Raw genomic sequence first — 57671 nt, forward strand, 5'->3', positions numbered from 1 at the left:
CGCGCTGCCTGTTCAGTAACCTGGGTCGGCCATTGTCGCGGGAGTACCTGTACGAACGCTTCTGGCCCCACGAAGAAGTGGCGTCGTCACGGCCGCTGGATACCCATATCTATCGCCTGCGCAACAAACTGGGGCTGACGGCGGATCGGGGTTGGCAGTTGCTGACGATTTATGGGTATGGGTATCGGTTGGAGAGTGTATCTGCGACACCTGCTGACAGCATGATGCAGTCGTAAGGTGAATCGACCAGTCAAACTGGTCGATATTTGGCATCCCGCGAGCGTCAGTTGACCAAAGGTGCACGCCAGTCATCTGAACCCGTCGTGCCGCAGATTTCATGCGTCCAGATGATTTTACGATACGTGAAATGTACGTCTTCCAACTGTGTGAAGTGCGCCATATTCATATCTTGGCAATTCGGCATTCTGGAATTCACTTCCACAATAACGGCGTCTACCAATTCAATACTGAAAAAATGTTCTTGTGTACCTGAAGCGGAAGTTCGATACCAGGCAATATGACAATTGTCCAAGACTTCGCCACTGGTCAAGGCGCTGAATATCAACGGGGATGCCTTGTCGAAAACCTTGGTAACCATGAGCGGCTTATGCACCCGCTGACCGGTGGGCTGGCCGGATTGAGGGTCACGTGGAATGATTATTTGATGGCTGAAAGCTTGTACCAAAATCTGATCTTCGTGCCCTTCCTGGTAGGTATTACCCACTGAATCTGCTGTAAAAGCTCCAGCACTGATTAAACCTTGTCGATTACCATTGATCGTCAAATACGCAGGTGTTGGCATAACTAAGTTCCCTGTTTGATTCTAGACACTGACAGTGCTTCACCTGTGCCGTAGGGCAGTTAGCGAAGCGGCTGTAAGATAAATAGAACCGATCCAGATATATGTAGGAAGAGTCTCTCCTATACGAAGGGATAGTCTTAAAATTTGCAGGATTTAATCCGACAAGAAAGAACCAAAAAAAAGCCAGCGCATAGCGCTGGCTTTTTTATTCGTGCGTTAGCGATGGGACGATGGATCAGAAATCCAGGTTCGAAACCGCCAGCGCATTGCTCTCGATGAAGTCACGGCGAGGTTCGACCGCATCACCCATCAGGGTGTTGAAGATCTGGTCTGCGCCAATGGCGTCTTCGATGGTGACTTTCAGCATGCGGCGCACGCTTGGGTCCATGGTGGTTTCCCACAGCTGATCCGGGTTCATTTCACCCAGACCTTTGTAGCGCTGGATGGTGTGGCGCTTGGTGCTTTCGGCCATCAGCCAGTCGAGGGCTTCCTTGAACTCGGTGACCGCTTTCTTGCGCTCGCCACGCTGGATGTACGCGCCTTCGTCGAGCAGGGTGCTCAGTTGAGCGCCGAGGGTGACGACGGTCTTGTAGTCGTTGCTGCCGAAGAAGTCGCGGTTGAAGGTGACGTAGTTCGACAGGCCGTGGGAGATCAGCTCGACCTCTGGCAACCAAACGCCACGTTCACGATCTTCACGCAGGCTGGCCTTGTAGACTAGGCCCGACTTCTCGACGGTGCGCAGACGCACTTCGTACTGAGCCAGCCAGTCCTGCATCTTGGCGTGGTCGCCGAGCATTTCCAGGCTCACGGCCGGCAGGTAGATGAAGTGTTCGGTCAGTTCCTGCGGGTACAGGCGCGACAGACGCTTGAGGGTCTTCATCACCATGCGGAAGTCGTTCACCAGACGCTCGAGCGCTTCACCGGAAATGCCCGGAGCCTCTTCGTTCAGGTGCAGGCTCGCATCTTCCAGAGCCGACTGCGTCATGTACTCTTCCATGGCGTCGTCGTCTTTGATGTATTGCTCTTGCTTGCCCTTCTTGACCTTGTACAGCGGCGGCTGGGCGATGTAGATGTAACCACGCTCGATCAACTCCGGCAACTGACGGAAGAAGAAGGTCAGCAGCAGGGTACGGATGTGCGAACCGTCGACGTCAGCATCGGTCATGATGATGATGTTGTGATAGCGCAGCTTGTCGATGTTGTACTCTTCGCGACCGATACCGCAGCCGAGTGCAGTGATCAGCGTGCCCACTTCCTGGGACGAGATCATCTTGTCGAAGCGTGCTTTCTCGACGTTGAGGATCTTGCCCTTCAGCGGCAGGATCGCCTGGGTCTTGCGGTTACGTCCCTGCTTGGCAGAGCCGCCCGCGGAGTCACCCTCCACGAGGTACAGTTCGGACAGCGCAGGATCTTTTTCCTGGCAATCAGCGAGCTTGCCCGGCAGGCCGGCGATGTCCAGCGCGCCTTTGCGGCGGGTCATCTCACGGGCCTTGCGCGCCGCTTCACGGGCACGCGCCGCGTCGATCATCTTGCCGACGACCAGCTTGGCTTCGTTCGGGTTTTCCAGCAGGAAGTCGGAGAAGTACTTGCCCATCTCCTGCTCGACCGCGGTCTTCACTTCGGAAGACACCAGCTTGTCTTTGGTCTGCGAGCTGAACTTCGGATCCGGCACTTTTACCGAGATGATCGCGGTCAGGCCTTCACGGGCATCGTCACCGGTGGTCGCGACTTTGTGCTTCTTCGCCAGACCTTCCTGCTCGATATAGTTGTTCAGGTTACGCGTCAGTGCGGAACGGAAACCCACCAGGTGAGTACCGCCGTCGCGCTGCGGAATGTTGTTGGTGAAGCACAACAGGTTCTCGTTGAAGCTGTCGTTCCATTGCAGGGCGATTTCCACGCCGATGCCGTCTTCACGCTGGATGTTGAAGTGGAACACCTGGTTGACCGCAGTCTTGTTGGTGTTCAGATATTCAACGAACGCACGCAGGCCGCCTTCGTACTTGAACAGCTCTTCCTTGCCGCTGCGCTCATCCTTGAGGACGATGCCGACACCGGAGTTGAGGAAGGACAGTTCACGAATGCGTTTGGCCAGGATGTCCCAGCTGAAGTGAATGTTCTTGAAGGTTTCGCTGGAAGCCTTGAAATGGATCTGGGTGCCAGTGGTTTCGCTGTCGCCAACGATCGCCATCGGTGCCTGAGGTACACCGTGGACGTAGGTCTGTTCCCAGATCTTGCCGCTGCGGCGTACGGTCAGTACCAGCTCTTCGGACAGGGCGTTCACGACCGACACACCTACACCGTGCAGACCGCCGGATACCTTGTAGGAGTTGTCGTCGAACTTACCGCCAGCGTGGAGGACGGTCATGATGACCTCGGCGGCGGAAACGCCTTCCTCTTTGTGTACGTCTACCGGGATGCCACGGCCGTTGTCTTTGACGGTGATGGACTCATCCGGGTGGATGATGATGCTGATGTCGTCGCAGTGGCCGGCGAGGGCTTCGTCGATCGAGTTGTCGACCACCTCGAACACCATGTGGTGCAGACCGCTGCCATCGTCGGTGTCACCAATGTACATACCGGGACGTTTGCGTACGGCATCCAGGCCTTTCAGCACTTTAATGCTCGTTGAGTCGTACGTATTTTCTTCGCTCAATGCCTTCACTCCCGATGGTCGTGGGTCTGGGTGATACGGCCCTGTTCCACGTGGAACAGAGCGACTGGCGTTTCCGTCTGCCAGCCTTCCCTCAATAATTCGTGATCTACACAGGTGATGAAAACCTGGCAGCGTAAGTCTTCCAGCAAGCGGCACAGCGCGCGACGGTGGCTCTCGTCCAGCTCGGACGGCAAGTCATCCACCAGATAAATACACTGGCCGCGTCGGGCCTGGCTCACCAGATGCCCCTGGGCAATTCGCAAGGCACAAACCACCAGCTTCTGCTGACCCCGGGACAAGATGTCCGCGGCGTTGTGTGCGCCCAATCTAAGGCGCAAGTCAGCGCGTTGCGGTCCGGCCTGGGTATGACCCATTTGCTGGTCCCGTTGAACGGAGCCAGCCAGTACGGCACTCAATTCCCGGTCCTTGTCCCAGCCTCGGTAATAGCTGAGCGTCAAACCTTCAAGCTCAACCAGTTCGCTCAAGGTTTGTTCAAAGACTGGTTTCAAGGCTTTGATGTAAGCGCGGCGGTATTCATCGATTTCAGCGCTGGCCTGGCACAGCTCCCTGTCCCAAACCGCTTGCGAAACGGCGTCAAGTGTACCATGCCGCAGCCAGGAGTTTCTCTGGCGCAAGGCCTTCTGCAAACGCTGCCAGGTCGCCATGAAACGCGGTTCGACGTGGAACACGCCCCAATCGAGAAACTGCCGGCGAATCTTCGGCGCACCTTCGAGCAGGCGGAAGCTGTCGGGGTTGATCAGTTGCAGCGGCAGGATCTCTGCCAGTTGCGCGGCACTGCGAGCGTTCTGCCCGTCGATGCGGATCTGGAACTCGCCCTGACGGTCGCGAGATATCCCCAACGCACTGTGACCACCCTCGGCCAGTTCGACCTGACCGAACACCGTGCAGGCGAGTTGCTCGTACTGGATGACCGGCAACAGCCGCGTGCTACGAAACGAACGGGCAAGCCCCAGCAGATGAATGGCTTCCAGAACACTGGTTTTGCCGCTGCCGTTGGCGCCGTAAAGAATGTTGATGCGGGGGGAGGGGAAGAAGGTCACCGGGTGCAGATTGCGCACCGCGGTGACCGAAACACGACTTAAGGACATCCAGGATCAGCTGATTACAGACGCATCGGCATGACAACATAAGCCGAGTCGTCATTGTCGGACTCTTGCACCAGCGCACTGCTGTTGGAGTCGGACAGGATCAGGCGAACCTGTTCGGTGGTCATCACGCCCAGCACGTCGAGCAGGTAGCTCACGTTGAAGCCGATTTCCAGCGAACCGCCGTTGTATTCAACGCCCACTTCTTCTTCCGCTTCTTCCTGCTCCGGGTTGTTGGCCTGGATCTTCAACTGACCATTGGCCAGTTGCAGACGGATGCCGCGGTACTTCTCGTTGGACAGAATCGCGGTACGGCTGAACGCTTCACGCAGGGCCTGACGATCACCCAGTACCAGCTTGTCGCCACCCTTCGGCAGAACGCGCTCATAGTCCGGGAACTTGCCGTCGACCAACTTCGAGGTGAAGGTGAATTCGCCGGTGGTGGCGCGGATGTGGTGCTGACCCAGAACGATGCTGACGTTGCCGTCCGGCTCGGTCAGCAGACGCGCCAGTTCGAGGATACCTTTACGCGGCACGATCACCTGGTGGCGATCCGGCTGACCGATATCGGCCTGCATCGAGCACATCGCCAGACGGTGACCGTCGGTGGCCACGGCGCGGATCACACCGGCCGAGACTTCCAGCAGCATGCCGTTGAGGTAGTAGCGCACGTCTTGCTGGGCCATGGCGAAGCTGGTGCGTTCGATCAGTCGACGCAGTTTGCTCTGCTCCAGACTGCAGGTCAGCGAACCCGGGCCTTCTTCAACCGTCGGGAAATCGTTGGCCGGCAGGGTCGACAGGGTGAAACGGCTACGACCGGCCTTCACGACCAGCTTCTGCTCGTCGACCTTGATGTCGATCAGCGCGTCGTTGGGCAGGCTCTTGCAGATGTCCATCAGCTTGCGCGCAGGCACGGTGATGGAGCCGGTTTCAGCCGGCTCTTCGAGTTGCACGCGACCGACCAGCTCGACTTCCAGATCGGTACCGGTCAGCGACAGTTGCTGGCCATCGACGACCAACAGCACGTTGGACAGTACCGGCAAGGTCTGTCGGCGCTCGACGACGCCTGCGACCAGTTGCAGGGGTTTCAACAGGGCTTCGCGTTGAATGGTGAAATGCATGGTCTAGTCCCTTGCCTTAATAAGCTGCGCTGGAGTTCATCAAGTGGTCAGTGTACGCAGCAGGTTCTTGTAGTCCTCGCGGATGTCCGCGTCGGATTCCTTAAGTTCGTTGATCTTGCGGCAGGCGTGCAACACCGTCGTGTGGTCGCGACCACCAAACACATCGCCGATTTCCGGCAGGCTGTGGTTGGTCAGCTCCTTGGACAGCGCCATGGCCACCTGACGCGGACGTGCCACCGAGCGCGAACGGCGCTTGGACAGCAGGTCGGAAATCTTGATCTTGTAGTACTCGGCGACAGTGCGCTGAATGTTATCCACAGAGACCAGTTTGTCCTGCAGTGCCAACAAGTCTTTCAGGGATTCGCGGATCAACTCGATGGTGATGTCGCGGCCCATGAAGTGCGAGTGGGCGATCACGCGTTTCAGCGCGCCTTCCAGCTCACGGACGTTGGAACGAATTCGTTGGGCGATGAAGAAAGCCGCATCGTGAGGCAACTCGACTTTGGCCTGGTCGGCCTTCTTCATCAAGATCGCCACGCGGGTTTCCAGCTCCGGCGGTTCGACGGCAACCGTCAGGCCCCAGCCGAAGCGGGATTTGAGGCGCTCTTCAAGGCCTTCGATTTCTTTCGGGTAGCGGTCACTGGTAAGAATGACCTGCTGGCCACCTTCAAGCAGGGCATTGAAGGTGTGGAAAAACTCTTCCTGGGAACGCTCTTTACGGGCGAAGAACTGAATATCGTCGATCAGCAGAGCGTCCACCGAACGGTAGAAACGCTTGAACTCGTTGATCGCGTTCAGTTGCAGCGCCTTGACCATGTCGGCCACGAAGCGCTCGGAATGCAGGTACACAACCTTGGCATTCGGGTTCTTCTTTAATAAATGGTTACCCACTGCGTGCATCAAGTGGGTTTTACCCAGGCCGACGCCGCCATAAAGGAACAGCGGGTTGTAACCGTGCTTGGGATTGTCCGCCACCTGCCAGGCTGCCGCGCGGGCGAGCTGGTTGGACTTGCCTTCGACGAAGTTCTCGAAGGTAAAGGTGCGGTTCAGGTAGCTGGTGTGTTTGAGCGCGCCTTCGACCTGAACGGTGCGCTGTTCGGCGCGAACCGGGGCCTGTTGCGAGGCCGCACCGGCCATCGGGTCAAAGCTGTCGCGGGACGGCTCTTCACTGACTTCCTCGGTTTTCTGCGTCGAGCGCTTGGCCGGAGCTGCACTTGGAGCGGGTGCTGGCGCACTGGCCGGCACGGTATTGGCCTGAGCCTGGGACACCTGCGCAGCGGCCAACGGTGCGTTCGGCGCGGCACGCGGTGCCGAGCTGCGTTTGCTGCCTATTAATAAGGAAAGCGCTGGCGCCATGCCGTTGCCGTGCTCATCCAGCAGTTCAAGGACGCGACCGAGGTACTTTTCGTTGACCCAGTCCAGCACAAAACGGTTCGGTGCGTAGACGCGCAACTCGTCGCCTTCGGCTTCGACCTGTAGTGGACGGATCCAGGTGTTGAATTGTTGGGCAGGCAGCTCCTCGCGCAAAAGCTCCACGCACTGCTGCCAAAGTTCCACTGACACGGATATCCCCTAAGTTGAAAGCCGGTGAGGCAAAAACAAGCGGCCATTGTAGCGGCGAGCCGTCCACTTATCCACATGCAGGTTGTGTGGTGACCATGATTAATCAATGCGTTAAGCGGTAAAAAGGCGACCAACGGTGTGTGCATAAGCTCTGTGGATAACCGCCTCTGAGGGCACTGGACAACTGGGGGTGGAACTCGGTGGATAACCAGCCTGTGGATAACAGGCCATTCCACACACAGGTTATCCGACAGCGCAGCACAGGCTGAACACGGTTTTCCACTGTAGTTGTCATTCTCTGTACATCATGCTGTACAAGGGCTGAAGATGGTTATCCACAGAAGAGGGCGGTCCTAGCTTTTACAAGCTTTACAGAAAAGCTTTAAATAATTCCCTTCTTTATTTTTATGTCTGGCAAACAGGTTTTCGGTTCCGGAAGCTCCAGAGATCTATTTATAAGGAAACGCTGGTTGGAAATTGACCTGAAGGCTTGCTTTCTCTAGAATCCCCGGTCTCTTAAAACGGGGGCCATTCCGGCCCGTTGTGGACGAACCAGGTAACACGACATGAAACGTACTTTCCAACCAAGCACTATCAAACGCGCTCGTACCCACGGTTTCCGTGCTCGCATGGCTACCAAGAACGGTCGCGCTGTCCTGTCGCGTCGTCGCGCCAAAGGTCGTGCGCGTCTGGCAGTTTGATAATCCGGTACTGGAGGTGAGTCAGGACTTCAGTCGGGAAAAGCGTCTGCTTACCCCCCGGCATTTCAAGGCAGTCTTTGACTCCCCTACCGGCAAGGTTCCGGGGAAAAATCTCCTGCTCCTTGCGCGCAACAACGATCTTGATCACCCCCGTCTCGGGCTGGTTATCGGGAAAAAGAGCGTAAAGCTCTCCGTTGAGCGCAATCGCCTCAAACGTCTGATGCGCGAATCGTTCCGTCTGCACCAGGATTCTCTGGTCGGCTGGGATATCGTTATCGTCGCGCGCAAAGGTTTGGGCGACGTAGAAAACCCCGAATTGATTCAGCATTTCGGCAAACTCTGGAAGCGTCTGGCCCGTAACAAGCCAGTTCCAGCGGTCAAAACCGAAACTGTAGGGGTAGACAGTCCAGATGCGTAAACTGGCACTCGTTCCGATCCAGTTTTATCGCTACGCCATTAGTCCTTTGATGGCCAGTCACTGTCGTTTCTACCCCAGTTGTTCTTGCTACGCGTATGAAGCCATCGAAAATCATGGCCTTCTGCGCGGTGGCTGGCTGGCCTTTCGTCGTTTAGGTCGCTGTCATCCGTGGAATCCCGGTGGTTATGACCCGGTTCCACCTATCCCTACCTCCCGTTCTTCTTCGATGGCCGAGTAATCATGGATATCAAACGCACGATCCTGATCGTCGCCCTGGCAATCGTGTCCTACGTTATGGTTCTTAAATGGAACCAGGACTATGGCCAGGCTGCCCTGCCGACTCAGAATGTTGCTTCCAGTACGACTGCATCCGGTTTGCCGGACACCGTTCCTGGCAATAACGCTTCCGCCAGTGACGATATTCCGCGTGCCGCAAGCGACACCAGCGCACCTGTGGAAACCCCGGTCGCTGCCAGCAAGGATCTGATCCAGGTCAAAACCGACGTGCTCGATCTGGCGATCGATCCCCAGGGCGGTGACGTTGCTCAACTGACTTTGCCACTGTATCCACGTCGTCAGGATCGTCCTGATGTGCCGTTCCAGCTGTTCGACAACGGCGGCGAACGTACTTATCTGGCACAAAGCGGCCTGATCGGCACCAACGGTCCGGACGCAAGCCCGGCCGGTCGTCCGGTTTACGCCTCGGAGAAGAAAAGTTATCAACTGGCTGACGGTCAGGACCAACTGGTCGTCGACCTGAAGTTCAGCAAGGACGGCGTCAACTACATTAAGCGTTTCACCCTGAAACGCGGCCTGTATGACGTGACCGTGACCTACCTTGTGGATAACCAGAGCGCTCAGCCTTGGTCGGGTTCGATGTTCGCCCAACTGAAGCGCGACGCCAGTGCCGACCCTTCGTCGACCACTGCCACCGGCACCGCGACTTACCTGGGCGCAGCCCTGTGGACAAGTTCCGAGCCGTACAAGAAAGTGTCCATGAAAGACATGGACAAAGGTCAGCTCAAGGAAACCGTCACCGGTGGCTGGGTAGCCTGGCTGCAACACTACTTCGTGACTGCGTGGGTTGCGCCGAAAGGCGAAAACAACATCGTTCAGACGCGTAAAGACAGTAAAGGCAACTACATCATCGGTTACACCGGTCCTTCGCTGACCGCTGCACCGGGTGCGAAAGTTGAAACCAGCGCCATTCTGTACGCCGGGCCGAAAAGCCAGGCCGTACTGAAACAGTTGTCCCCAGGTCTGGAACTGACAGTCGACTACGGCATTCTGTGGTTCATCGCTCAGCCGATCTTCTGGCTGCTGCAACACATTCACGCGATTGTGGGTAACTGGGGCTGGTCGATTATCTTCCTGACCATGCTGATCAAAGGGATCTTCTTCCCATTGTCGGCCGCCAGCTACAAATCGATGGCGCGCATGCGTGCCGTTGCGCCGAAACTGGCTGCATTGAAAGAGCAACATGGCGATGACCGGCAGAAAATGTCGCAAGCCATGATGGAGCTGTACAAGAAAGAGAAGATCAATCCGCTGGGCGGCTGCTTGCCGATCCTCGTGCAGATGCCGGTTTTCCTTTCGCTGTACTGGGTTCTGCTGGAAAGCGTGGAAATGCGCCAGGCGCCATTCATGCTGTGGATCACTGACCTGTCGATCAAGGATCCGTTCTTCATCCTGCCGATCATCATGGGCGCGACCATGTTCATTCAGCAGCGTCTGAACCCGACTCCACCGGATCCGATGCAGGCGAAGGTCATGAAAATGATGCCAATCATCTTCACCTTCTTCTTCCTGTGGTTCCCTGCTGGTCTGGTGCTGTACTGGGTTGTGAACAACTGCCTGTCGATTGCCCAACAGTGGTACATCACGCGTAAGATCGAAGCGGCGACGAAAAAAGCCGAGGCGTAACTTACTCTGTGGATAACACCACTCAAAACGCCCCCTAGTGGGGCGTTTTGCTATCTGCCACTTTTGTCTGGATTCCGGTTTATGAGCGTACCTCGTGAAACCATCGCTGCTGTCGCCACCGCTCAAGGTCGCGGCGGTGTCGGCATCGTCCGTATTTCCGGGCCGTTGGCCAGCGTTGCAGCCAAAGCCATCAGCGGCCGTGAACTGAAACCGCGTTACGCGCATTACGGTCCGTTTTTCAGTGCTGATCAGCAGGTGTTGGACGAAGGACTGGCCCTGTATTTCCCGGGACCAAACTCGTTCACTGGCGAAGATGTGCTGGAGTTGCAGGGGCACGGTGGCCCGATCGTCCTCGATATGCTGCTCAAGCGTTGCCTGGAACTGGGTTGCCGTCTGGCTCGCCCGGGTGAATTCAGCGAGCGCGCGTTCCTCAATGACAAACTCGACCTGGCTCAGGCCGAGGCGATCGCCGACCTGATCGAAGCCAGTTCGGCACAGGCTGCACGCAATGCCTTGCGCTCACTGCAAGGGGCGTTTTCCCAGCGTGTGCATAACCTCACCGAACAACTGATCGGGTTGCGTATCTACGTCGAAGCCGCCATCGACTTCCCGGAAGAAGAAATCGACTTCCTTGCCGATGGCCATGTGTTGAGCATGCTCGACAAAGTGCGCGATGAACTGTCCATAGTGCTTCGCGAGGCCGGGCAGGGGGCTTTGTTGCGTGACGGCATGACCGTGGTGATCGCCGGTCGGCCGAATGCCGGCAAGTCCAGTCTGTTGAATGCCCTGGCCGGCCGCGAAGCCGCGATCGTGACCGAAATTGCCGGCACCACCCGGGATATCCTGCGCGAACATATCCACATCGACGGCATGCCGCTGCATGTTGTCGATACGGCAGGTCTGCGTGATACCGATGATCAGGTGGAAAAGATCGGCGTCGAGCGTGCGTTGAAAGCGATCACTGAAGCGGATCGGGTGCTGCTGGTAGTCGATGCCACCGCGCCGGAAGCTGCAGACCCGTTTGCACTTTGGCCGGAATTCCTCGAAACCCGTCCGGATCCGGCGAAAGTCACCTTGATTCGCAACAAGGCTGACCTGACGGGTGAAGCGATCTCTCTGGAAGTCAGCGACGATGGCCACGTGACCATCAGCCTCAGCGCCAAATCCGCTGGCGAAGGGCTGGAATTGCTGCGCGAACACCTCAAGGCCTGCATGGGCTATGAGCAAACCTCGGAAAGCAGCTTCAGTGCCCGTCGCCGTCATCTGGAGGCTCTGCGCCATGCCAGTGCAGCGCTGGAACATGGTCGCGCACAGCTGACGTTGGCCGGTGCCGGTGAGCTGCTGGCCGAGGATTTACGTCAGGCCCAGCACTCTCTGGGAGAAATCACCGGGGCATTCAGCTCCGATGACCTGCTTGGCCGGATCTTTTCCAGCTTCTGCATCGGTAAATGACCAAAGAGGCTGTGGACATATCCACAGCCTCTTTTCGTTTCACCAGTTGTAAGACACCGTACCGAGTAAGGTGCGATCTTCGCCCCAGTAGCAACGGCCAGCATCGTTGCATCCCGAGACATATTCCTTGTTGAACAGGTTCTTCGCATTCAGGTCGACGCTCCAGTGCGTGTCGATCTGATAACCGATGGCCGCATCCACCAATGTGACATCGCCGGCATCCAGCTTGCCGTATAGCGAAGGCGAGGTGTAGGCGAAGGCACTGTCGAAGTAACGCACGCCGCCACCCACGTACAAACCTTTCAAATCGCCATCAAGGAAACGGTACTTGGTCCAGACCGACGCCTGATTTCGTGGCACGCCGGTCATCTGGTGGCCTTTGACCAACGAGGTCGCCGCGTCCTTGGTAATCCGCGCGTCGGTGTAGGTGTATGCCGCTGTCACATTGAGGTTCTGGGTCAGATTGCTGTTGAGTTCCAGCTCCACGCCTTTGGAACGGCTTTCGCCTACTTGGCGGTAGGTCGATGTGGTCGAGTCGAAGTAGGTGTCGTCCTTTTTGCGCAAGTCATATACCGACGCGGTGAACTCGGTATCCCAGCCGATCGGTTCGTACTTGAGGCCCACTTCGTATTGGCTGCTGGTGATCGGATCGAGCGGTGTGCCGGCATTGGAAATCTGCTGTACCGGTACGAACGAGGTGGAATAGCTGACATACGGCGTCATGCCGTTATCGAACTGGTACATCACGCCGCCCTGGTAGGTGAACTTCTTGTCCTCGGAACTGATGTTACTGCCCTTGGCCACTTTGTCGCGGAAATCACTGTCGACCCAGTCCTGGCGCCCGCCGAGCAAGAACAACCAGTGGTCATATTTGCTCTGGATCTGGGCATAAACACCTTTCATCTGTTGTTCGAGCAGGGTGTTCTGCACCGCAATCGGTGTAGTCGGATCGCGCAAGTAAACCGGGTCGTAGATATCGATTGGCCCGACGATGCCGGCATTCCAGTCCTGATTGAACGAAGTGCGGTCGTAGCTGGCGCCGAACAGCACGGTGTTTTCCAGCTCGCCGACCTGGAATTTGCCTTCCAGTTGGTTATCCAGCGAATACACCATGGATTTGTTGAAGCGATCGTACGCGGTCATGTTCAGGCGCGTGCCGAACCCGGCGTTGTTCAGGTTGCCGGGCCAGGTCTCGTGGCGGGTGATTCGCGACTGCATGTAGCGCGAATTCTGGCGGAACTGCCAGTCATCGTTGAAGGAATGGCTAAACTCATAACCGGTGCTCCAGGTTTCCCGTTCGAAGGTGTTCCAGTCCGGATCGCCAAGCATGGTGCCTTTGGATAGCTTGCCGTTGGGATTGCTCAGCAATGTGCCGGCCGCCGGCAGACCCAGTTCCATATTGGTGTGATCTTTCTGGTAGTTGGCCAGCAGGGTCAGGGTGTTGAAGTCGTCGAAATTCAGGGTCAGCGACGGGGCGATGTAAATGCGGTCATCCGGTACGTGATCGGTCTGGGTGTCTGACTTGCGTCCGAGCATCACCACTCGTCCCAACACATTGCCGCTGTCGTTGAGTGGCCCGGACACATCGATGCCAATCTGCCGGCGATTATTCGAGCCATAACCCAGTTGCACTTCGCCGAGTGGAGCTGCGGTCGGCCGCTTGCTCACCAGATTCACCAGGCCGCCCGGTGCGTTTTCCCCATAGAGCAAGGACGATGGTCCACGGAAAATTTCCACGCGCTCCAAACCGTAAGGTTCGGTGCTGGTGTCATAACGGTTGCCTTGCACGCGAAGTCCATCGCGCAACAGGCCGTAGCCGTAATCGGTGGCGTTGAAACCACGAATGAAAAACAGATCGCCGGCCAGGCTGTCGCCCGCTGCAAACGGTGGGGCGAAGATGCCGGGAACGTAGCCGAGTACCTCGGTGAGCGTCTGAGATTTCTGATCTTTCATGCGCTGTGCGGTGACGACTGACACAGAACGTGGTGTTTCCGACAACGGCGTGCTGGTTTTCGTACCGATCCGGCTGTTCTGCGCCCTATAGCCGACGTCGGCGGCGTAATCCAGATCCATCGGATTGGCCAATTGCCCGTTGATGTTGGTCGGGGCCAGCTCCAGCAAATCACCATTGGGCAGCGCCTGCAGAATGTAGCTACCCGGCGCTTGAGGTACGGCTTGCAAACCTGAGCCTTGCAGCAGTTGGGCGAATCCCTGTTCGACGGTGAAGTTGCCGTTCAGTCCGGTACTGCGTAAACGGTTGGTCTGCTGCGGCGAGAACGACAGAATCACGTTTGCAGTGGAGGCGAATTGGCTCAAAGCATTGTCCAGCGGGCCGGCAGCAATGGTGTAGCGCTGCGCGACCGTTGCCGCGAAGGCGTTATTGGTCATTGCCAGGCAGGACGCGGCACTGGTCATCAGTAGGCTGTAGGCAATGCAGTGGTGGGAAAAACGCTGACGGAACGTAGGAAGACGCATGTGTGGATAAGCCCTGAAGGTGGCGAAGAGCCGCGTTTATCGCGATTACCTGTAGGGCCGGGTCAGGACAAAAAAAGATAACCCTGCTTTCGATTTTTTTCCCCAGGAGATTTTCAATCAGACGCTATGGCTGATCGAGACCCAGTAACGGGTGAAGTAGCGGACGTTGATCGGTAACGAGGCCTGAAGATTGGCCAGCACGGCATCGGTGGAATCGAGCCGAAAGGTGCCGGATACGCGTAGATCCCGGGCACGACTATCGCAGTGCATAACACCGCTGCGATAACGCCCCAGCTCTTCGATTACCGCGCCCAGCCGCGCATCGAGCACAATCAGCTGGCCGTTGGTCCAGGCCACTGCCGAGGATTTAAAGGGGTAAAGGACCCCGATATGCCGACTATCGAAATCCGCACCTTCGCCTGCTTTCAGGATCATCGCGCTCGTTGATCGATCAGCGGGTTGCACGCTGACCCGATCTTCCAGTACGCCGACCCGCGTTGAGCCCGACAACTTATGCACAGAAAAACGGGTACCCAACGCTTGAATTCGGCCATCCGCGGTTTCGACCAAAAACGGCCGCTGATCGCCGAGCTTGCCGGTCTGAATGAGGATTTCACCCGAGCGCAAACGAATCAGCCGTTGCGTTGCGTCGAAAGATACATCGATGGCCGTATCGGTATTGAGCTGAATCTGGCTGCCATCGGCCAATGAGATGTTGCGACGCTGGCCAACGCCGGTTTTGTAATCAGCCCAGGCATTTCCAAGGGAGGTATGTTGTTGGGCGTTCCAGCCAAGGATCCCCGTCCCTGTCGCGAGCAGTAATAATTTCAGGATCTGGCGCCTTTGTTGGCCGGTATTCAGTGCGCGACGTTTCAAATCCAGCGGCAAAGTGCCGAGCTGACGCTGCAGTTGTTCCATCTGGTTCCAGGCCGCCAGATGTGCTGGATCGCTATCTATCCACAGTTGCCAGGCTTTTTGATCGGCGAGAGTCGGCGGATCGGCCTGAAACTGCACGTACCAACTGGCAGCCGCTTCGAAAACCTTGCGGTTCGGTGCAGTGGGCATCAACGCTGCGCCATGATCAGGGCACATTCCGTCAGGGCGCGGATCATGTGCTTCTTTACTGTGGTCAGGGAAACCTGCAACTGCGCAGCGATCTGTTGATAAGTCAAACCGTCGATCTGCGAAAGCATGAAGATCTTCTGGGTTCGCGCGCCCAGACCGGCCAAGGCTTTATCCACAGCGATCAGGGTTTCGATGATCAGCGCCTTGTCTTCTTCGCTGATGGCGGTGGCTTCTGGTCGAGCAGCCAAGGTCTGCAAGTAGGCAACTTCGATGGCCTGTCTTCGATAGCGATCAATGACGAGGCCGCGTGCAATGGTCGCCAGATAATCCCGCGGTTCGCGAATCTGCGACGCATTACGTGCCGCGAGGATCCGCACAAAAGTGTCATGCGCGACATCGGCAGCATCGCAGGCGTCGTGCAGTTTGCCCTTGAGCCATCCATACAGCCACGAATGGTGTTGCTCGTAGATTTGCTCGATCGCAGCATGATGGGCGGGTAGGGACATGGGAGAAACTGACGAGTTAATGATAATGGCTATTATTAGCCTCTGTTACGTTCTCTCACAATAGCCCTGTCACATCCCACTATCGACTTCATGCTCGTCTCCGATCTCTCGGTGGCGTTTTACTGCGTCCTGAAAAAACCGTCTGGTTGAATTTCTGTGGATTAAGCCCTGTGAATAACTGCCAATGAGGTCAGTTGATAACAGGGCGTGAAAACTGGATATAACTGCCTCTGTGGATAACCACCCCATTCATCCACAGGCTTAAACCGGTTATCCAAGGGCCTCCTGAGGACCTGATAACAGGGTTTTGAAACTCTGTACACATTGAATAATAAGGCCTGTAGCAATCTATCCACAGAAAGGTCGGTCAGTAAGAATAAGCATTAAAACAAAGGTTTTATAAATTTCTCTCTTTTTTATTCTTTTAACCTCGAGTTCTCCACAGCTGGTTAAATTTTGTGCAAAGGGTTCTTTAGGGAGGGCGAAGTCCCTATACTTGTCGACCAGGTCCAGAAACCTGATCTCAAACTATTCCTGAATACCTACTTAAGCAGGCACGAGGTGCGTGGTGGATTTCCCTTCCCGTTTTGAAGTGATCGTCATCGGCGGCGGTCATGCCGGTACCGAGGCAGCACTGGCCTCAGCACGTATGGGGGCAAAAACCCTGTTGCTGACGCATAACGTGGAAACCCTCGGTGCCATGAGCTGCAACCCGGCCATCGGTGGCATTGGCAAAAGCCATTTGGTCAAGGAAATTGACGCCCTCGGCGGCGCGATGGCCATGGCTACCGATCTGGGCGGCATCCAGTTTCGCGTATTGAACAGCCGCAAAGGTCCGGCCGTACGAGCGACCCGTGCGCAAGCCGACCGTATTCTGTACAAGGCCGCTGTCCGCGAAATTCTGGAAAACCAACCGAACCTGTGGATATTTCAACAGGCCGCTGACGACCTGATCGTCGAGCAGGACCAGGTACGCGGTGTTGTCACGCAAATGGGTCTGCGGTTCTTCGCCGATTCCGTGGTGTTGACCACTGGTACGTTCCTCGGTGGACTTATCCACATCGGTTTGCAGAATTTCTCCGGCGGTCGTGCCGGTGACCCGCCGTCGATTGCCCTGGCACATCGTCTGCGTGAACTGCCGCTGCGTGTCGGTCGCCTGAAAACCGGTACGCCACCGCGCATCGATGGCAAATCTGTGGATTTCTCGGTCATGACCGAGCAACCGGGCGATACGCCGATCCCGGTCATGTCGTTCATGGGCAACAAGGAACAACATCCGCGCCAGGTCAGTTGCTGGATTACCCATACCAACGCCCGCACCCACGAAATCATCGCGGCGAACCTCGATCGTTCGCCGATGTATTCCGCTGCCGGCGAAATCGAAGGCATCGGTCCGCGCTACTGCCCGTCGATCGAAGACAAGATTCATCGCTTTGCTGACAAGGAAAGCCATCAGGTGTTCATCGAGCCGGAAGGCCTGACCACCCATGAGCTGTACCCGAACGGGATATCCACAAGCTTGCCGTTCGACGTGCAATTGCAGATCGTGCAATCGATCCGCGGCATGGAAAACGCGCACATCGTGCGTCCGGGTTATGCGATCGAGTACGACTACTTCGACCCGCGTGACCTGAAATACAGCCTGGAAACCAAAGTCATCGGCGGTCTGTTCTTCGCTGGTCAGATCAACGGCACCACCGGTTACGAAGAAGCTGGTGCGCAAGGTTTGCTCGCCGGGGCCAACGCCGCGCTGCGTGCCAAGGGCAAAGAAGCCTGGTGCCCGCGTCGCGATGAAGCGTACATCGGCGTGCTGGTCGACGACCTGATCACCCTCGGTACCCAAGAGCCGTACCGCATGTTCACTTCCCGTGCCGAGTACCGCCTGATTCTGCGCGAGGACAACGCCGACCTGCGTTTGACCGAAAAAGGTCGTGAACTGGGTCTGGTCGATGACGCGCGTTGGGCGGCCTTCTGCAAGAAACGCGAAAGCATCGAACTCGAAGAGCAGCGCCTGAAGAGCACCTGGGTTCGCCCGGGCACCCAGCAGGGCGATGCGATTGCGGAAAAATTCGGCACGCCGCTGACTCACGAATACAACTTGCTCAACCTCTTGAGCCGTCCGGAAATCGACTACGCTGGTCTGGTCGAAGTGACCGGGCAGGGCGCCGAAGATCCACAGGTCGCCGAACAGGTTGAAATCAAGACCAAATACGCCGGTTACATCGACCGTCAACAGGACGAAATCGCCCGTCTGCGCGCCAGTGAAGACACGAAATTGCCTGTGGATATCGATTACACCAACATTTCCGGTCTCTCCAAGGAGATTCAGAGCAAGCTCGGTGCGACGCGTCCGGAGACGCTCGGCCAGGCTTCGCGGATCCCGGGCGTGACCCCGGCAGCGATTTCGCTGTTGATGATTCATTTGAAAAAACGCGGCGCGGGCCGTCAGTTGGAGCAAAGCGCTTGAGTTCTAAGGTCACTTCGCAACACGCCGAAGAGTTATCCACAGGAGCCCGCGAGCTCGGTGTCAATCTCAGCGCGGCCCAGCACGAATTGCTGCTGGGCTACCTGGCCCTGTTGATCAAATGGAACCAGGCCTACAACCTGACTGCAGTTCGCGATCCTGACGAAATGGTTTCGCGGCATTTGCTCGATAGCTTGAGCGTGATGTCGTTCATCGAAAACGGCCGCTGGCTCGATGTCGGCAGTGGCGGCGGCATGCCCGGCATTCCGCTGGCGATCCTGTATCCGGACTCGCAAGTGACCTGTCTGGACAGCAACGGCAAGAAAACCCGCTTCCTGACTCAGGTCAAACTCGAACTCAAACTGGATAACCTGCAAGTTACCCACAGTCGCGTCGAAGCCTTCCAGCCTGCCCAGCCATTCAACGGGATCATTTCCCGGGCTTTCAGCAGTATGGAGAACTTCACCAACTGGACTCGCCACCTCGGCGATGCCGACACGCGCTGGCTGGCAATGAAGGGCGTTCATCCGGCCGATGAGCTGGTAGCATTGCCGGCAGACTTCAAACTCGATAGCGAACACGCCCTGGCCGTACCCGGTTGCCAAGGCCAACGCCATCTGCTGATACTGCGCCGCACGGCATGATTGGGAACACAAGCAAGAATGGCTAAGGTATTCGCGATAGCGAACCAGAAGGGTGGTGTGGGCAAGACCACCACCTGCATCAACCTCGCAGCATCCCTGGTCGCGACCAAGCGCCGGGTGCTGTTGATCGATCTCGATCCACAGGGCAACGCCACCATGGGTAGCGGTGTGGATAAACATGGCCTGGAAAACTCGGTCTACGACCTGCTGATCGGCGAATGCGATCTGGCCCAGGCCATGCACTACTCCGAGCACGGCGGTTATCAACTGCTGCCGGCCAACCGCGACCTGACCGCGGCTGAAGTGGTGCTGCTGGAAATGCAGATGAAGGAAAGCCGTCTGCGCAGCGCGCTGGCGCCGATCCGTGAAAACTACGATTACATTTTGATCGACTGCCCGCCGTCGCTGTCGATGCTTACGCTGAACGCATTGGTTGCCGCCGATGGGGTGATTATCCCCATGCAGTGCGAATACTTTGCGCTCGAAGGCTTGAGCGACCTTGTGGATAACATCAAACGCATTGCCGAACTGCTGAACCCCAACCTCAAGGTCGAAGGTCTGCTGCGCACCATGTACGACCCGCGGCTGAGCCTGATGAACGATGTTTCGGCGCAGCTGAAGGAACACTTTGGCGAGCAGCTGTACGACACGGTGATCCCGCGCAACATCCGCCTGGCCGAAGCACCGAGCTACGGTATGCCGGCACTGGCCTACGACAAGCAATCGCGCGGCGCGCTGGCCTATTTGGCACTGGCGGGCGAGATGGTTCGCCGTCAGCGCAAAAATTCACGCATCGCCGCTGCCCAGCCAACTTAAGGAATCCCCATGGCCGTCAAGAAACGAGGTCTCGGACGTGGACTGGATGCACTGCTGAGTGGTCCGACCGTCAGCGCGCTGGAAGAACAGGCGGCGCAGGCCGATACCCGTGAACTGCAACATCTGCCGCTGGACCTGCTGCAGCGTGGCAAATACCAGCCACGCCGCGACATGGACCCGCAGGCGCTGGAAGAGCTGGCGCAGTCGATCAAGGCGCAAGGCGTGATGCAGCCGATCGTGGTGCGCCCGATTGGCGGTGGCCGCTTCGAAATCATCGCCGGTGAACGCCGCTGGCGCGCCAGCCAGCAGGCCGGCCAGGAAACCATCCCGGCGATGGTCCGTGATGTGCCGGATGAAACCGCGATCGCCATTGCGCTGATCGAGAACATCCAGCGTGAAGACCTGAACCCGATCGAGGAAGCCGTCGCCTTGCAGCGACTGCAGCAGGAATTCCAGCTCACTCAACAGCAGGTGGCCGAGGCTGTGGGTAAGTCCCGCGTGACTGTGGCTAACCTGTTGCGACTTATTGCACTGCCTGAAGTCATCAAGACCATGCTGTCCCACGGTGACCTGGAAATGGGTCATGCCCGTGCTTTGCTCGGTCTGCCGGACAATCAGCAGGTGGAAGGGGCGCGACATGTTGTCGCACGCGGCCTGACTGTGCGCCAAACCGAGGCACTGGTTCGTCAGTGGTTGAGTGGCAAACCGGAGCCTGTGGAAGCGGCCAAACCCGACCCGGATATCGCCCGGCTCGAACAGCGTCTGGCCGAGCGCCTAGGCTCTGCGGTGCAGATTCGCCACGGCAAGAAGGGAAAAGGTCAGCTGGTGATCGGTTACAACTCACTCGATGAGCTTCAAGGTGTGCTCGCACACATCCGCTGAAACATTTCCTCATGTAGCGCGCAGTCGGAAATCACTACCTGACAGTTGAATAGGGGCAGAACCGCCCCTATACTCTGCGCGCATTTTGTCGGCACAAATTATGCCAAGTTATTGAATTCTGGCAGCCGACCATTGGAGAGCAAACGTGATGGAAACCCGCAAGCCAAACCGCCTGCCGTTCCATCGCCTGGCGGTTTTTCCGGTGTTGATGGCTCAATTTGTCATTTTGCTCATTGCCGCTTTGGCGCTCTGGCAATGGCACGGAGTCGTTGCCGGATACTCGGGACTTTGCGGAGGCCTGATAGCCTTGCTGCCCAATGTTTATTTCGCTCACAAGGCATTTCGGTTTTCCGGCGCCCGAGCAGCCCAGTCCATCGTCCGGTCATTTTATGCCGGCGAGGCAGGCAAACTGATTTTGACGGCAGTGCTGTTTGCACTGGTGTTTGCAGGTGTGAAGCCATTGGCGCCGATCGCAGTATTCGGCGCTTTCGTGCTGACTCAGTCGGTCAGCTGGTTCGCTCCCCTGCTGATGAGAACAAGACTTTCGAGACCTTAGGGCGTTTGAGGCAACCATGGCAGAAACAACCGCTTCGGGCTATATCCAGCACCACTTGCAGAACCTGACCTTCGGTCAGCTACCTAACGGCGGCTGGGGCTTTGCCCATACCGCAGCAGAAGCCAAGGAAATGGGCTTCTGGGCTTTCCACGTCGATACCCTCGGCTGGTCGGTCGCGCTGGGTCTGATCTTCGTTTTCCTTTTCCGCATGGCGGCAAAGAAAGCAACATCGGGTCAGCCAGGTGCTTTGCAGAACTTCGTTGAAGTATTGGTCGAATTCGTCGATGGCAGCGTGAAAGACAGCTTCCATGGCCGTAGCCCGGTGATCGCACCGCTGGCACTGACCATCTTCGTCTGGGTGTTCCTGATGAACGCCGTCGACCTGGTACCGGTCGACTGGATTCCTCAGCTGGCCATCCTGATCACCGGCGACCACCACATCCCGTTCCGTGCCGTGTCGACCACCGACCCGAACGCGACCCTGGGCATGGCGTTCTCGGTTTTCGCACTGATCATTTTCTATAGCATCAAGGTCAAGGGCATCGGCGGCTTCATCGGCGAACTGACCCTGCACCCGTTCGGCAGCAAGAACATCTTCGTTCAGGCCCTGCTGATCCCGGTGAACTTCCTGCTGGAATTCGTGACCCTGATCGCCAAGCCGATCTCTCTGGCCCTGCGTCTGTTCGGCAACATGTATGCCGGCGAGCTGGTGTTCATTCTGATCGCTGTGATGTTCGGCAGCGGCCTGCTCTGGCTGAGTGGCCTGGGCGTTGTTCTGCAGTGGGCGTGGGCTGTGTTCCACATCCTGATCATCACCCTGCAGGCGTTCATCTTCATGATGCTGACCATCGTCTACCTGTCGATGGCGCACGAAGAAAACCATTAAGAGCAGCCTCGGCTGATCTGATGTCCCTCCCGGTCAAACGGGAGGGGGCTCTTAACCGGGCCTCTGAAACGATTTGTTTTACCGCTTTAATCTAAAAAACCTAAACCATACGACGTAAAAGTCGGGAGGAAAGATGGAAACTGTAGTTGGTCTAACCGCTATCGCTGTTGCACTGTTGATCGGCCTGGGCGCACTGGGTACCGCAATTGGTTTCGGCCTGCTGGGCGGCAAGTTCCTGGAAGGCGCAGCGCGTCAGCCAGAAATGGTTCCAATGCTGCAAGTTAAAATGTTCATCGTTGCCGGTCTGCTCGACGCCGTAACCATGATCGGTGTTGGTATCGCTCTGTTCTTCACCTTTGCGAACCCGTTCGTTGGTCAGATCGCTGGCTAATTACCCGGATTCTTCCGAGTAATTTGGTGTGATGGACAACGTAACTGCGAGGTGTTGGCGTGAACATTAATGCGACCCTGATTGGCCAGTCCGTTGCGTTCCTGATTTTTGTACTGTTCTGCATGAAGTTCGTATGGCCTCCGGTCATCGCTGCTCTGCACGAACGTCAAAAGAAGATCGCTGATGGTCTGGACGCTGCCAGCCGTGCAGCTCGCGACCTGGAGTTGGCCCAAGAGAAAGCGGGTCAGCAACTGCGCGAAGCGAAAGCTCAGGCAGCTGAAATCATCGAGCAAGCCAAGAAACGCGGTAACCAGATCGTTGAAGAGGCTGTTGAAAAAGCCCGTATCGACGCTGACCGTGTGAAGGTTCAGGCTCAAGCCGAGATCGAACAGGAACTGAACAGTGTCAAAGACAAGCTGCGCGCCCAAGTGGGCTTGCTGGCTGTCGGCGGCGCCGAGAAGATCCTGGGTGCCACAATCGATCAAAACGCGCACGCAGAGCTGGTTAACCAACTGGCTGCTGAAATCTAAGCGAGGGCGATCATGGCAGAACTGACCACGTTGGCCCGACCTTACGCTAAGGCGGCCTTCGAGCACGCTCAGGCCCACCAGCAACTGGCCAATTGGTCAGCCATGCTCGGCCTGGCTGCAGCGGTGTCGCAAGACGACACCATGCAGCGCGTGCTCAAGGCCCCGCGACTGACGAGCGCAGAAAAGGCCGCCACGTTCATTGACGTGTGCGGCGACAAGTTTGATGCCAAGGCACAGAACTTCATCAATGTCGTTGCCGAAAACGACCGTCTCCCGCTTCTGCCGGAGATCGCCGCTCTGTTCGACCTGTACAAGGCCGAACAAGAGAAGTCGGTAGACGTTGAAGTGACCAGTGCTTTCGCATTGAACCAAGAACAGCAAGACAAACTCGCCAAGGTTCTCAGTGCACGACTCAACCGGGAAGTGCGCCTGCAAGTTGCGGAGGATGCTGCCCTTATAGGGGGTGTCGTTATCCGCGCCGGCGACCTGGTTATCGATGGCTCGATTCGCGGCAAAATCGCGAAACTTGCCGAAGCATTGAAATCTTGAGTTTGAAGGGGCAGCAGAGCAATGCAGCAACTCAATCCTTCCGAAATAAGTGAAATTATCAAGGGCCGCATCGACAAGCTCGATGTGACCTCCCAAGCCCGTAACGAAGGCACTGTCGTCAGCGTATCTGACGGCATCGTGCGGATTCACGGTCTGGCCGACGTCATGTACGGCGAGATGATCGAGTTTCCGGGCGGCGTCTACGGTATGGCCCTCAACCTGGAGCAAGACTCCGTAGGTGCCGTTGTACTGGGCGCATACACCAGTCTGGCTGAAGGCATGAGCGCCAAGTGCACCGGCCGCATCCTCGAAGTTCCGGTTGGTAAGGAACTGCTGGGTCGCGTAGTCGATGCACTGGGTAACCCTGTTGACGGCAAAGGTCCACTGGGCAACACCTTGACCGACGCGGTCGAGAAAGTTGCACCGGGCGTGATCTGGCGTAAGTCGGTAGACCAGCCTGTACAGACTGGCTACAAGGCTGTCGATGCCATGATCCCTGTCGGCCGTGGCCAGCGTGAGCTGATCATCGGTGACCGTCAGATCGGTAAAACCGCTCTGGCGATCGACGCGATCATCAACCAGAAAGACAGCGGCATTTTCTGCGTCTACGTAGCCATCGGTCAGAAGCAATCGACCATCGCCAACGTGGTTCGCAAGCTGGAAGAAAACGGCGCCCTGGCCAACACGATCATCGTGGCTGCCAGTGCTTCGGAATCTCCTGCGCTGCAATTCCTGGCACCGTACTCCGGTTGCACCATGGGTGAATTCTTCCGCGACCGCGGTGAAGACGCGCTGATCGTTTATGACGATCTGTCCAAGCAAGCAGTGGCTTACCGCCAGATTTCCCTGCTGCTGCGCCGTCCACCAGGCCGTGAAGCTTACCCAGGCGACGTGTTCTATCTCCACTCCCGTCTGCTGGAGCGCGCATCCCGCGTTTCGGAAGAATACGTAGAGAAGTTCACCAACGGCGCAGTGACCGGCAAAACCGGTTCCCTGACCGCACTGCCGATCATCGAAACCCAGGCTGGCGACGTTTCCGCGTTCGTTCCGACCAACGTGATTTCCATCACCGACGGTCAGATCTTCCTGGAATCGGCCATGTTCAACTCGGGCATCCGCCCTGCAGTGAACGCCGGTGTTTCGGTATCCCGTGTGGGTGGTGCCGCTCAGACCAAGATCATCAAGAAGCTGTCCGGTGGTATCCGTACCGCTCTGGCTCAGTACCGTGAACTGGCGGCATTCGCCCAGTTCGCTTCTGACCTGGACGAAGCGACCCGTAAGCAACTTGAGCATGGTCAGCGCGTTACCGAGCTGATGAAGCAGAAGCAATACGCACCAATGTCGATCGCTGACATGGCGCTGTCGCTGTATGCCGCTGAGCGTGGGTTCCTGACTGACATTGAAATCGCCAAGATCGGCAGCTTCGAACAAGCGCTGATTGCTTTCTTCAACCGCGATCACGCCGATTTGATGGCCAAGATCAACGTTAAAGGTGACTTCAATGACGAAATCGACGCTGGCATGAAAGCCGGTATCGAGAAGTTCAAGGCCACCCAAACCTGGTAAGCCGCAGCGGGAGCCGCAAGGCTCCCGCTTGCTAACCTGATAGGTGTTACATGGCAGGCGCAAAAGAGATTCGCAGTAAGATTGCGAGCATCAAAAGCACGCAAAAAATTACCAGCGCCATGGAAAAAGTGGCGGTGAGCAAAATGCGCAAGGCACAAATGCGCATGGCAGCCAGCCGTCCTTATGCGGAGCGTATCCGCCAGGTAATTGGGCATCTGGCCAACGCCAACCCGGAATACCGCCACCCGTTCATGATCGACCGTGAAGTAAAGCGCGTCGGTTATGTCGTGGTGAGCAGTGACCGTGGTTTGTGCGGCGGCTTGAACACCAACCTGTTCAAGGCCCTGGTCAAGGACATGGCGGTAAACCGCGAAAACGGCGTCGAGATTGATCTGTGTGTAGTCGGTAGCAAGGGTGCGGCCTTTTTCCGCAACTTCGGCGGTAACGTCGTTGCAGCTATCAGCCACCTGGGTGAAGAGCCGTCGATCAATGACTTGATCGGCAGCGTCAAGGTGATGCTGGATGCCTACCTGGAGGGCCGTATCGATCGCCTGTCCGTGGTATCCAACAAGTTCATCAACACCATGACACAACAGCCTACCGTGGAGCAGTTGATTCCACTGGTGGCAACCCCGGATCAAGAACTCAAGCACCACTGGGACTACCTCTACGAACCAGACGCCAAAGAGCTGCTTGACGGCTTGATGGTGCGCTACGTGGAGTCGCAGGTGTACCAGGCGGTGGTCGAGAACAACGCGGCTGAACAAGCTGCGCGGATGATCGCGATGAAGAACGCTACCGACAACGCCGGTGATTTGATCAGCGATTTGCAGCTGATCTACAACAAGGCGCGTCAGGCTGCGATCACCCAAGAGATCTCGGAAATCGTCGGCGGCGCTGCCGCGGTTTAACGGTTCAAATATTCAGAGGATCCAGCTATGAGTAGCGGACGTATCGTTCAAATCATCGGCGCCGTTATCGACGTGGAATTTCCACGCGACAGCGTACCGAGCATCTACAACGCGCTGAAAGTAGTCAGCGCGGCCGAAACCACTCTGGAAGTTCAGCAACAGCTGGGCGACGGCGTGGTTCGTACCATTGCGATGGGTTCCACCGAGGGCTTGAAGCGCGGTCTGGAAGTTACCGATTCCGGCGCAGCCATCTCCGTACCGGTCGGTAAAGCGACTCTGGGCCGGATCATGGACGTTCTGGGTAACCCGATCGACGAAGCTGGTCCAATCGACACCGAAGAGCGCTGGGGCATTCACCGCGCAGCACCTTCGTTCGCTGAGCAAGCAGGCGGCAACGACTTGCTGGAAACCGGCATCAAGGTTATCGACCTGGTTTGCCCGTTCGCCAAAGGCGGTAAAGTCGGTCTGTTCGGTGGTGCCGGTGTAGGCAAAACCGTAAACATGATGGAACTGATCCGTAACATCGCCATCGAGCACAGCGGTTATTCCGTGTTCGCCGGTGTGGGTGAGCGTACTCGTGAGGGTAACGACTTCTACCACGAGATGAAGGACTCCAACGTTCTGGACAAAGTGGCACTGGTTTACGGTCAGATGAACGAGCCGCCGGGAAACCGTCTGCGCGTAGCCCTGACCGGCCTGACCATGGCCGAGAAGTTCCGTGACGAAGGTAACGACGTTCTGCTGTTCGTCGACAACATCTACCGTTACACCCTGGCCGGTACTGAAGTATCCGCACTGCTGGGCCGTATGCCTTCGGCAGTAGGTTACCAGCCGACCCTGGCTGAAGAGATGGGCGTTCTGCAAGAACGTATCACTTCGACCAAAGAAGGTTCGATCACCTCGATCCAGGCGGTATACGTACCTGCGGACGACTTGACCGACCCGTCGCCAGCGACCACCTTCGCCCACTTGGACGCCACCGTCGTTCTGTCCCGTGACATCGCTTCCCTGGGTATCTACCCAGCGGTAGATCCACTGGATTCGACTTCGCGCCAGCTGGATCCGAACGTAATCGGTCAGGACCACTACGACACCGCTCGCGGCGTTCAGTACGTTCTGCAACGTTACAAAGAGCTGAAAGACATCATCGCGATCCTGGGTATGGACGAGCTGTCGGAAGCCGACAAACAGTTGGTTAACCGTGCTCGTAAGATCCAGCGCTTCTTGTCGCAGCCGTTCTTCGTGGCTGAAGTCTTCACCGGTGCTTCGGGTAAATACGTTTCCCTGAAAGACACCATTGCTGGCTTCAAAGGCATCCTCAACGGTGACTACGACCACCTGCCAGAACAAGCGTTCTACATGGTTGGCGGCATCGAAGAAGCGATCGAGAAAGCCAAGAAACTGTAATCCCGGCGCCCGGCAACGGGCGCTAATTTAGGTTGAGGCAATCAGATGGCTATGACAGTCCATTGCGATATCGTCAGCGCGGAAGGGGAAATCTTTTCCGGCCTGGTCGAGATGGTGATTGCGCACGGTGCACTGGGTGATCTTGGTATCGCTCTGGGTCACGCGCCGCTGATCACTAATCTGAAGCCAGGTCCGATCCGCCTGATCAAGCAAGGCGGGGAAGCCGAGGTGTTCTACATCTCCGGTGGTTTCCTCGAGGTTCAGCCGAACATGGTCAAGGTGCTTGCCGATACCGTGCAACGTGCCGCCGACCTGGATGAAGCTCAAGCCCAGGCAGCTCTCAAGGCTGCCGAAGCTGCTCTGCACGAGAAGAGCGCAGATTTCGACTACGGAGCTGCGTCCGCACGTCTGGCCGAGGCTGCAGCTCAGCTGCGCACCGTCCAGCAGATCCGCAAGAAGTTTGGCGGTTAATCCGTCAGCCACTTGTTGTGCGATTGATAAAAAAGGGTAGCCTCGGCTACCCTTTTTTCTTTTCCGATTTTTACAACCCGGTCGCAGTTGCTGACCACCCAGGATTGGTAGCCAGTCATGTCTCTCGAAATCGTTATCCTCGCGGCCGGTCAAGGCACCCGTATGCGTTCGGCGTTGCCGAAAGTGCTGCACCCGGTAGCCGGCAATTCCATGCTTGGGCATGTTATCCACAGCGCACGGCAGCTCGACCCACAGCGCATTCATGTGGTGATCGGCCACGGTGCCGATGTGGTGCGTGAGCGTCTGGCGGCTGACGATTTGAATTTCGTGCTGCAGGACAAGCAATTGGGCACTGGTCATGCAACGGCTCAGGCTGTGCCGTTCATCAGCGCCGACACCGTGTTGATCCTCTACGGTGACGTGCCATTGATCGAGGTCGAAACCCTGCAGCGCCTGCTTAAACATGTCGTACCGGGGCAGATGGGCCTGTTGACCGTCGAGCTGGAAGATCCGACCGGTTACGGCCGCATCGTGCGTGATGCTGACGGCAAGGTCGCAGCCATCGTTGAGCACAAAGATGCCAGCGAAGCCCAGCGCGCAATCACCGAAGGCAATACCGGTATTCTCGCCGTCCCGGCCAATCGCCTGGCCGACTGGATGAGCCGCCTGTCGAACAACAATGCCCAGGGCGAGTACTACTTGACCGACGTGATCGAAATGGCGGTCAGCGATGGTCTGGTGGTGGCCACTGAACAACCGCACGACCCGATGGAAGTGCAGGGCGCCAATGATCGTAAGCAACTGGCGGAACTGGAGCGGCATTACCAGCTGCGCGCCGGCCGCCGGCTGATGGCGCAAGGCGTGACCCTGCGTGACCCGGCGCGTTTCGATGTGCGTGGCGAAGTCACCGTCGGTCGCGATGTGCTGATCGACATCAACGTGATTATCGAAGGTAATGTTGTCATTGAGGACGACGTGGTGATCGGCCCGAACTGCGTGATCAAGGACAGCACCCTGCGCAAAGGCGTGGTGATCAAAGCCAACAGCCACATCGAAGGTGCGGTGCTGGGTGAAGGCAGCGATGCCGGTCCGTTCGCCCGTCTGCGTCCGGGCACGGTGCTCGAAGCACGCGCGCATGTGGGTAACTTTGTCGAACTGAAAAACGCGCGCATGGGTGAGGGCGCCAAGGCCGGGCATCTGACCTATCTGGGCGACGCGGAAATCGGCGCCCGCACCAACATTGGCGCGGGCACCATTACCTGCAACTACGATGGCGCCAACAAGTGGAAAACCGTGTTGGGCGAGGACGTGTTCATCGGCTCCAACAACTCGTTGGTCGCACCTGTGGATATCTCGTCCGGGGCAACTACCGCGGCTGGTTCGACCATCACCCAGAATGTGGATAACGCGCAGTTGGCAGTTGGTCGGGCGCGGCAGAGAAATATCGATGGCTGGAAGCGGCCAGAGAAGATCAAAAAGAGCTGAGTTATCCACAGTAGCTTTACGATCAAAAGATCGCAGCCTTCGGCAGCTCCTACAGGGGGTGCCGGGTCTGCGATTTTTTTATGGCCTGAGCTTGACGATCGACGGGCAATGGGTTTTGATTGCTTCCGTTATCTTTCGAATCGAAACTTATACCATCATGTCGAAACGCAATACACCCCAGCGCCGGCACAACATCCTCGCCTTGCTCAATGAGCAGGGCGAAGTCAGTGTGGATGAACTGGCCAAGCGCTTCGAAACTTCTGAAGTTACGATTCGCAAGGATCTGGCCGCACTGGAAAGCCATGGTCTGTTGCTGCGCCGTTACGGCGGGGCGATCACCATGCCGCAGGAATTGGTCGCTGAACCGGGCCAAAGCGTTTCAAAGTACAAACAGGCGATTGCCCGCGCCGCCGTCAAACGCATCCGCGAGCACGCCCGCATCATCATCGACAGTGGCAGCACCACTGCGGCGATGATTCCCGAGCTTGGCCAGCAGCCGGGTCTGGTGGTGATGACCAACTCCCTGCACGTGGCCAACGCCTTGAGCGAACTCGAACACGAACCGGTGCTGCTGATGACCGGCGGCACCTGGGATCCGCATTCGGAGTCCTTCCAGGGCCAGGTGGCCGAGCAGGTACTACGCTCTTACGACTTCGACCAGTTGTTTATCGGCGCCGATGGCATCGATCTGGTGCGCGGTACCACCACGTTCAACGAGTTGCTTGGCCTGAGCCGGGTGATGGCGGACGTGGCGCGTGAAGTCATCGTGATGGTCGAGGCCGACAAGATCGGTCGCAAGATTCCCAACCTGGAGCTGCCGTGGAGCAGCGTCCATACCCTCATTACCGATGATCGCCTGCCTGAAGATGCGCGCGATCAGATTCAGGCCCGCGGTATCAGCGTGATTTGCGCGGCTGTCAGTCAGGAGAAATAAGCATGTGTGGAATTGTCGGCGCAGTTGCTGAACGTAATATCACCGCCATCCTGCTTGAAGGCCTCAAGCGCCTTGAATACCGCGGCTATGACAGCGCCGGTGTGGCAGTTTTCACCAACGATGAAAAGCTCGAGCGCATGCGCCGTCCGGGCAAGGTCAGCGAGCTGGAAGCGGCGCTGGCCGCGCAGCCGCTGGTCGGTCGTCTCGGTATCGCCCACACCCGTTGGGCGACCCACGGTGCACCGTGCGAGCGTAACGCGCACCCGCATTTCTCCGGTGATATCGCGGTGGTGCACAACGGCATCATCGAGAACCACGAAGCCCTGCGTGAGCAACTGAAAGCGCTGGGTTACGTGTTTACTTCGGACACCGACACCGAAGTCATCGCGCACCTGCTGAGCCACAAACTCAAGGATCAGCCTGACCTGACCGTCGCGCTCAAAGCCACCGTCAAGGAGCTGCACGGCGCCTACGGTCTGGCCGTGATCAACGCACAACAGCCGGATCGTCTGGTTACCGCACGCAGTGGCAGCCCGTTGGTGATCGGTCTGGGCCTGGGCGAGAACTTCCTCGCGTCCGACCAATTGGCCCTGCGCCAGGTCACTGACCGCTTCATGTACCTGGAAGAAGGCGATATCGCCGAAATTCGCCGCGATGACGTGCAGATCTGGGACGTCAACGGCAACGCCGTCGAGCGCCAGACCGTGCAGTACAGCGATGGTGCCGAAGCCGCTGACAAGGGCGAGTTCCGCCACTACATGCTCAAGGAAATCCACGAACAGCCGGTCGTGGTGCAACGTACCCTAGAAGGTCGCCTGAGCAACAATCAGGTACTGGTGCAGGCCTTCGGTCCACAGGCTGCCGAACTGTTCGCCAAAGTGCGCAACGTGCAGATCGTCGCCTGCGGTACCAGCTACCACGCCGGTATGGTCGCGCGTTACTGGCTCGAAGAACTCGCCGGTATTCCGTGTCAGGTCGAAGTCGCCAGCGAATTCCGTTACCGCAAGGTGGTGGTGCAGCCGGACACCCTGTTCGTCACCATCTCGCAGTCCGGCGAAACCGCCGACACCCTGGCCGCGCTGCGCAACGCCAAAGAGCTGGGCTTCCTCGCCAGCCTGGCGATCTGCAACGTCGGCATCAGCTCGCTGGTGCGTGAGTCCGACCTGACGCTGTTGACCCAGGCCGGTCGCGAAATCGGCGTAGCCTCGACCAAGGCGTTCACCACGCAACTGGTCGGCCTGTTGCTGCTGACCCTGTCGCTGGGTCAGGTACGCGGCACGCTCGGCAAAGGCGTTGAAGCCACGCTGGTGGAAGAGTTGCGTCGCCTGCCGACCCGTCTCGGCGAAGCGCTGGCGATGGACAGCACCGTGGAAAAAATCGCCGAACTGTTCGCCGAGAAGAATCACACCCTGTTCCTCGGCCGTGGCGCGCAGTTCCCGGTCGCCATGGAGGGCGCCTTGAAACTCAAGGAAATCTCCTACATCCACGCCGAAGCCTATCCGGCTGGGGAACTGAAGCACGGCCCTCTGGCGCTTGTGGATAACGACATGCCGGTGGTCACCGTGGCGCCGAACAACGAACTGCTGGAGAAGCTCAAGTCCAACCTGCAGGAAGTCCGTGCCCGTGGTGGTGAACTGATCGTATTCGCTGACGAGAAAGCCGGGATGACCAACGGCGAAGGCACCCACGTGGTGCAGATGCCGCACATCCACGACATCCTTTCGCCGATCTTGTACACCGTCCCGCTCCAGCTGCTGTCGTACTACGTCGCCGTGCTCAAGGGCACCGACGTCGACCAGCCGCGCAACCTGGCGAAGTCGGTGACGGTGGAATAAGTTATCCACAGCTGTCATTGACCTGGTTTTAGACAATAAAAACTGTCGCTGAACAATAAAGACTGTCGCAGAGGAGGATTTCCTCCTCTGCCGATCTTGAACGCTAGGTCTCTCGTAGCGCAGCTGCATATTCTATGGTCTTGCGAATCCAACCTGGCACTGGATTCAGGGTTGGGCCTCGGTGCATGCTGGTCGGAGCTTAATGCTGGCAGCCGCTAATCATCGGCATTAGACGTTGCCAGAGCTAGCCGCTAACATTATGCGACATCAATACAAATGAGGCGCCTATGATTGGCCGATCCATTCACGAATGTGTTGATCTTGTTTTGCTTGGAGATGCAGCCAATACAATTCTGGAGAGTACCAAGGAACGTCTAGCTCGCGCTGGCGGAGATCTCAAAATCGAGGAAGCCGCCAGCAAATGCCTTGAAAGCCTTGATCTTGCGAGCTCAGCCGGAGACTGTTCGCTGGATGATGTCAGGACTGTCAAGCGGGAGCTCAAGATTGCAGTGCGCGATCGGCGCTTCGAGCTGAATCCTTTCGACTAATGTGCAGTCATTGTCGTTTGCTTTACTTGTTCCTTAGCTTAAGAAGCACGACAGGCGATCAATCAGCCTTCCCTGGCCTTCATGCCCATCCCGCTGACGCCCAGCGCGCCCACCATTCGACCACTTTGCTGCAGACCTCTCTCACTGGCCTCATGCTCCTCCGGCTAAGAAAGGCTCCGCATCCGTATACACCCTGGAGGCTATGCACTTTTTCCACCAAGTCTGCTTTTGTGGTTGACCTTTCTGTGCTTTTTAGCTAAGTTTTCGATACGGCTTTATTCGTGGCCGGCGAAAGCAAGTTACGGATTCTCTTTTTCACTAATTTTAAATAGTGAGAGGTGGATCTTTGCATTCGCGAAACTGCCTCTTACTCTGGAGGCAATTATGTCAGAAATCTTACCTTCTCCTCTCCCTGTTCCCGAATTTCGCAAGAAGAAGGGACGTGCACTTGCACGCCTTGATCGCGAGCAAAAAATGCTGGAGTCCGGTCCGCTTGGCGCCGAGCGCTTACTTCTCAATATTGCAGTGGACTATATGGAACGTCACCCAAATATGTCTTGGGACCAGGCTCTCTTCGCGGCTCGAGCTTATCTTGATCGAGCACATGATTAAGCAAGGACAGCCATGATGAAGAAAATGACAGCTATCTCACATAACAATGTAACGTATGAAATCAGGTTCGGAAGCTGGTTTCAGCACCTTCACGGAAAGGCCTCGGAAGCACTTCGTGAGGTACATACAGATGACATTATACTTCCTACTGAAAAAACAGTAGCGATCTACAAGGCAGAAAAGAGGGCTGAGTACAATGCCCAACCACGCAGTCCTCGTTCATCAGCGAAACAATACCTCAACGACTGCTCGCTGAGTGATTTTGGGCTAAACTGGGATAAATTAATTGAGTTGCTCAAGAAAAGAATAAATGACGCCTGTATACCCTTACTTTTGAAGTATCAGCACTCTGATAACGAAAGCTATGAGTTAGCTAAAGCGGCGTCCAACGGGCATATCAGCGCCATGTACCGGATCGGAGCCTCGCTTGGGGGGGGGCGGAGTGATGATTGTCTACTCTGGTTATCGATGGCTCATAACAGAGGTCATCTCGGGGCGTGCTACGAAATGGCAATGCACCTTGCAGCCAAGGAAAATCACATCGACTCTCTACGTTGCTTGATAATATCTGCCGATGGAGGTTCCGATATTGCCTATATGTCTATCTTTCAGATAACCAATCTGAAAAATATGTTAAAAATCCAAGCTGAACCACTTGAAAGCATGTTAAATGAGCTCGCAGAGGCAACACATGCATCAAGCGCTAATTACTTTAAAGGCATACTAAAACTTTTTTCAAATAACCCCGCCGCCGGAATGGCCATTTTAAAAAACTTCCTGAAGGAGCCGAAGAAAAAGCCTTCTGAAAATGATACTGGTGAAGTTTATTACAATCAGGTCAATATTGTTAGTAGCTTCATTGAGGGTGTATTGGCGGACATCCAATCAGGAGTACCTCCACTGATATCCATCTCGACTCGTGGCGAACAGGCTGGTTTCTGCAGCTTCTCGGATTACACTGAGTTTTTCGAAATAGTTCAAAACTTACAGAAAGCCGAGTAAACGGCTATCGATTAACGCAGAAAGACGACAGAGCAGCGACCAAGTAACCAAAAACAGGCGAAGAATCTCAGATTAGTCAATCTAAGTGAGTGTTCCGAGCCTGTCTTCATCAATCACGATTCAATTGCTCGGAAGCTAAATCTCACAGCGTTTCTCGCAACTCGTTATTTCTCACGGTGCAAGGTATGGGCATCCGATGATGGTGGCGAAAACCGCCTATGCCGCAAAAAATTGGACAATGCAGCACGAGACACATTCAAGGATTTCTCGGGCTGGTTTACAGGGAAGGGAGCGACGGTGCTGCCAGGTTGGCCTAATATATTTGCGACACGATGTGGAACGTGCTTTTCTAAATAGATGCATGTCCTGAGCGTCAGACTGCATAGGGTTGGCAGGTTCTTGTTGCTGGTGCGACTTTGATCCAGTCGTAAAGAGGCCAGAGAGTAAGTGTAGCCGTCAGCTATCCGCGGAGCAGCAGCTCTGATTGGCTGGGGCAGTTTTAATTCTCTAGCGCTTGAGTCCGTATCAGCATCTGGGCCTTCTGCGACAGTTTTGCGATTTCTTCGCAGCCAGCTGGAAGCCCCGAAATCCGCCTCATACTGCGACAGCTTTAATTCTCAAAATCCAGACCCGCAAAAATCGCAGCCTCGGCTGCGATTTTTGTATCTGAATCGAGGACCTCCATGGACCGCTTCCAGGAAATGCAGATCTTCGCCACCGTGGCCCAGGAGCAGGGCTTCTCGGCAGCGGCGCGGCGTCTTGGCTTGTCCGCGGCCAGTGTCACCCGCGCCGTGGCGGCGCTAGAGCAGCGCATTGGTACACAGTTGCTGATTCGCACGACACGCACTGTGCACCTCAGCGAGGCCGGTCAGCGTTATCTGGAAGATTGTCGGAGAATTCTCGCCGAGGTGCAGGAAGCCGAGGATTCGGCGGCCGGCAGTCACGCCCAGCCGCGTGGGCAATTGACGGTGACCGCGCCGGTGTTGTTCGGTGAGTTGTTTGTCACGCCCCTGATGACCAGTTATCTGACGCAGTATCCAGATGTTTCGATCAATGCGCTGTTGGTCGATCGGGTGGTGAGCATGGTCGAGGAGGGCATCGATGTCGCGGTGCGCATCGGTGAGTTGCCGGACAGCAATCAGCACGCGATCCGTGTCGGCGAGGTGCGGCGGGTGATCTGTGGTTCGCCGGACTATCTGGCTCGACACGGCCGTCCCGCGCATCCGCAGGCACTGGCCGGTGCGCCGGTGGTGACGACGTCGGCCATCGGCCAGTTGCGCAACTGGCCGTTTGTGGATCAGGGCGAAGCGCTCAGCGTGCGACCCGAGCCTCGGCTGGTGGTCACCGCCAACCAGGCGGCGATTGCTGCGGCCTGCCTGGGGTTGGGGCTGACCCGGGTGTTGTCCTATCAGGTCGCCGGCAAGGTGGCTTCCGGTGAACTGGAAATTGTCCTCGCCGATTTCGAACTGCCGCCGCTGCCGATTCATGTTGTGTATCAGGGCGGGCGCAAGGCACCGGCGCGGGTGCGCAGTTTTGTCGACCACGCGGTGAAGGTGCTGCGAGAACATCCGGCGCTGCAGAACGCGGCGTTATTTCATCCAGTGAAATAATTGATTGCGATTGCTGGTGATTCTGTTGATTTGAAGATGGGTGGAAGATGGCCTCCATCGGCGCTGCCATCCCGAACGGCGCCCTCTCCAGCGGAGTCGACCATGCAAGCGATCAAACTCTACAACTTCCCGCGTTCCGGCCACGCCCATCGGGTGGAACTGATGTTGTCCCTGCTGCAATTGCCGACCGAATTGATCCTGGTCGATCTGGCCAAGGGTGAGCACAAGCAGGCGCCGTATCTGGCGATCAACAGTTTCGGCCAGGTGCCGGCGATCGACGATGACGGTGTGGTGCTGGCCGACTCCAACGCGATTCTGGTGTATCTGGCGCTCAAATACGGCAACGGCCGCTGGCTGCCGACCGATCCGGTCGGCGCGGCGCAGGTGCAGCGCTGGTTGTCGGCCGCTGCAGGGCCGATTGCTTTCGGACCTGCTGCTGCACGATTGGTGACGGTGTTTGGCGCACAGTTGAATGCTGAAGAAGCGATTACCCGTGCGCACAACCTGCTCAAAGTGATGGAGGTGGAACTGGGCAAGACCCCGTATCTGGCCGGCAGCGAGCCGACCATCGCCGACGTGTCCGCCTACAGCTACATCGCCCATGCGCCGGAAGGCAACGTGTCGCTGGACGACTACACCAACGTGCGTGCCTGGCTGGCGCGTGTCGAAGCCTTGCCCGGTTTTGTCGGCATGCCGCGCACGGTCGCCGGTCTGCAAAAGACTGCCTAAGGGGGCGGCCCGATCTGATCGAGTTAACCACAATGCGCCGGCGGCGCGGGGAGATGCGTGATGGAACGTTCACCGTGGCACGCTGGCGAGCAACAACTGCAGGCCCATGTCGGCGTTGCCGAGCGCATGGAGGCCTTCGGTCGAAAAGTGATTCGCGACTGGATGCCAGATCAGCACCGCGCCTTTTATGAGCAGTTACCGTTCATGCTGTACGGCGCGGTCGATGCTGACGGGCGCCCATGGGCCAGCGTGATCGAAGGCGCGCCGGGGTTTGCGCATTCGCCTGATCCCGAGCATCTGCATTTCGCCAGCCAACCCGCTGCCGATGATCCGGCGCAATTGCGCAATGGCGAGCCGATCGGGTTGCTCGGCATTGAGTTGCATACCCGCCGCCGCAATCGCCTCAACGGTCATGTCGACAATCTGACCGTGCAGGGTTTCGAGGTGAGCGTGGATCAGGCTTTCGGCAACTGTCCGCAATACATTCAACTGCGCCAGTTCCAGCGCGTGCCGCTGAGCGATCCGCAGACGCGGCCAGCGCAGCACGACGACGGTCTTGATGACGCAGCCAGAGCCATGATCGAAGGCGCCGATACCTTCTTTGTCGCCAGTTACGTCGATGTGGACGGACAACGTGCGGTGGATGTTTCCCATCGTGGCGGGCAGGCCGGGTTTGTCCGGGTTGAAGGTAATCGTCTGACCATCCCGGATTTTGCCGGCAACCTGCACTTCAACACGCTCGGCAACCTGCTGCTCAATCCCAAGGCCGGCCTGCTGTTCATCGACTTTTCCACAGGCGATGTGCTGCAACTGAGCGGGCGGACCGAAATCATCCTCGACGGGCCGCAGATCGAAGCGTTCCAAGGCGCCGAGCGCCTCTGGACATTCGAGGTAGAGAGACTGGTGCGGCGCCCGGCGGCACTGGCCCTGCGCTGGCGCTTCGACGGCATGTCGCCCACCAGTCTGCTGACCGGCACCTGGGCCCAGGCCGATGCACGCTTGCAGGCCAAAGCGCTGGGTGACCGCTGGCGGCCGCTGCGGGTGACCCGCATCGAAAGGGAGAGCCAGCACATCCGCTCGATCTATCTGCAACCGGACGATGGCGCAGGGATGCCGGTGTTTCAGGCTGGCCAGCATCTGCCGTTGCGCTTCACTCTGGATGGTGAAACGCATATTCGCACTTATAGCCTGTCGAGTGCGCCATCGGATGATTTCCTGCGCATCAGTGTGAAACGCGAGGGCCTGGTTTCAGGCCATTTGCACCAGCAGATCCGGGTCGGCGATGTTCTTGAGGCACGGGCGCCACAGGGGCACTTCACGGTGGCACCGCTGGAACACCGGCCGCTGGTGCTGCTGGCGGCGGGGGTTGGCATCACGCCGTTGCTGTCGATGCTGCGCGAGGTGGTGTATCAAGGCCTGCGCACCCGCAGGATCCGGCCGACGTGGTTGCTGCAGAGTTCTCGCAGCCTGGCCGATCAGCCGTTTCGCGAGGAACTCGATCGCTTGCTGGAAAGTGCTGGCGACGCGGTACGGGTGATTCGCCTGCTCAGCCAGCCGGAAGCCGATGTGCACGAGGGCGAAGATTTCGACCGCCATGGGCGCATTGATGGGGCACTGCTGCGCGATTTGCTGGAGGTCGAGGATTACGACCAGATCGATTTTGCCGTCTGTGGCCCCGGCGCTTTTACCCAAAGTGTCTACGACAGTCTGCGCGAGCTGGACATTCGCGACGCGCGGATCCATGCCGAGACCTTCGGCCCGTCGACGCTCAAGCGCCAGCCGGACCCGGATGCGGCGGTCATCGAGCAACCACCGGCCGCCATCACGTCAGTGCCGGTGATGTTCGAGCGTTCTGCCAAAGAGGCGCGCTGGCAGCCGGACGGCGGCAGTCTGCTGGAGCTCGCAGAAAGCCGTGGCCTGCGCCCCGAGTTCAGTTGCCGGGGAGGTTCGTGCGGCACCTGCAAGACACGTCTGGTCAGTGGCGCGGTGAATTATCCACAGCCCCCGGCAGACCTGCCGGAAGCGGGGCAGGTGCTGATTTGTTGCGCGGTGCCGGCGCAGAGTGAGCAGTTGTTGGTGCTGGATCTTTAAGCTTCGTGATGTAACGGGTTCACCAATGGGGCGATGAACTGATTGACGTAGGTGTGCGTAACCTTGTGGTTTCGGGCTTTGAGGTGGTTGTACGTACGGGTTCACTCGTGTCCTCAAAACTCTCGACATCTCGCGCCATTGCTGTCCTGACATTTCTTGCGCTGTGTTCGACCAATTGCAAACTCGCCTCGCGCCAGCCGATCCAACTCCATTCGCCGACATTGCGAGTTGCCGGGAATTTTCCGCTGCGTTCGAATTTGTCGATCAGGTCAGCCAGGCTTTGAGGATTATTCAAATCAAAGTAGGCCATGAAATCGCGCCCGATTTCACGGAACACTGCAATATCACTCCCCATGACCGGCAGCCCGCGTTTCATTGCCTCTACAAGTGGCAGACCGAAACCTTCCACGAAAGAAGGAAACACCAGGGAGCTGGCATGCGCGTAGGCATATTCAAGGCTGGTGTCACTCAGGTTGTTGAACATGAACAGACGCTGATTCAACTCTGGATGATTGCGTATTCGATTGGATAGTTCGTCAGACTTCCAGCCTACATGTCCTGCGATGCACAGTTTTGCATTCGAGCCACTTGCCCATGCGCGGTCGAAAGCATCCAACAAGTAAGCATGATTCTTGCGCGGCTCGATGGTACTGACCATCAGAAACACAGGCTCAGGGGAGTTAAAAATTCGTTGCAGGCAAGGGTCAACGCTTACGTTCTCGCTGTGCAGATCCAGCTCCGCCCCCAGGTAAAAGTAATCGAACCAACGTTTTTCGGTTTGTACTTTCCCGATCCGGCGTTGCACTTCTGAACGTACTTCGTCACGCACGGTGGCAGAAATCGCGATATAGCCATCAGCGGTGCGGACGATCCAGTCGAACCACTCACTGAACACCTGCGCTGGGCGCGCCTCGTAGAAGTGCGGATGAGTCACAGGAATCAGATCGTAGATCACCGCGATTACACCGACACCCTCATGTTTGAGTTGTTCGACGTGAGGAAAAATATCTGAATGCCAAGATGAGTCGAGCAACACCAACTGATCGCCTGGCTGATGGCGCAGCGGTGCACAACGTTTCAGCAGTTGGAAGCGGCTTACTTTTCTGAAAACCCGCAAGGAAACGCCGAATGTGCCGAAGGCGGTCAAACGATAAGAAAAATAAATCAGTTTTTTCGCCAATTGCGAGGTGCACTTGGCGCCGAGTCGTTGCTGCCATTGCCAGAAACGATGCGACAGGCGCTCCAGCCGATCACCGAATGCAGCGAGAGAATTCAACACCGGTGTGGTGAAGGGGGCAAGATGAAGAACCTGGTAAAGTTTGCCGTTGAGCAGCACTACCGGAATGCACTCGAAGCCTTGGGCATTCGGAGGCAACTGATTGATGACGTTTCGCACCACCCGTTGAATCCCCGAATTGAGTTTCGGGTGGTTGAATACATGGGTACATTCCACCATTAATCGGGTCATAGAGCGCGCTCCGTATTCGCCAATTCGGCGCTGCGGGTAATCGATGTCTTGGCACTCAGCCACGAGCAACCGACGAAGTCTTCGATACCGGTGATGCCTACTGCGTCACCGGGAGCGATATTGAAGGTGATGTCTTGCAGCGCCCAATGTTGGTAGTGACGCCGCGAAGCATACGGGACCAACCATTCGCCCAGATGGCTCCAGCGCGAGGGGTATTGCTTGTAGACCTTGCCCAGGCCTGTCACACGCACATGCCCCATCAGACGCCCTCCACCATGTCGCTCGCATTCACAACAGGTGCGGGCGGGAGTTGCACGAGGGTTTTTCGTAAGTCAGCGATGAGAGGCTTGTAGGCCTGAACGACGGATACGCCGGGGAACGTGAATTTGAAAACGGCTACTGGTGGAATCGCGCCAATGGCGACGGTTGCGCCTCTGTCTTGTGGCTGCGGCAGGGCAAGACTGTCCGGTGTCATGCGGTGGTATGTAGAAGCCGCGTTCAGCAGCTCCCAATCCGCGTCAACTCCCAGCGGGGGTGTCCGGATATGTTGTCCCGCGGATCCATGAAAATCCGTGACGAACAGACGATTTTTCAAACAGCGACCCCTTGGTCTTTTACTTTCGCCACTTCCTGCAGGCTTTAAGGGAAGGTCTGTCGGATCGTAGGAAAAAATCGACAAGACGACAGGCGAAATAGTTGTTGTAGTTGTTTGTTACCAATCTGTGCCAATTACAAAGTAATTTCAACACTCCAAACCGTGACCGGTCAGTTCTCATCAGCGTAGACACATTTATTCTGTTCCGGAGGTTCACGAACGTTCGTCGGATGTGTTTAGAATGCGCTTCGTCGCGATTTTCCAGGTTCACCAGGATTGCCGCGCCATAAGGTAAAACCGACCACTAAAAACAAGAACAAAGACGGGCTGGAAGATGCAGGACGAGTGTCGGCATGCCGACCACGATTCAGCGCTTCGCCGTCATGGATTGAAGCAGCCGGGATGGCGGCTTCATCGTGGGATGCCATGAACTTCATTCTTTACTCGGACGTCAACGACCGTTCCATCAGCCAGAGTCTCGGGCGTCCCGAATACAGTTACTACTTCGTGCTCAAGGCTTATCGCCCAGTGCTGGAAAGCCTTGGGCGGGTGCATGTGGTGTCCGCCATCGCCGAGGTTGATCCGCTCTTTCGCCAATTGCGCGAGGCGGGCGAAGACATGCTGTTTCTCTCTTTCACCCCGCCGCAAAATACGCCGACCGATCTTGAGTGTCCGACCCTGTGTGTGGTTGCCTGGGAGTTCGATTCGATCCCGGACGAGATCTGGGACAACGATCCGCGCCACGACTGGACGCAGATGCTGGCCCGACAAGGGCGGGTGATTACTCTGTCCAGCCATACTGCCCGGGCGATTCGCCGGGCGCTGGGCGAGGACTTTCCGGTACTGGTTTTGCCGACACCGTTGTGGGAGAACTTTGCGGCGATTCGTCAGCAGCAAGTTCCGGCGCCGGTCAATCCAGGCACGCCGCTGGCGATCAAGGGCTGCATTTTCGACAGCCGTACGCTGGCGCTCTCAGCCGATGACCTGCTGCCCAAACCACTGACCGCCGAGCAACTGGCCGCGATCGAGGCACAGCGACCTCCTCCGCTGACCTTCAAACGGCGCCTGGTCATCGCCCGGCACTACCTGCGCCAGTGGCGCCTGGATGCAGGCCGCGAACAGCAACAGCCGCGGGTGAAGTTTCTGCATCACTGGTATTGGGAGGGACTGCGTGATCTTTTCTCACGCAGGGCGCATGCCTGGCTGGAGCGACAGCTGCCGAGTATCGCCGGTCCACAGGCGGTGGCAGTGGTCGAACCGCCGCCGCTGGATCTGCCGGACACCACGTCGGTGGTCGACACCACGGTCGACGGTGTGGTCTACGTCACCGTGTTCAACCCCAAAGATGGCCGCAAGAACTGGCATCAACTGATCACCGCGTTTTGCTGGGCGTTTCGGGAAACGGCCGATGCGACGCTGGTGTTGAAAATCACCCAGAACGACCTCGCGTCTTACTACAGCGAATTAATGACCCTGTTGGCGCAGCTCTCACCCTTTGCCTGCAGGGTGGTGGTGTTGCACGGTTATCTGGATGACGCCCAGTACACCCGGCTTTACGCCTCTGCCAGTTACTACGTCAACGCCTCGCGCTGTGAGGGCCTGTGTCTGCCGTTGATGGAGTTCATGTCCAGTGGCAAACCGGTAATCGCCCCGGACCACACGGCCATGGAAGACTACATCGACGACAGCGTCGCCTTCGTGATCAAGTCCAGCGAAGAACCCGCCATCTGGCCGCAGGACTCGCGGCTGATTTACCGCACCCTGCGCCACCGCCCGGATTGGGCTTCGCTGAAACAAGCCTACGAGGACAGCTACCGCATGGCCAAAGACCAGCCGGAGCGGTACCGGCAGATGTCGGTGGCAGCGGTCGAGCGCATGCATGACTACTGCGCTTTTGCCCCCGTGCAAACGCGCATGGCGGAATTTTTCGGGCTTGCACCGCATCCCGCCAATGCTGCGTCAGTGACGGAAAACGCCTCATGCTGATCATCATTCATTCGGAAACCAACCAGCACACCATTGCACAGAATCTGGGGCGCTCGGAGTACAGCTATTACTTCGTGCTCAAGGAATATCGCCCGGTACTCGAGCGTCTCGGACGCGTGGTGGAAGTGGCCGATCCGCTGACCGAAGTCGACGCGCTTTACGAGGAATGCCGCGCCAGTGGCGAGCCGTGCGTCTTCCTGTCGTTCTCGCCGCCCCATCGCACGCCGGTACACCTGATGTGTCCGACTTTGCCGGTGTTTGCGTGGGAGTTCAGCACCATCCCCAATGAGCCGTTTGCCGGTGAGCCGCGCAACGACTGGCGCACGGTGCTGCAGGCTTGCGGAGCGGCGATCACCCATTCCAGCTACACCGTTAACGCGGTGCGCGACGCAATGGACAGCGATTACCCGATCGTCGCGGTGCCTGCGCCGGTATGGGATCGCTTTGCCGCCCGCGGTGCGCCGTTGCAGGGCCAGTCACCGAATGGACCGGTACGGTTGAAGATCAAGGGATTGGTGGCCGACAGTCGCAAACTTGACTTGAACGCATTCGCCCCCCGGCCTTTGCGCACGGGCAAGGGACTCGATTTCCATGCGCCGGTCAGGGAGCAGGAGTTGCTGCTCGACGGCGTGGTCTACACCTCAGTGTTCAATCCCGGCGATGGGCGCAAGAACTGGGAGGACATGCTCAGTGCATTCTGCGTGACGTTCCGCGAGGTCGAGGACGCAACGCTCGTGCTGAAACTGACGCACCACGATGCCGAAGAAGCGCTGAGCGACATCCTCCACCACCTGTACAAGAATCAGTCCTACCGCTGCCGGATCGTGCTGATCTACGGCTACCTCGCGGACGCCGATTATGAGCGCCTGGTGCAGGCGACCCGCTATGTGGTCAACACGTCCTACGGCGAGGGCCAGTGCCTGCCGTTGATGGAATTCATGTCCTGCGGCAAACCGGCGGTGGCGCCGCGTACGACGGCAATGATCGATTACCTGAGTGCCGACAACGCCTTTCTGATCGACTCCACCGACGAGCTCACGGCCTGGCCGCATGACCCGCGCAAGGCCTTCCGCACCCTGCGTTATGTGACTAACTGGACGTCGTTGTGCACGGCCTATCGCGCCAGCTATGCGGTCGCCAAAGACGATCCGCAACGTTATGCACAGATGGCCGCTCAGGCGGTGAGCAGCCTGCAGGATTTCTGCAGTCAGGCAGTGGCCGAGCAGCGGTTGCAGGTGTTTCTGAGGCAGTTGTTCGAACGCCGGTTCGCCTCAGACCCCGAGATGCGCGGGGCATGAACAGCAAGCGGATCATGGACATCGAGGTACTGCGCGCGATCGCGGTGCTCGGTGTGCTGTTTCATCACCTGCAGGGCAGCCTGTTCACCGACACCGTGCCGCTGCTGCAAACAGTCCACCATTGGGCGCAGTCCTGGTGGGGCGTTGACCTGTTTTTTGCGATTTCCGGATTTGTCATCGCCCGCAGCCTGATCCCCGTGCTGCAAGGCTGCACGAGCCGTCGGCAGTGCTGGGAGCAGACACGCAATTTCTGGCTGCGCCGGGCCTTTCGTTTGTTGCCCTCGGCCTGGCTGTGGCTGGCGCTGATGTTGCTGGCCTGTGTCTTGCTCAATCGCTCAGGTGCGTTCGGCACGCTGCACGCCAACCTGCAGGCAACGCTGGCCGGGGTGTTGCAGTACGCCAATTTCCGTTTTGCCGACAGTTTCTTTCAGTACGAATACGGCAGCAGTTTCGTCTACTGGAGCCTGGCACTGGAGGAGCAGTTCTACTTGCTGTTCCCGCTGCTGATTGTCGTGTGTCGCCGACATCTGGGCTGGGTATTGCTGGCGCTGGTCGCGGTGCAACTGTTCACGTTGCGCACCCCCTTGCTGATGGTGGTGCGCACCGATGCCCTGGCCCTCGGCGTATTGCTGGCGATGTGGAGCGCGCAGCCGGGTTATTCCCGTTGGGAACCGAGGTTCCTGCGGCGGCCGTGGGCCGGCGTTTCGGTACTGATTGTGCTGGCGTTGCTGCTGAGTTACATGGCCACCGACCGCTTCACGTTCGCCTCTTACCGCATCGGCTCGATCGCCATGCTCAGCGCGCTGCTGGTGTGGATTGCCTCGTACAACCGCGATTACCTGCTGCCGCGCGGAAGGTTGCAACAGCTGATGGCGTGGATCGGCAGCCGTTCCTACGGCATCTACGTGATCCATATTCCGGCCTATCTGCTGGTCCGTGAATTGATCTTCCGCTTGCAGGACGCGGGGCTGCCCAGTCCGGCCGGGCACCCGATTCTCACGGTGCTGATCGCCGGCGGTCTGATCGCGCTGCTCAGCGAATTGAATTACCGATTCATCGAAATGCCGATGCGCAATCGCGGCGCCGCGCTGGTGCGCCGCCTCGGTACGTCGCGAACCGCCGTCCCATCCTCTGGAGCTACCTCATGCTGAGCCTTTTGAAGAAACTCACGGCAACGTCTCCCGCACCGGTTGCTGTGCCATCTGCCGCCGACAAGGTTGATCCGTACATGCTCGGCCTGTACGACGCAAAGCTCAGTGGCTGGTTCAATCAGGAGACCGACGAGCTGTTCACAGGCTTTCGGGTGAGCGCCGATGACACGTTGCTCGATGTCGGCTGTGGCGACGGCGGTAATGTGCATTTCTGCGGCATGCGCGGGGCGAAGATCATCATTGCCGACATCGACGCGGCCAAAGTCGAGGCCACCCGCCAGCGTCTGAGCGATACCCCGGCACGCAGCGTCGAATGCCACGTGACCGACTGCAACCCGCTGCCGATTGCCGATGCCACCGCCACCCGCGTGGTCTCCACCGAAGTCATCGAGCATGTCGACGATCCGGCGCAATTTCTCGCCGAACTGGTACGGGTCGGCAAGCCGGGAGCGCTGTACCTGCTGAGCGTGCCGCATCCCAGCTCGGAAGATTTGCAGAAAGACATTGCCTCGCCGGATTATTTCCAGAAACCCAACCACATTCGCATCATCAGCGAAGAGCAGTTCAAGGCGATGGTCAGTGACGCCGGGCTGGAGATCATCAGCCACAGTCAATACGGCTTTTACTGGTCGATGTGGATGCTGTTGTTCTGGGAAGCCAAGGTCGAATTCAGTAACCCCGATCACCCGTTGCTCGAGCATTGGGCCAATACCTGGCAAGCGGTGCTCGATTCGCCCCGTGGTGCACAGATCAAGCAGGCGCTGGACGCGGTGGTGGCGAAGAGTCAGGTGATCATTGCCCGCAAGCCCTGAGTGCTTTTGTGTACCCTTGCAGCCTGATGTCTCAGGGATCTGCAAGGTATGCGCGTTATCGTCGGGTTGTCGGCCATGCTGGCGGTGTTGTTGCTCTGTGCTTGTGAACGACAGGACGCAGCGCCACTCGATCAGCAACTCTACGTCTGGCAACGCCAATGGACGTCCGCCCATGAGCTCGCGCTGAAAGACAGCCGCAGCGACTTTTCGACCCTGCGCGTGTTGGCCTTGCAGGCATTCCCCAGTGACGGCTGGCTTCGGGCGCGGATCGATGCGCCGTTGCTCAAGCACGATGGCCGGCCTCTGATCGCGGTGATTCGTCTCGACGGTCAGCTCAAAAGTCTGGATCAGTCGCAGGTCACGGCGCAGATTCTTCAGGTTGTCGCCGACTGGCAGGCGCAGGGACTGACCCTGAGTGGCGTCGAGATCGATCATGACGCGGGTAATGCGCGTCTGCCGGAATACACCGAGTTCCTCACACATCTGCGTTCCGCGTTGCCCGCATCGTTGCCGCTGAGCATCACCGCGCTGCCGGCGTGGCTCGGCAGTTCACAGCTGCCGGCGTTGTTGGCCACAGTCGACAGCAGCGTGCTGCAGGTGCACGCCGTCAGCGATCCGCGACGCGGCTTGTTCGACCCCGAGCAGGCTCGGCGCTGGGCCAGCGCCTGGGGCAAAATCAGCAGCAAACCGTTCTATCTGGCGTTGCCGGCCTATGGCGTGGCGCTGCTGCCGGATGCCGACGGTGCCCCGGTGGTGGAAAGCGAAGTACCGATCGAACGTGATGGGCAACGCCGGGAACTGCTCGCCGATCCGTTGCAACTGAGCCGACTTGCAAAAGCGCTGCGCGAGGACCCGCCGGAACATCTGGCCGGGCTGATCTGGTTTCGCCTGCCGCTGGCCAATGATCGCCGCGCCTGGAGCCTGACCACGTTGCGCGCCGTGGCCCGCGGCGATGCGTTGAGCAGCCAACTCGGTCTGGCGTTCAGCGACCACGCTGGCCTGCAGGACATCGCCCTGCGCAATGTCGGAAACCTCGACAGTGCCTGGCCCACGCGCATCATCGTCAAGGCCAGCGCTTGCGAAGGCGCCGATGCGCTCGCCGGTTACTCGTTGCAACAGAGCGCGGATCTGCTTACCTTCACCCGCCTGCGCGACGGTCGTTTGCCGGCGGGTGGACAACGCGCCATCGGTTGGGCGCGCTGTGCATTTATTGATCAAGGAGGTTCGCATGTTGACCCGTAACTGGCCCCGCCATCTGCTCTGCCTGAGCCTCAGCCTGCCGCTGGGTTCGGCGTTGGCCTGCGGCCCGGACTTCCCGATGCGCCTGCTCGACAATCGCGGGCAAACCCTGGCCGATTTGCCGGAGGGCAACTTCAACTTCGAGATCAGCCGCCTCGGCAAGACCATTGCCGGGCTGAAGAACGTCACCGCTGCGACGCACAATCCCGACGACATGTACGGCGACGCAAGCGAGCCTGCTGCGCTGCGCGAAAAAGCCGAGCAGGTCGGTCTGAGCGCCGAACAACAGGCGCTGGTCAAGCAACTGCGTGGCCTGACCGATGCGCGTCAGGTCGAGGCGCAGGGCGCCAGTCTGCCGGCGGAAATCCGTTTGTACGTGGCCGGCGCGGTGGCGTTTGCCACTGGCGATCATCCGCTGGCGATCGAATACTTCAACAAAGTGCTGGCACTGCCGGCCGATCAGCGCTCGCTGCGCAGCACCTGGGCGGCTTATTCCCTGGGCCGTGCCTGGTTTGCCACGAGTGCCGAGGCGGGCGATGTCATCGAAGTGCTGGAGGACGCACGTGGGGCCTTCCGTCAGGCTCGACAACTGAGCATCGATGGCTTCAGTGATCCGCTGGAACTCGGTGTGGCCAGCCTCGGTGAAGAGGCGCGGGTGCTGCGCAACGCCGGCGACTGGAACGGCGCCATCGAACTGTATGAAGCGCAGAACCTGCACGGTTCGGCCGTGGGTTACACCTCGCTGAAACAACTGATGAATGAGCTGGCCGAACTGCCCGAGCCGCAACTGGCCAAGTTGCTGGAGCGCAAAGCCGTGCAGCAACTGGTTACCGCTTCGTTGATCAGCCGCATGGGTTGGTCATTCGACGAGCAACCGCCGAATGAGAAGAAACTGATCAAGCTGCTGCAGGACAGCACCCGTGGCAGCCTGGAAAACGCCGATCGGCTGGCGGCGATGAACTATCAACAGGGTGATTACGCCAGCGCCAAGGCCTTCCTTGAAAACGCCGGTGACGGCGGACTGGCGTGGTGGCTGCGGGCCAAGCTGGCAGTACGTGACGGCGATAAAAATGCCGCGGCTGCCGCCTATGCCAAAGCCGCGCAGGCGTTCCCGCAGAGCGAAGATTGGGGTTACCGGCGCACCCCTGACTGGGACTTCGAAACCGTCCAGCCGAAATGCCGGGTCGAGGGCGAAAGTGCGATTCTGGCGCTGCAACGTGGCGAATACCTGCAAGCGTTCGTGCAGCTGTATCGCAGCAACAGCATCTATTGGTTCGACGCAGCGACAGTGGCCGAGCGCGTGCTGACGGTCGATGAGCTCAAACGCTACGTCGATGACAACGTGCCGGCGCCCCCAGCGCTGACCCAGCAGCAGCGCGACAACTACGTGCCGCTGCCGGTCGCCGCCAGCCTGCGCAATCTGCTGGGGCGACGCTTGCTGCGTGAAGGGCATTACGAGGAAGCGGTCGGCTATTTCGACAATCCCGATCTGCAGCACAAGGCCCGTCTGTACGGCGAGCAACGGATGAAGGCTGACGCTGCGTGGTGGCCGAGCAAACGCGCCAGTGCCTTGTACAACGCGGCGTGGACCGCGCGTGAATGGGGCATGGACATTCTCGGCTACGAGATGGCGCCGGACTACGCCACGTTTGGCGGCAACTACAGCCTGGAAAACACCGAGCTGAAGGTCGGGCCGCTGGTGGCCGAGGCTGAAGTGCAGCGCCAGAAGGCCAGTGAAGCGCAGCCGGATGAGCGTTATCACTACCGTTTTGTCGCCACCGCGCTGGCCAGTCGGGCCGCGGATAATTTGCCGCACACCAGTCAGGCGTTTGCGGCGGTGTTGTGTAACGCTGCGGGTTTCAACAGCAGCCTGGAAGAGCAGAGCGCGCTGTATCGACGCTACGTCAATGAAGGCCCGTACGTGCCGTGGGCGGTGGACTTCGGTAATCAGTGCCCCTATCCGGATTTCGAAAACGCCGACAAGCGTTACGTCACCCAAGTGACCGACGCTGTGCGCAATTCGTTGCGTCCGTACAAGTGGCCGGTGGTCGGTGTCCTGCTGTTAATCAGTGCTGGCGTGCTGGTGTTGTTCAGTCGTCGGCGCAAGTCCCGCAAACCCTAGGCCTGCTGGATAAACGTCAGGCGTACGGCGAAGCCGATCAGCAGGCTGCCGAACAGCCATTGCTGAACGCGTTGGGCGGTTGGACTGTGTTGCAGCCAACGGCCCAGCGCCGCGCCGGTCAGGGCATAGGCACTGTCGAACAGCAGCCCGATGCCCACCAGCAACGCGCCGAGGGTGGCAAACTGGGTCAGCACTGCTGCGCCGTCATTGACGATGAATTGTGGCAACAGCACCGAGCAGAACAGCAAGGCCTTGGGATTGAGCAGATTGGTCAGCAGGCCACGGCGAATCGCCTCGCGCCATTGTCCTTGGGTGTCAGTTACGGCAGCCGTATTCAGGTTCGGCAGCAGGCTGCTGCGCAGGCATTGAATGCCGATCCACAGCAGGTACGCCGCACCGGCCAGGCGCACCAGATCAAACGTCCACGGCGCCGCCTTGAACAGCGCCGCCAGACCCAATGCCGCCAATGCCACGTGACAGCCCCGGGCGATCGCCAAGCCAACGGCGGTTGCCAGCGCCGCACCGCGACCCTGGCGGGCACCGGTTTGCAGCAACAGAATCATGTCCGGGCCGGGCAACAGGAAGACCACCGCCAATGCCAGAAAAAACAGCCAGAAACTCGTCATGTCGCAGCCCTTTCGTTATCGATTCGGTGAGCAAAGTCTATGGCGCAAGGGCGGGGCAGGTGCTTGCGAAGTCAGCTTCAAAAACCCTTGGGATTGGCATAACCTGCTTTCTTTTTGTGCCTTGACCAGCAGGATCTGCCAAAGATGAAACTCGACGCTTTTGATCGCAAGATTCTCGCTGCCTTGCAGCGCAACGGACGGTTGAGCAATGTCGAGCTGGCGGACGAGATCGGCCTGTCGGCGTCACCTTGCTTGCGCCGGGTGCGGATGCTGGAGGAGGCCGGGGTGATTCGTGGCTACCAGGCCAACCTCGATCGCGATGAAGTGGGACTGGGGCTGACGGTGTTTGTCGGGGTCAAGGTCGAGCGCCACAACGATGAGCAGGCCGAAGCCTTTTACGCGGCAGTCACCGCCCTGCCGGAGGTGATCTCGGCGTTTCTGGTGTCGGGCGAATCGGACTTTCTGTTGCAGGTGGTGGTGCCGGACCTGCGCGCATACGACCGCTTTCTCAGCGGCTGCCTGCTGAAGCTGCCGGGGGTGAGTGACATTCGCAGCAACTTTGCGATTCACACGGTGAAGACGCCGGGGGCGTTGCCGTTGGGGCATCTTCCGCTGTAGAGCGGGTTGCTCCCACATTCGACCGCAATCCTCCAGCAGGAACACGGTCAACTGTGGGAGCTGGCTTGCCAGCGATAGCGGTGTGTCAGCGACCGCAACGGTTAAAGGACTGACGCCATCGCTGGCAAGCCAGCTCCCACAGGGTTCGGGTGACCATCTACATCTGCGTCGCCATCCCCTCGACATTCATCGCCGCCTGACGCAGCGCCTCCGAGCGGGTCGGGTGCGGATGGCAAGTCAGCGCGATATCTTCGGCAGACGCACTGAACTCCATGGCCACGCAGTATTCACCGATCATTTCACTGACGCTCGGGCCGACCAGGTGCACGCCGAGGATCTCGTCCGTGCGTTCGTCGGCGAGGACTTTGGCGAAGCCTTCGGTCTCATGGTTGATCTTGGCCCGGCTGTTGGCGGTGAACGGGAATTTACCGACTTTATAGGTGCGCCCTTCAGCCTTGAGCTGCTCTTCGGTCTTGCCGACGCTGGCCAGCTCCGGCCGAGTGTAGATGACGTTGGGGATCAGCTCGTAGTTGACCTCGCCGGCCTTGCCGACGATCTGTTCCACGCAGGCCATCGCTTCGTCTTCGGCCTTATGTGCAAGCATCGGGCCGGATGTCACGTCGCCGATCACCCACACGCCGGTTGCCTCGGTACGGTGCTGGCGGTTGGCGAGCATGCCGCGTTTGTCGGTGCTCAGGCCGACGTTCTCCAGGCCCAGGCCTTTGGTGTACGGGCGCCGGCCGATCGCGACCAGCACGTAGTCGGCTTCCAGTAACTCGGCGCTGCCACCGGCGGCGGGTTCGACGCTGAGCTGCACACCGTTGATCGAGGGGGTGGCGCTGGTGACCTTCGAGCTCAATTTGAAGCTGATGCCTTGCTTGCTCAGCGCACGCTGCAGGGTTTTGCCGGCCTCGCCATCGACACCGGGGCAGATGCGGTCGAGGTATTCGACCACGGTCACCTGGGCGCCGAGACGCCGCCAGACCGAGCCCAGTTCCAGGCCGATCACCCCCGCGCCGATCACCACCAGATGCTTGGGTACTTCGCTCAGCGACAGCGCGCCGGTGGAGTCGAGGACGCGCTGATTGTCGATCTCGACGCCGGGCAGGGGCGTGGGTTCGGAGCCGGTGGCGATGATGATGTCCTTGGCGCTCAGCTCGGTCTTGTTGCCCTGATCGTCGGTTACCGTGACTTTGCCCGGGCCGTCGATGTGACCCCAGCCTTTGATCCAGTCGACCTTGTTTTTGCGAAACAGAAACTCGATGCCTTTGGTCAGGCCGCTCACGCTTTCGTCTTTCTGTTTCATCATTTGCGCGAGGTTGAGCGTGGGTTTGACCTCGATGCCGAGGTTGGCGAATTCCGCACCCATGGCCGCGTCGTACAGCTCCGAAGCATGCAGCAAGGCCTTCGACGGCATGCAACCGACGTTCAGGCAGGTGCCGCCGAGGGTGGCGCGGCCTTCCACGCAGGCTGCCTTCAGGCCCAGCTGGCCGGCGCGGATCGCTGCGTTATAACCACCGGGGCCGCCGCCCAGAATGACCACGTCGTAGTTGCTCATGCTGTTGTTCCTCGTTGGGGATGCGGATCGCTAAAAGTAGTCGGTGGATAAAATTACGAACGTAATATGTGCGTTTCCGGACATTTCGGTCAAGGCTTCAGGCAAGCGACAGGTTGCGCATCTTTAGATAAGCGAATTTGTGTACGAATATTTCACGCTTTTCGTTATATCGTAACGATAAGACCGGTGAATCAATGGCTTTGGGGTGATATGCAAGTCGATCTGGATGTCGATGGCACGCAAGTGACCGGGTTGCCGCGCTTTCAACAAGCGTCCGCGCAAGGGCGACGCTTGCGTCGTCTGGCCATCGGCCTCGGCGGATTGGCCGGGGCAGGGTGGCTGCTGGCGTTGTTTGTCGAGCTGTTTGCCGCGCAATCGATATGGCCGGCCTTGTTGGTGAATTTGGGCGCGGCTTTGCTGGTGTTGGTCGCCGGCTTGCAGTCGGCGTGGTGGGTGACGCAATGGCGTGCAGGGGTGATTGACCCGCCGGTATCGGTGGCGCTGACCGAGGAGCTGGAGCCAGTAGCGCCGGATGGCTGGTACGAACGGCTGCTGGAGCGGTTGAGTCAGTGCGGCCTGCACCTGCTCGGTCAGATTGGTGCGGCCACGTTGTGGCTGGGCGGCTGGTCAGTACTGGTGGTGCTCGCCGTCGGGCAGGTGTGGAATCTGGCATTGCCTGCCGCTGCGGTCGGGTTGTCGGCCACGGTGGGCGCGGCGCTGATGTTGCTGTTGGGTTTCGGCTTGCTGGTGCTGGAGCGGCAACTGGCTCAGGAGAGTCCAGCGCAATGGCCGGAAGCCGGGTCCCTCGCGCAACTGGCGCGAGTGGCGATCATCAGTCTCGTACTGGGCGCGTTGTGCCTGCTGTTCGCCAGCGACGCTTCGGTGTGGCCAGTGCGGCTTGCGGTATTGATCGGGATCTTGCCGGGAGTGGTCGCGATCGAGTTGCTATTGCGCGCAGTTCTGTCGGTGTTCAGCCCTCGACGCGAACAGCTCGAACCGACCCTGCTGGCGCGCAGTTTTGTTGCCGATATGCTGCGTTGGCCACCGCAGCCGTTGCTCGCCTTGCAGCACGAATTGCACAACCGGTTCGGCATCGATCTGCGCCAGATCTGGGCGTTCAGCTACATGCGCCGGGCCTTTCTGCCAGTTTTGGCGCTGGTTGCTGCGGTCGGTTGGCTGCTGACCGGAGTCCACGAAATCCCGCTGCAAGGGCGCGGTATCTACGAGCGCTTCGGCAAGCCGGTGCAAGTGTTCGGTCCGGGATTGCACGCCGGTCTGCCGTGGCCGTTGGGCCGTGTATTAAGCGTCGAGAACGGCGTGGTGCACGAGTTGGCAACCAGCGTCGGCGATGCTCCGGCGCCGACACAGGCTGACCCCGCCGAAGGCCCGGCGCCGATGACCGCCAACCGCTTGTGGGATGCCAGCCACGTCAATGACAAATCCCAGGTGATCGCCAGCAGCCGTGGCGATCAGCAGAGCTTTCAGATCGTCAACATGGACGTGCGCTTCGTTTATCGCATTGGTCTGCGTGATCAGGATGCCTTGGCCGCCACTTACAACAACGCTGATGTGCCGACGCTGATTCGCAGCACCGCGAGCCGGATTCTGGTGCACGATTTTGCCTCGCGCACCCTCGACGGTTTGCTCGGCGCTGACCGGGTAGGGCTGGGCGAAGAAATCGGCCGCGCAGTGCAAGGTGATCTACAGAAACTCGACAGCGGTGTGGAGATTCTCGCCACCGTGGTCGAAGCGATTCACCCGCCAGCCGGTGCGGCTAATGCTTATCACAGCGTGCAAGCAGCACAGATCGGCGCGCAGGCGTTGATCTCCCGTGAACGCGGCGCTGCGGCAGAAGCCAGTAATCAGGCGCAGTTGCAGGCCAGCCTGGCCCGCGATCAGGCGAGTGCCAGCGCCCGTGAAATCAACGCCACCGCGCAGGCGGCGGATCTGAAATTCAAGGCTGAGCAGAAAGCCTATTCCAGCGCTGGCCAGGCGTTCGTGCTTGAGCAATATCTGAATCAGCTCAGCATGGGTCTGAACAAGGCCAAATTGTTGGTACTCGACCACCGTTTAGGCGGCAGCAGCAATGCGCCGACCATCGATCTGCGTACGTTTACGCTGCCGGCTGATCCGACGCCTGCGCGCACCACCGCTCAACCAGGAGTTGCCCCTTGAGCCAGTCGCACTCTCACGATTCCCATGACCACAGCGGCCACGATCATGGCCACGCCGGGCATCACCATCATCATGGGCATCATCACCATCACCACGGAGCGCCGGAAGAGGCGGGGCCGCTCCCGTGGCGGCGCATGGGCTGGGCGCTGTTGCTGGTGGGGTTTGCCATCGCGGCGGCAAGCCTGGTTCAGGTGCGCTCGGGCGAGGCCACCGTCATCACCCGTTTCGGTAATCCGTCGCGGGTGCTGCTTGAGCCGGGTTTGAGCTGGCGCTGGCCGGCGCCGTTCGAAGCGGCGATCCCGGTGGATCTGCGCCTGCGTACCACCTCGAGTGGTTTGCAGGATGTCGGCACCCGCGACGGTTTGCGCATCATCGTTCAGGCCTACGTGGCGTGGCAGGTGCAGGGCGACCCGGACAATGTGCAGCGTTTCATGCGCGCGGTGCAGAACCAGCCGGACGAAGCGGCGCGGCAGATTCGCACCTTTGTTGGTTCGGCGCTGGAAACCACCGCCAGCAGTTTCGACCTGGCGGATCTGGTGAATACCGATGCCAGCAAAGTGCGTATCGCCGATTTCGAAGCGCAACTGCGTCAGCAGATCGACCAGCAGTTGCTGGCCACCTACGGCGTGCGTGTGGTTCAGGTGGGCATCGAACGCCTGACCTTGCCTTCGGTCACGCTCACGGCCACGGTTGATCGGATGCGCGCCGAGCGTGAAACAATCGCCACCGAACGCACCGCCATCGGCAAGCGAGAAGCCGCGCAGATCCGTTCTGCGGCCGAGCGCGATGCGCGAATTGTCCAGGCCGATGCCACGGTGAAGGCCGCAGAAATCGAAGCACAGTCGCGGGTCGAAGCCGCGCAAATCTACGGCCGTGCCTATGCTGGCTCGCCGCAGCTGTACAACCTGCTGCGCTCACTCGATACCCTTGGCACCATCGTTACGCCGGACACCAAGCTGATCCTGCGCACCGACGCCGCGCCATTCCGCGTGCTGGTGGACGGCCCGCCGACTGTTGAAAACAAATCCGGATCGCAGCCATGAGTGATGAAGTTCCACGTGGAACACATTCGTTGAGCAGTCCGTGGATTCAGGCCGGACGTCTGGCGTTTTTCGCCTTATATGCGGTGACGGTATTGGCAGCGTTAGCCTGGGCGTTTTCCAATGTGCGGCAGATTGATCCGCAAAATCGCGCGGTTGTCTTGCACTTTGGCGCACTGCAACGCGTCCAGAATGCCGGGCTGTTGCTGGCCTGGCCGCAGCCGTTCGAGCAGGTGGTTTTGCTGCCGGCGGCGGATCGGGTCATCGAGCGCCGAGTGGAAAACCTGCTGCGTAGCAGTGAGGCGATCAAGGCTGATCGTGTAGCAACCTTCGCCACGCCACTGAGCGATGCACTGGCCGGTTCCGGCTATTTACTGACCGGCGACGCCGGCGTGGTGCAACTGGATGTGCGGGTGTTTTACAAAGTCAGCGATCCCTATGACTTCGTGCTGCAGGGTGATCATGTGCTGCCAGCACTGGATCGGCTGGTCACCCGCAGCGCTGTGGCCCTGACCGCTGCTCGGGATCTGGATACGATTCTGGTCGCTCGGCCCGAGTTGATCGGTGCCGATAATCAGGCCGCCGAACGACGCGAGCGTCTGCGCGGTGATCTGGTGCAAGGCATCAACCAGCGTCTGGCTGAGTTGAAGGCGAGTGGGCAGGGCATCGGCATCGAAGTGGCGCGGGTCGACGTGCAGTCGAGTCTGCCGGATCCGGCGGTCAGTGCCTTTAACGCGGTGTTGACCGCCAGTCAGCAGGCCGACAAAGCCGTCGCCAATGCACGCACCGAGGCGGAAAAACTCACCCAAACCGCCAACGAACAAGCCGACCGTACTCTGCAAGTGGCCCATGCTCAGGCCGGCGAACGGCTGGCAAAAGCCTCTGCCGACACTGCCACGGTAATGAGCCTGGCCAAGGCGCAACAACAGGGCACCGACCCGCAGATGCTCCTGCGGCTGTACCGCGAACGCATGCCGAAAATTCTTGGTCAGGCCGGTTCGGTGACCACGGTCGATCCGAAAGACGATTCCCGCCTGATCATTCAGGGAGCCAGTAAATGACTGCGACCACCGCTGCACCGAGCCTGTTGTCCTCGGCCGAACAGCGCCGCGCCGCGCGGCAATTGACCCTGGCGATGCTCGCCCTTGGCTTGCTCGGCCTCGGTCTGCTCTGGCGCTGGCTGTTACCGGAGCAAACCGGTGTCAGTCAGTTGCTGCTGGGTTTCGCTTCTCTATTGGTGGCGGTGCCGGTGATGCGCTCGGCGTGGTACAGCTTGCGTTATCCGAGCCTGCACGGCATCACCGATCAACTGATTGCTTTGGCGATGCTCGGTGCGTGGGCGACTGGCGATCTGCTGACCGCCGCGTTGCTGCCGATCATCATGATCTTCGGCCACGTGCTGGAAGAGCGCAGCGTGATCGGTTCGCAGGAAGCGATTCACGCTCTCGGCCAATTGACCCGCAGCCACGCCCGCAAGATTCAAGCGGACGGCTCGATCATTGAAGTCGACAACGGCACCCTCCAACCCGGTGACACGGTCGAGGTGCGCGCCGGGGATCGTGTGCCCGCGGATGGTCGGGTGTTGTTCGGCCAAGCCAGCCTCGACACGGCGTCGATTACCGGCGAGTCGGTGCCAGTGGAAACGGCAGTGGGCATGACGGTGTTTGGCGGCGCGATCAACCTCGATGGCTTGCTGCGCATTGAGGTGACCCGCACCGGTGATCAATCGACGCTGGGCAAAGTCATCGCGCTGATGCAGAACGCCGAGCGTTCGAAGCCGCCGATCACCCGTCTGCTTGAACGCTATGCTGGCAGCTACATGGTGCTGGTATTGCTGTTGGCGGCGGTGACGTGGTTTGTCACCCATGACGCGCAAGCGATGCTCGCGGTGCTGGTAGCCGCATGTCCTTGCGCTTTGGTGCTGTCGGCACCGGCCACGGCAATTGCCGGAGTGGCGGTGGCGGCGCGCCACGGTATTCTGATCCGCAGCTCGGCGTTCCTTGAAGAGTTGGCGGACCTTACCTCGCTGGTGGTCGACAAGACCGGCACGCTGACTTACGGCACCTTGCGTTTGCAATCGATCAGCAGCCCGCGTCTGGATCAGGCCTCGGTGATGGCGCTGGCCGCCAGTCTCGGTGCGGCCAGCAGTCATCCTGTTAGCCGGGCGTTGGCGGGGCTGGTGAGTCAAGAGCAGAGCCTGCCGCTAACAGATATTCACGAGCGTCAGGGTCTTGGGGTGGTCGCCATGACCGCGCAGGGCGAGGCGGCGCTGGGGCGTC

At 58.6% G+C, this 57671-nt stretch carries 52 protein-coding genes and 1 pseudogene (2 of these 53 only partly in view); 39 read left to right on the plus strand and 14 right to left on the minus strand.

Annotation, left to right across the window (positions count from 1 at the left end; translation table 11 throughout):
• Positions 1-236 carry the final stretch of a response regulator transcription factor gene (locus CRO59_RS25895; protein ID WP_097090226.1) on the plus strand. Its footprint begins 502 nt before the window's first position, so the window shows 236 of its 738 coding nt (coding positions 503-738); its start codon lies beyond the left edge, outside the window; it ends in the stop codon at positions 234-236.
• 47 nt (positions 237-283) lie between these two features.
• Here CRO59_RS25895 and CRO59_RS25900 read toward each other — a convergent pair whose 3' ends face one another.
• The 5 genes from CRO59_RS25900 to dnaA form a co-directional block, all read right to left on the minus strand.
• A complete protein-coding gene (locus CRO59_RS25900; protein ID WP_097090227.1) occupies positions 284-802 on the minus strand; it encodes an Hcp family type VI secretion system effector in 519 nt (172 codons plus the stop codon).
• Between the two features lie 235 nt (positions 803-1037).
• Positions 1038-3455: a DNA topoisomerase (ATP-hydrolyzing) subunit B gene (gyrB, locus tag CRO59_RS25905; protein WP_007960764.1), complete on the minus strand. Its 2418-nt coding sequence runs from the start codon at positions 3453-3455 to the stop codon at positions 1038-1040.
• A gap of 5 nt (positions 3456-3460) precedes the next feature.
• Positions 3461-4564 (minus strand): DNA replication/repair protein RecF, encoded by a 1104-nt coding sequence (recF, locus tag CRO59_RS25910; protein ID WP_097090228.1) that lies wholly within the window; start codon positions 4562-4564, stop codon positions 3461-3463.
• Positions 4565-4578: 14 nt separating this feature from the next.
• Positions 4579-5682, minus strand: coding sequence for a DNA polymerase III subunit beta (dnaN, locus tag CRO59_RS25915; protein ID WP_003220202.1), 1104 nt, complete (start codon positions 5680-5682; stop codon positions 4579-4581).
• A gap of 39 nt (positions 5683-5721) precedes the next feature.
• Complete coding sequence (gene dnaA / locus CRO59_RS25920; protein WP_095139791.1) at positions 5722-7245, minus strand: chromosomal replication initiator protein DnaA; 1524 nt, start codon at positions 7243-7245, stop codon at positions 5722-5724.
• Positions 7246-7811: 566 nt separating this feature from the next.
• Between dnaA and rpmH the strand changes: the two genes are divergently transcribed.
• The 5 genes from rpmH (at position 7812) to mnmE (ending at position 11739) form a co-directional block, all read left to right on the plus strand.
• On the plus strand, positions 7812-7946 hold the full coding sequence (gene rpmH, locus CRO59_RS25925; protein ID WP_003213577.1) for a 50S ribosomal protein L34: 135 nt from the start codon (positions 7812-7814) through the stop codon (positions 7944-7946).
• Between the two features lie 16 nt (positions 7947-7962).
• Positions 7963-8364, plus strand: a complete 402-nt coding sequence (rnpA, locus tag CRO59_RS25930; RefSeq protein WP_011336726.1) for a ribonuclease P protein component — start codon at positions 7963-7965, stop codon at positions 8362-8364.
• Positions 8357-8602 (plus strand): membrane protein insertion efficiency factor YidD, encoded by a 246-nt coding sequence (gene yidD, locus CRO59_RS25935; protein ID WP_080761984.1) that lies wholly within the window; start codon positions 8357-8359, stop codon positions 8600-8602. The genes rnpA and yidD overlap by 8 nt, the downstream gene beginning before the upstream one ends.
• Before the next feature lie 2 nt (positions 8603-8604).
• Positions 8605-10287 (plus strand): membrane protein insertase YidC, encoded by a 1683-nt coding sequence (yidC, locus tag CRO59_RS25940; protein WP_027610285.1) that lies wholly within the window; start codon positions 8605-8607, stop codon positions 10285-10287.
• An 81-nt stretch (positions 10288-10368) separates the two neighbouring features.
• Positions 10369-11739 (plus strand): tRNA uridine-5-carboxymethylaminomethyl(34) synthesis GTPase MnmE, encoded by a 1371-nt coding sequence (gene mnmE / locus CRO59_RS25945; protein ID WP_097090229.1) that lies wholly within the window; start codon positions 10369-10371, stop codon positions 11737-11739.
• A 39-nt stretch (positions 11740-11778) separates the two neighbouring features.
• On the opposite strand, the gene CRO59_RS25950 is transcribed toward mnmE, so the two are convergent.
• The 3 genes from CRO59_RS25950 to CRO59_RS25960 all read right to left on the minus strand — a co-directional run bounded on the left by CRO59_RS25950 (position 11779) and on the right by CRO59_RS25960 (position 15785).
• Entirely contained in the window at positions 11779-14214 is a 2436-nt protein-coding gene (locus CRO59_RS25950; protein WP_097090230.1) for a TonB-dependent siderophore receptor, read from the minus strand.
• Positions 14215-14331: 117 nt separating this feature from the next.
• Positions 14332-15279, minus strand: a complete 948-nt coding sequence (locus CRO59_RS25955; RefSeq protein ID WP_097090231.1) for a FecR domain-containing protein — start codon at positions 15277-15279, stop codon at positions 14332-14334.
• Entirely contained in the window at positions 15279-15785 is a 507-nt protein-coding gene (locus CRO59_RS25960) for a sigma-70 family RNA polymerase sigma factor (protein WP_097090232.1), read from the minus strand. Before CRO59_RS25960 ends, CRO59_RS25955 begins: the two co-directional genes overlap by 1 nt.
• Positions 15786-16353: 568 nt before the next feature.
• Here CRO59_RS25960 and mnmG point away from each other — a divergent pair.
• The 22 genes from mnmG (at position 16354) to CRO59_RS26070 (ending at position 38704) form a co-directional block, all read left to right on the plus strand.
• Entirely contained in the window at positions 16354-18252 is a 1899-nt protein-coding gene (gene mnmG, locus CRO59_RS25965; protein ID WP_007960775.1) for a tRNA uridine-5-carboxymethylaminomethyl(34) synthesis enzyme MnmG, read from the plus strand.
• The gene (gene rsmG, locus CRO59_RS25970; RefSeq protein WP_097090233.1) at positions 18249-18893 is read left to right on the plus strand and encodes a 16S rRNA (guanine(527)-N(7))-methyltransferase RsmG; all 645 of its coding nucleotides are present in this window, start codon (positions 18249-18251) and stop codon (positions 18891-18893) included. Before mnmG ends, rsmG begins: the two co-directional genes overlap by 4 nt.
• A gap of 18 nt (positions 18894-18911) precedes the next feature.
• Positions 18912-19709, plus strand: a complete 798-nt coding sequence (locus CRO59_RS25975) for a ParA family protein (RefSeq protein ID WP_003229787.1) — start codon at positions 18912-18914, stop codon at positions 19707-19709.
• Positions 19710-19718: 9 nt separating this feature from the next.
• Positions 19719-20591, plus strand: a complete 873-nt coding sequence (locus CRO59_RS25980) for a ParB/RepB/Spo0J family partition protein (protein ID WP_007960777.1) — start codon at positions 19719-19721, stop codon at positions 20589-20591.
• A gap of 148 nt (positions 20592-20739) precedes the next feature.
• Positions 20740-21147, plus strand: coding sequence for a F0F1 ATP synthase subunit I (locus CRO59_RS25985; RefSeq protein ID WP_003229783.1), 408 nt, complete (start codon positions 20740-20742; stop codon positions 21145-21147).
• Between the two features lie 16 nt (positions 21148-21163).
• Positions 21164-22033: a F0F1 ATP synthase subunit A gene (atpB, locus tag CRO59_RS25990; RefSeq protein WP_007960779.1), complete on the plus strand. Its 870-nt coding sequence runs from the start codon at positions 21164-21166 to the stop codon at positions 22031-22033.
• A 133-nt stretch (positions 22034-22166) separates the two neighbouring features.
• A complete protein-coding gene (atpE, locus tag CRO59_RS25995) occupies positions 22167-22424 on the plus strand; it encodes a F0F1 ATP synthase subunit C (protein WP_003097235.1) in 258 nt (85 codons plus the stop codon).
• Positions 22425-22483: 59 nt separating this feature from the next.
• Entirely contained in the window at positions 22484-22954 is a 471-nt protein-coding gene (locus tag CRO59_RS26000; protein ID WP_011336718.1) for a F0F1 ATP synthase subunit B, read from the plus strand.
• A gap of 12 nt (positions 22955-22966) precedes the next feature.
• Positions 22967-23503, plus strand: a complete 537-nt coding sequence (locus tag CRO59_RS26005; protein ID WP_007911956.1) for a F0F1 ATP synthase subunit delta — start codon at positions 22967-22969, stop codon at positions 23501-23503.
• Between the two features lie 21 nt (positions 23504-23524).
• Positions 23525-25069, plus strand: a complete 1545-nt coding sequence (gene atpA / locus CRO59_RS26010; RefSeq protein ID WP_047596971.1) for a F0F1 ATP synthase subunit alpha — start codon at positions 23525-23527, stop codon at positions 25067-25069.
• A gap of 50 nt (positions 25070-25119) precedes the next feature.
• A complete protein-coding gene (gene atpG, locus CRO59_RS26015) occupies positions 25120-25980 on the plus strand; it encodes a F0F1 ATP synthase subunit gamma (RefSeq protein ID WP_010565870.1) in 861 nt (286 codons plus the stop codon).
• A gap of 27 nt (positions 25981-26007) precedes the next feature.
• Positions 26008-27387 (plus strand): F0F1 ATP synthase subunit beta, encoded by a 1380-nt coding sequence (gene atpD, locus CRO59_RS26020; RefSeq protein ID WP_027610292.1) that lies wholly within the window; start codon positions 26008-26010, stop codon positions 27385-27387.
• A 45-nt stretch (positions 27388-27432) separates the two neighbouring features.
• Positions 27433-27858 carry a F0F1 ATP synthase subunit epsilon gene (locus tag CRO59_RS26025; RefSeq protein WP_007954164.1) on the plus strand — a complete coding sequence of 142 codons (426 nt, stop codon included), beginning with the start codon at positions 27433-27435 and terminating at the stop codon, positions 27856-27858.
• 117 nt (positions 27859-27975) lie between these two features.
• Positions 27976-29343, plus strand: coding sequence for a bifunctional UDP-N-acetylglucosamine diphosphorylase/glucosamine-1-phosphate N-acetyltransferase GlmU (glmU, locus tag CRO59_RS26030; RefSeq protein ID WP_097090234.1), 1368 nt, complete (start codon positions 27976-27978; stop codon positions 29341-29343).
• A gap of 154 nt (positions 29344-29497) precedes the next feature.
• Positions 29498-30277, plus strand: a complete 780-nt coding sequence (locus tag CRO59_RS26035; protein WP_177325597.1) for a DeoR/GlpR family DNA-binding transcription regulator — start codon at positions 29498-29500, stop codon at positions 30275-30277.
• Positions 30278-30279: 2 nt separating this feature from the next.
• Positions 30280-32112, plus strand: coding sequence for a glutamine--fructose-6-phosphate transaminase (isomerizing) (gene glmS, locus CRO59_RS26040; RefSeq protein WP_097090235.1), 1833 nt, complete (start codon positions 30280-30282; stop codon positions 32110-32112).
• 287 nt (positions 32113-32399) lie between these two features.
• Positions 32400-32660 (plus strand): hypothetical protein, encoded by a 261-nt coding sequence (locus CRO59_RS26045; RefSeq protein ID WP_027610296.1) that lies wholly within the window; start codon positions 32400-32402, stop codon positions 32658-32660.
• A gap of 384 nt (positions 32661-33044) precedes the next feature.
• Positions 33045-33272, plus strand: a complete 228-nt coding sequence (locus CRO59_RS26050; RefSeq protein ID WP_081730173.1) for a hypothetical protein — start codon at positions 33045-33047, stop codon at positions 33270-33272.
• Between the two features lie 12 nt (positions 33273-33284).
• Positions 33285-34274 carry a hypothetical protein gene (locus CRO59_RS26055; protein ID WP_097090236.1) on the plus strand — a complete coding sequence of 330 codons (990 nt, stop codon included), beginning with the start codon at positions 33285-33287 and terminating at the stop codon, positions 34272-34274.
• 683 nt (positions 34275-34957) lie between these two features.
• Positions 34958-35884 carry a LysR family transcriptional regulator gene (locus CRO59_RS26060; protein WP_097090237.1) on the plus strand — a complete coding sequence of 309 codons (927 nt, stop codon included), beginning with the start codon at positions 34958-34960 and terminating at the stop codon, positions 35882-35884.
• A 102-nt stretch (positions 35885-35986) separates the two neighbouring features.
• Positions 35987-36613: a glutathione S-transferase family protein gene (locus CRO59_RS26065; protein WP_097090238.1), complete on the plus strand. Its 627-nt coding sequence runs from the start codon at positions 35987-35989 to the stop codon at positions 36611-36613.
• A 60-nt stretch (positions 36614-36673) separates the two neighbouring features.
• On the plus strand, positions 36674-38704 hold the full coding sequence (locus tag CRO59_RS26070) for a pyridoxamine 5'-phosphate oxidase family protein (protein WP_027610300.1): 2031 nt from the start codon (positions 36674-36676) through the stop codon (positions 38702-38704).
• 19 nt (positions 38705-38723) lie between these two features.
• Here CRO59_RS26070 and CRO59_RS26075 read toward each other — a convergent pair whose 3' ends face one another.
• The 4 genes and pseudogenes from CRO59_RS26075 to CRO59_RS28825 all read right to left on the minus strand — a co-directional run bounded on the left by CRO59_RS26075 (position 38724) and on the right by CRO59_RS28825 (position 41195).
• Positions 38724-40172, minus strand: a complete 1449-nt coding sequence (locus tag CRO59_RS26075; protein ID WP_097090239.1) for a glycosyltransferase family 1 protein — start codon at positions 40170-40172, stop codon at positions 38724-38726.
• A gap of 83 nt (positions 40173-40255) precedes the next feature.
• Positions 40256-40432: pseudogene (locus CRO59_RS26080) on the minus strand (ABC transporter ATP-binding protein); the annotation flags it as partial.
• Entirely contained in the window at positions 40432-40767 is a 336-nt protein-coding gene (locus tag CRO59_RS26085) for a hypothetical protein (RefSeq protein ID WP_097090240.1), read from the minus strand. The gene CRO59_RS26085 and the pseudogene CRO59_RS26080, both read right to left, overlap by 1 nt.
• Positions 40768-41003: 236 nt before the next feature.
• Entirely contained in the window at positions 41004-41195 is a 192-nt protein-coding gene (locus CRO59_RS28825) for a hypothetical protein (protein ID WP_177409059.1), read from the minus strand.
• Here CRO59_RS28825 and CRO59_RS26090 point away from each other — a divergent pair.
• From CRO59_RS26090 to CRO59_RS26115, 6 genes are read left to right on the plus strand one after another with little or no spacing between them, the layout of a single operon-like run.
• A complete protein-coding gene (locus tag CRO59_RS26090; protein WP_256578494.1) occupies positions 41194-42753 on the plus strand; it encodes a glycosyltransferase in 1560 nt (519 codons plus the stop codon). The genes CRO59_RS28825 and CRO59_RS26090 overlap by 2 nt on opposite strands.
• Complete coding sequence (locus CRO59_RS26095) at positions 42747-44051, plus strand: glycosyltransferase (RefSeq protein WP_097090242.1); 1305 nt, start codon at positions 42747-42749, stop codon at positions 44049-44051. Before CRO59_RS26090 ends, CRO59_RS26095 begins: the two co-directional genes overlap by 7 nt.
• The gene (locus CRO59_RS26100; RefSeq protein ID WP_097090243.1) at positions 44048-45202 is read left to right on the plus strand and encodes an acyltransferase; all 1155 of its coding nucleotides are present in this window, start codon (positions 44048-44050) and stop codon (positions 45200-45202) included. The genes CRO59_RS26095 and CRO59_RS26100 overlap by 4 nt, the downstream gene beginning before the upstream one ends.
• Positions 45196-46014, plus strand: a complete 819-nt coding sequence (locus CRO59_RS26105) for a class I SAM-dependent methyltransferase (RefSeq protein ID WP_027610312.1) — start codon at positions 45196-45198, stop codon at positions 46012-46014. Before CRO59_RS26100 ends, CRO59_RS26105 begins: the two co-directional genes overlap by 7 nt.
• Before the next feature lie 48 nt (positions 46015-46062).
• Positions 46063-47256: a DUF3142 domain-containing protein gene (locus CRO59_RS26110; RefSeq protein WP_097090244.1), complete on the plus strand. Its 1194-nt coding sequence runs from the start codon at positions 46063-46065 to the stop codon at positions 47254-47256.
• Positions 47243-49375 carry a hypothetical protein gene (locus tag CRO59_RS26115; protein WP_097090245.1) on the plus strand — a complete coding sequence of 711 codons (2133 nt, stop codon included), beginning with the start codon at positions 47243-47245 and terminating at the stop codon, positions 49373-49375. Before CRO59_RS26110 ends, CRO59_RS26115 begins: the two co-directional genes overlap by 14 nt.
• Here the strand turns inward: CRO59_RS26115 and CRO59_RS26120 are convergent.
• Entirely contained in the window at positions 49372-50001 is a 630-nt protein-coding gene (locus CRO59_RS26120; RefSeq protein ID WP_097090246.1) for a LysE family translocator, read from the minus strand. The two genes, CRO59_RS26115 and CRO59_RS26120, sit on opposite strands and share 4 nt — an antisense overlap.
• A gap of 144 nt (positions 50002-50145) precedes the next feature.
• Here CRO59_RS26120 and CRO59_RS26125 point away from each other — a divergent pair, with 144 nt between their 5' ends.
• On the plus strand, positions 50146-50619 hold the full coding sequence (locus CRO59_RS26125) for an Lrp/AsnC family transcriptional regulator (protein WP_007960832.1): 474 nt from the start codon (positions 50146-50148) through the stop codon (positions 50617-50619).
• A gap of 157 nt (positions 50620-50776) precedes the next feature.
• On the opposite strand, the gene lpdA is transcribed toward CRO59_RS26125, so the two are convergent.
• Positions 50777-52177 (minus strand): dihydrolipoyl dehydrogenase, encoded by a 1401-nt coding sequence (lpdA, locus tag CRO59_RS26130; RefSeq protein WP_097090247.1) that lies wholly within the window; start codon positions 52175-52177, stop codon positions 50777-50779.
• 210 nt (positions 52178-52387) lie between these two features.
• Between lpdA and hflK (CRO59_RS26135) the strand changes: the two genes are divergently transcribed.
• The 4 genes in view from hflK (CRO59_RS26135) to CRO59_RS26150 are tightly spaced (each overlapping or abutting the next) and all read left to right on the plus strand, a layout consistent with a single transcriptional unit that may run on beyond the window.
• Positions 52388-54352: a protease modulator HflK gene (hflK, locus tag CRO59_RS26135; protein ID WP_097090248.1), complete on the plus strand. Its 1965-nt coding sequence runs from the start codon at positions 52388-52390 to the stop codon at positions 54350-54352.
• Positions 54349-55395 (plus strand): protease modulator HflC, encoded by a 1047-nt coding sequence (gene hflC / locus CRO59_RS26140; protein WP_027610319.1) that lies wholly within the window; start codon positions 54349-54351, stop codon positions 55393-55395. The genes hflK (CRO59_RS26135) and hflC overlap by 4 nt, the downstream gene beginning before the upstream one ends.
• Positions 55392-56453, plus strand: coding sequence for a protease modulator HflK (hflK, locus tag CRO59_RS26145; protein ID WP_097090249.1), 1062 nt, complete (start codon positions 55392-55394; stop codon positions 56451-56453). Before hflC ends, hflK (CRO59_RS26145) begins: the two co-directional genes overlap by 4 nt.
• Positions 56450-57671, plus strand: partial view of a heavy metal translocating P-type ATPase gene (locus tag CRO59_RS26150; RefSeq protein WP_097090250.1) — the 5' portion only. Its footprint extends 686 nt past the window's final position; 1222 of the gene's 1908 nt are visible here — the first part of the coding sequence; it begins with the start codon at positions 56450-56452; its stop codon lies off the right edge, out of view. Before hflK (CRO59_RS26145) ends, CRO59_RS26150 begins: the two co-directional genes overlap by 4 nt.

It is taken from the genome of Pseudomonas sp. LAMO17WK12:I5 (assembly GCF_900215165.1).
Lineage (GTDB): Bacteria > Pseudomonadota > Gammaproteobacteria > Pseudomonadales > Pseudomonadaceae > Aquipseudomonas > Aquipseudomonas putida_A.

Excerpts from the sequence above, each read along its gene's own strand:
- CRO59_RS25900 (WP_097090227.1), bottom strand. The coding sequence starts at position 802 with ATGCCAACACCTGCGTATTTGACGATCAATGGTAATCGACAAGGTTTA.
- recF (WP_097090228.1), bottom strand. The coding sequence starts at position 4,564 with ATGTCCTTAAGTCGTGTTTCGGTCACCGCGGTGCGCAATCTGCACCCG.
- dnaN (WP_003220202.1), bottom strand. The coding sequence starts at position 5,682 with ATGCATTTCACCATTCAACGCGAAGCCCTGTTGAAACCCCTGCAACTG.
- rpmH (WP_003213577.1), top strand. The coding sequence starts at position 7,812 with ATGAAACGTACTTTCCAACCAAGCACTATCAAACGCGCTCGTACCCAC.
- yidD (WP_080761984.1), top strand. The coding sequence starts at position 8,357 with ATGCGTAAACTGGCACTCGTTCCGATCCAGTTTTATCGCTACGCCATT.
- yidC (WP_027610285.1), top strand. The coding sequence starts at position 8,605 with ATGGATATCAAACGCACGATCCTGATCGTCGCCCTGGCAATCGTGTCC.
- mnmE (WP_097090229.1), top strand. The coding sequence starts at position 10,369 with ATGAGCGTACCTCGTGAAACCATCGCTGCTGTCGCCACCGCTCAAGGT.
- CRO59_RS25950 (WP_097090230.1), bottom strand. The coding sequence starts at position 14,214 with ATGCGTCTTCCTACGTTCCGTCAGCGTTTTTCCCACCACTGCATTGCC.
- CRO59_RS25955 (WP_097090231.1), bottom strand. The coding sequence starts at position 15,279 with ATGCCCACTGCACCGAACCGCAAGGTTTTCGAAGCGGCTGCCAGTTGG.
- CRO59_RS25960 (WP_097090232.1), bottom strand. The coding sequence starts at position 15,785 with ATGTCCCTACCCGCCCATCATGCTGCGATCGAGCAAATCTACGAGCAA.
- CRO59_RS25975 (WP_003229787.1), top strand. The coding sequence starts at position 18,912 with ATGGCTAAGGTATTCGCGATAGCGAACCAGAAGGGTGGTGTGGGCAAG.
- CRO59_RS25980 (WP_007960777.1), top strand. The coding sequence starts at position 19,719 with ATGGCCGTCAAGAAACGAGGTCTCGGACGTGGACTGGATGCACTGCTG.
- CRO59_RS25985 (WP_003229783.1), top strand. The coding sequence starts at position 20,740 with ATGGAAACCCGCAAGCCAAACCGCCTGCCGTTCCATCGCCTGGCGGTT.
- atpB (WP_007960779.1), top strand. The coding sequence starts at position 21,164 with ATGGCAGAAACAACCGCTTCGGGCTATATCCAGCACCACTTGCAGAAC.
- atpE (WP_003097235.1), top strand. The coding sequence starts at position 22,167 with ATGGAAACTGTAGTTGGTCTAACCGCTATCGCTGTTGCACTGTTGATC.
- CRO59_RS26005 (WP_007911956.1), top strand. The coding sequence starts at position 22,967 with ATGGCAGAACTGACCACGTTGGCCCGACCTTACGCTAAGGCGGCCTTC.
- atpA (WP_047596971.1), top strand. The coding sequence starts at position 23,525 with ATGCAGCAACTCAATCCTTCCGAAATAAGTGAAATTATCAAGGGCCGC.
- atpG (WP_010565870.1), top strand. The coding sequence starts at position 25,120 with ATGGCAGGCGCAAAAGAGATTCGCAGTAAGATTGCGAGCATCAAAAGC.
- atpD (WP_027610292.1), top strand. The coding sequence starts at position 26,008 with ATGAGTAGCGGACGTATCGTTCAAATCATCGGCGCCGTTATCGACGTG.
- CRO59_RS26025 (WP_007954164.1), top strand. The coding sequence starts at position 27,433 with ATGGCTATGACAGTCCATTGCGATATCGTCAGCGCGGAAGGGGAAATC.
- glmU (WP_097090234.1), top strand. The coding sequence starts at position 27,976 with ATGTCTCTCGAAATCGTTATCCTCGCGGCCGGTCAAGGCACCCGTATG.
- glmS (WP_097090235.1), top strand. The coding sequence starts at position 30,280 with ATGTGTGGAATTGTCGGCGCAGTTGCTGAACGTAATATCACCGCCATC.
- CRO59_RS26045 (WP_027610296.1), top strand. The coding sequence starts at position 32,400 with ATGATTGGCCGATCCATTCACGAATGTGTTGATCTTGTTTTGCTTGGA.
- CRO59_RS26050 (WP_081730173.1), top strand. The coding sequence starts at position 33,045 with ATGTCAGAAATCTTACCTTCTCCTCTCCCTGTTCCCGAATTTCGCAAG.
- CRO59_RS26055 (WP_097090236.1), top strand. The coding sequence starts at position 33,285 with ATGATGAAGAAAATGACAGCTATCTCACATAACAATGTAACGTATGAA.
- CRO59_RS26060 (WP_097090237.1), top strand. The coding sequence starts at position 34,958 with ATGGACCGCTTCCAGGAAATGCAGATCTTCGCCACCGTGGCCCAGGAG.
- CRO59_RS26065 (WP_097090238.1), top strand. The coding sequence starts at position 35,987 with ATGCAAGCGATCAAACTCTACAACTTCCCGCGTTCCGGCCACGCCCAT.
- CRO59_RS26070 (WP_027610300.1), top strand. The coding sequence starts at position 36,674 with ATGGAACGTTCACCGTGGCACGCTGGCGAGCAACAACTGCAGGCCCAT.
- CRO59_RS26075 (WP_097090239.1), bottom strand. The coding sequence starts at position 40,172 with ATGACCCGATTAATGGTGGAATGTACCCATGTATTCAACCACCCGAAA.
- CRO59_RS26090 (WP_256578494.1), top strand. The coding sequence starts at position 41,194 with ATGAACTTCATTCTTTACTCGGACGTCAACGACCGTTCCATCAGCCAG.
- CRO59_RS28825 (WP_177409059.1), bottom strand. The coding sequence starts at position 41,195 with ATGGCATCCCACGATGAAGCCGCCATCCCGGCTGCTTCAATCCATGAC.
- CRO59_RS26095 (WP_097090242.1), top strand. The coding sequence starts at position 42,747 with ATGCTGATCATCATTCATTCGGAAACCAACCAGCACACCATTGCACAG.
- CRO59_RS26100 (WP_097090243.1), top strand. The coding sequence starts at position 44,048 with ATGAACAGCAAGCGGATCATGGACATCGAGGTACTGCGCGCGATCGCG.
- CRO59_RS26105 (WP_027610312.1), top strand. The coding sequence starts at position 45,196 with ATGCTGAGCCTTTTGAAGAAACTCACGGCAACGTCTCCCGCACCGGTT.
- CRO59_RS26110 (WP_097090244.1), top strand. The coding sequence starts at position 46,063 with ATGCGCGTTATCGTCGGGTTGTCGGCCATGCTGGCGGTGTTGTTGCTC.
- CRO59_RS26115 (WP_097090245.1), top strand. The coding sequence starts at position 47,243 with ATGTTGACCCGTAACTGGCCCCGCCATCTGCTCTGCCTGAGCCTCAGC.
- CRO59_RS26120 (WP_097090246.1), bottom strand. The coding sequence starts at position 50,001 with ATGACGAGTTTCTGGCTGTTTTTTCTGGCATTGGCGGTGGTCTTCCTG.
- CRO59_RS26125 (WP_007960832.1), top strand. The coding sequence starts at position 50,146 with ATGAAACTCGACGCTTTTGATCGCAAGATTCTCGCTGCCTTGCAGCGC.
- lpdA (WP_097090247.1), bottom strand. The coding sequence starts at position 52,177 with ATGAGCAACTACGACGTGGTCATTCTGGGCGGCGGCCCCGGTGGTTAT.
- hflK (WP_097090248.1), top strand. The coding sequence starts at position 52,388 with ATGCAAGTCGATCTGGATGTCGATGGCACGCAAGTGACCGGGTTGCCG.
- hflK (WP_097090249.1), top strand. The coding sequence starts at position 55,392 with ATGAGTGATGAAGTTCCACGTGGAACACATTCGTTGAGCAGTCCGTGG.